55 protein-coding genes (1 of these 55 cut by a window edge) are annotated in these 57,355 nt (G+C 55.4%); 22 read left to right on the forward strand and 33 right to left on the reverse strand.

Annotated features, from left to right (window positions below):
- Positions 1–117: 117 nt before the first annotated feature.
- The gene (locus V8L71_RS06145) at positions 118–906 is read right to left on the reverse strand and encodes a GAF domain-containing protein (protein WP_336273527.1); all 789 of its coding nucleotides are present in this window, start codon (positions 904–906) and stop codon (positions 118–120) included.
- A gap of 493 nt (positions 907–1,399) precedes the next feature.
- On the opposite strand from V8L71_RS06145, the gene V8L71_RS06150 reads away from it, so the two are divergent.
- The 5 genes from V8L71_RS06150 to zigA all read left to right on the forward strand — a co-directional run bounded on the left by V8L71_RS06150 (position 1,400) and on the right by zigA (position 5,770).
- Complete coding sequence (locus tag V8L71_RS06150) at positions 1,400–1,747, forward strand: helix-turn-helix domain-containing protein (protein ID WP_336273528.1); 348 nt, start codon at positions 1,400–1,402, stop codon at positions 1,745–1,747.
- A gap of 308 nt (positions 1,748–2,055) precedes the next feature.
- The gene (locus V8L71_RS06155) at positions 2,056–2,688 is read left to right on the forward strand and encodes a class I SAM-dependent methyltransferase (RefSeq protein ID WP_035564837.1); all 633 of its coding nucleotides are present in this window, start codon (positions 2,056–2,058) and stop codon (positions 2,686–2,688) included.
- Positions 2,689–2,785: 97 nt separating this feature from the next.
- Positions 2,786–4,174 (forward strand): PepSY-associated TM helix domain-containing protein, encoded by a 1,389-nt coding sequence (locus V8L71_RS06160; RefSeq protein ID WP_035564660.1) that lies wholly within the window; start codon positions 2,786–2,788, stop codon positions 4,172–4,174.
- Between the two features lie 3 nt (positions 4,175–4,177).
- On the forward strand, positions 4,178–4,453 hold the full coding sequence (locus tag V8L71_RS06165) for a TIGR03643 family protein (RefSeq protein ID WP_035564662.1): 276 nt from the start codon (positions 4,178–4,180) through the stop codon (positions 4,451–4,453).
- Between the two features lie 90 nt (positions 4,454–4,543).
- A complete protein-coding gene (zigA, locus tag V8L71_RS06170) occupies positions 4,544–5,770 on the forward strand; it encodes a zinc metallochaperone GTPase ZigA (RefSeq protein ID WP_035564665.1) in 1,227 nt (408 codons plus the stop codon).
- A 113-nt stretch (positions 5,771–5,883) separates the two neighbouring features.
- Here zigA and V8L71_RS06175 read toward each other — a convergent pair whose 3' ends face one another.
- From V8L71_RS06175 to V8L71_RS06210, 8 genes are all read right to left on the reverse strand, one after another.
- Positions 5,884–7,413, reverse strand: a complete 1,530-nt coding sequence (locus tag V8L71_RS06175) for a sensor domain-containing diguanylate cyclase (protein ID WP_035564667.1) — start codon at positions 7,411–7,413, stop codon at positions 5,884–5,886.
- Positions 7,414–7,560: 147 nt separating this feature from the next.
- A complete protein-coding gene (locus tag V8L71_RS06180) occupies positions 7,561–9,567 on the reverse strand; it encodes a RecQ family ATP-dependent DNA helicase (RefSeq protein ID WP_336273529.1) in 2,007 nt (668 codons plus the stop codon).
- Between the two features lie 81 nt (positions 9,568–9,648).
- The gene (locus tag V8L71_RS06185; RefSeq protein ID WP_336273530.1) at positions 9,649–11,391 is read right to left on the reverse strand and encodes a SulP family inorganic anion transporter; all 1,743 of its coding nucleotides are present in this window, start codon (positions 11,389–11,391) and stop codon (positions 9,649–9,651) included.
- A gap of 69 nt (positions 11,392–11,460) precedes the next feature.
- Entirely contained in the window at positions 11,461–11,889 is a 429-nt protein-coding gene (locus tag V8L71_RS06190) for a protein tyrosine phosphatase family protein (protein ID WP_336273531.1), read from the reverse strand.
- Between the two features lie 29 nt (positions 11,890–11,918).
- Complete coding sequence (locus tag V8L71_RS06195) at positions 11,919–12,827, reverse strand: MBL fold metallo-hydrolase (RefSeq protein WP_336273532.1); 909 nt, start codon at positions 12,825–12,827, stop codon at positions 11,919–11,921.
- 166 nt (positions 12,828–12,993) lie between these two features.
- Positions 12,994–13,212 (reverse strand): DUF1653 domain-containing protein, encoded by a 219-nt coding sequence (locus V8L71_RS06200; RefSeq protein ID WP_153843484.1) that lies wholly within the window; start codon positions 13,210–13,212, stop codon positions 12,994–12,996.
- Positions 13,209–14,090 carry a tRNA cyclic N6-threonylcarbamoyladenosine(37) synthase TcdA gene (gene tcdA / locus V8L71_RS06205; protein ID WP_336273533.1) on the reverse strand — a complete coding sequence of 294 codons (882 nt, stop codon included), beginning with the start codon at positions 14,088–14,090 and terminating at the stop codon, positions 13,209–13,211. Before tcdA ends, V8L71_RS06200 begins: the two co-directional genes overlap by 4 nt.
- Positions 14,091–14,100: 10 nt before the next feature.
- Positions 14,101–14,874 (reverse strand): pseudouridine synthase, encoded by a 774-nt coding sequence (locus V8L71_RS06210; protein WP_336273534.1) that lies wholly within the window; start codon positions 14,872–14,874, stop codon positions 14,101–14,103.
- A 177-nt stretch (positions 14,875–15,051) separates the two neighbouring features.
- Between V8L71_RS06210 and sodC the strand changes: the two genes are divergently transcribed.
- Both sodC and V8L71_RS06220 read left to right on the forward strand, forming a co-directional pair.
- The gene (gene sodC, locus V8L71_RS06215) at positions 15,052–15,588 is read left to right on the forward strand and encodes a superoxide dismutase family protein (protein ID WP_176302576.1); all 537 of its coding nucleotides are present in this window, start codon (positions 15,052–15,054) and stop codon (positions 15,586–15,588) included.
- A gap of 184 nt (positions 15,589–15,772) precedes the next feature.
- On the forward strand, positions 15,773–17,248 hold the full coding sequence (locus V8L71_RS06220) for a carbon starvation CstA family protein (RefSeq protein ID WP_336273535.1): 1,476 nt from the start codon (positions 15,773–15,775) through the stop codon (positions 17,246–17,248).
- Positions 17,249–17,363: 115 nt separating this feature from the next.
- Here V8L71_RS06220 and bfr read toward each other — a convergent pair whose 3' ends face one another.
- From bfr to lptF, 5 genes are all read right to left on the reverse strand, one after another.
- On the reverse strand, positions 17,364–17,846 hold the full coding sequence (gene bfr, locus V8L71_RS06225; protein WP_008959829.1) for a bacterioferritin: 483 nt from the start codon (positions 17,844–17,846) through the stop codon (positions 17,364–17,366).
- A 191-nt stretch (positions 17,847–18,037) separates the two neighbouring features.
- The gene (locus V8L71_RS06230) at positions 18,038–18,244 is read right to left on the reverse strand and encodes a (2Fe-2S)-binding protein (RefSeq protein ID WP_008959830.1); all 207 of its coding nucleotides are present in this window, start codon (positions 18,242–18,244) and stop codon (positions 18,038–18,040) included.
- A gap of 169 nt (positions 18,245–18,413) precedes the next feature.
- Complete coding sequence (locus tag V8L71_RS06235) at positions 18,414–18,887, reverse strand: RDD family protein (RefSeq protein ID WP_336273536.1); 474 nt, start codon at positions 18,885–18,887, stop codon at positions 18,414–18,416.
- A 68-nt stretch (positions 18,888–18,955) separates the two neighbouring features.
- Complete coding sequence (gene lptG, locus V8L71_RS06240; protein ID WP_336273537.1) at positions 18,956–20,020, reverse strand: LPS export ABC transporter permease LptG; 1,065 nt, start codon at positions 20,018–20,020, stop codon at positions 18,956–18,958.
- On the reverse strand, positions 20,020–21,099 hold the full coding sequence (gene lptF / locus V8L71_RS06245) for an LPS export ABC transporter permease LptF (protein ID WP_176302556.1): 1,080 nt from the start codon (positions 21,097–21,099) through the stop codon (positions 20,020–20,022). Before lptF ends, lptG begins: the two co-directional genes overlap by 1 nt.
- Before the next feature lie 146 nt (positions 21,100–21,245).
- Between lptF and V8L71_RS06250 the strand changes: the two genes are divergently transcribed.
- The 5 genes from V8L71_RS06250 (at position 21,246) to V8L71_RS06270 (ending at position 28,789) form a co-directional block, all read left to right on the forward strand.
- Positions 21,246–22,766, forward strand: a complete 1,521-nt coding sequence (locus tag V8L71_RS06250) for a leucyl aminopeptidase (protein WP_336273538.1) — start codon at positions 21,246–21,248, stop codon at positions 22,764–22,766.
- Between the two features lie 165 nt (positions 22,767–22,931).
- Positions 22,932–24,053 (forward strand): branched-chain amino acid aminotransferase, encoded by a 1,122-nt coding sequence (locus V8L71_RS06255; protein WP_336273539.1) that lies wholly within the window; start codon positions 22,932–22,934, stop codon positions 24,051–24,053.
- A gap of 100 nt (positions 24,054–24,153) precedes the next feature.
- The gene (locus tag V8L71_RS06260) at positions 24,154–24,585 is read left to right on the forward strand and encodes a DNA polymerase III subunit chi (RefSeq protein WP_176302554.1); all 432 of its coding nucleotides are present in this window, start codon (positions 24,154–24,156) and stop codon (positions 24,583–24,585) included.
- Between the two features lie 41 nt (positions 24,586–24,626).
- Positions 24,627–25,838, forward strand: a complete 1,212-nt coding sequence (locus V8L71_RS06265) for an MFS transporter (RefSeq protein ID WP_336273540.1) — start codon at positions 24,627–24,629, stop codon at positions 25,836–25,838.
- A 104-nt stretch (positions 25,839–25,942) separates the two neighbouring features.
- Entirely contained in the window at positions 25,943–28,789 is a 2,847-nt protein-coding gene (locus V8L71_RS06270) for a valine--tRNA ligase (protein WP_336273541.1), read from the forward strand.
- An 80-nt stretch (positions 28,790–28,869) separates the two neighbouring features.
- Here the strand turns inward: V8L71_RS06270 and V8L71_RS06275 are convergent, their stop codons facing one another.
- The 7 genes from V8L71_RS06275 to V8L71_RS06305 all read right to left on the reverse strand — a co-directional run bounded on the left by V8L71_RS06275 (position 28,870) and on the right by V8L71_RS06305 (position 35,475).
- Positions 28,870–30,150, reverse strand: a complete 1,281-nt coding sequence (locus tag V8L71_RS06275) for a TRAP transporter large permease (RefSeq protein ID WP_336273542.1) — start codon at positions 30,148–30,150, stop codon at positions 28,870–28,872.
- Position 30,151: 1 nt separating this feature from the next.
- On the reverse strand, positions 30,152–30,646 hold the full coding sequence (locus tag V8L71_RS06280; protein ID WP_336273543.1) for a TRAP transporter small permease: 495 nt from the start codon (positions 30,644–30,646) through the stop codon (positions 30,152–30,154).
- Between the two features lie 119 nt (positions 30,647–30,765).
- Complete coding sequence (locus tag V8L71_RS06285) at positions 30,766–31,764, reverse strand: DctP family TRAP transporter solute-binding subunit (RefSeq protein WP_336273544.1); 999 nt, start codon at positions 31,762–31,764, stop codon at positions 30,766–30,768.
- 94 nt (positions 31,765–31,858) lie between these two features.
- Positions 31,859–32,818: a C-terminal binding protein gene (locus V8L71_RS06290; protein WP_336273545.1), complete on the reverse strand. Its 960-nt coding sequence runs from the start codon at positions 32,816–32,818 to the stop codon at positions 31,859–31,861.
- 13 nt (positions 32,819–32,831) lie between these two features.
- Positions 32,832–33,590: an SDR family oxidoreductase gene (locus V8L71_RS06295; protein WP_336273546.1), complete on the reverse strand. Its 759-nt coding sequence runs from the start codon at positions 33,588–33,590 to the stop codon at positions 32,832–32,834.
- Positions 33,587–34,657, reverse strand: coding sequence for a zinc-dependent alcohol dehydrogenase (locus tag V8L71_RS06300; RefSeq protein WP_336273547.1), 1,071 nt, complete (start codon positions 34,655–34,657; stop codon positions 33,587–33,589). Before V8L71_RS06300 ends, V8L71_RS06295 begins: the two co-directional genes overlap by 4 nt.
- Positions 34,658–34,704: 47 nt before the next feature.
- On the reverse strand, positions 34,705–35,475 hold the full coding sequence (locus V8L71_RS06305) for an IclR family transcriptional regulator (protein ID WP_336273548.1): 771 nt from the start codon (positions 35,473–35,475) through the stop codon (positions 34,705–34,707).
- A 378-nt stretch (positions 35,476–35,853) separates the two neighbouring features.
- Here V8L71_RS06305 and V8L71_RS06310 point away from each other — a divergent pair, with 378 nt between their 5' ends.
- The 8 genes from V8L71_RS06310 to V8L71_RS06345 all read left to right on the forward strand — a co-directional run bounded on the left by V8L71_RS06310 (position 35,854) and on the right by V8L71_RS06345 (position 45,179).
- Entirely contained in the window at positions 35,854–36,897 is a 1,044-nt protein-coding gene (locus tag V8L71_RS06310; RefSeq protein ID WP_336273549.1) for an aminoglycoside phosphotransferase family protein, read from the forward strand.
- Positions 36,898–36,926: 29 nt separating this feature from the next.
- Positions 36,927–38,171 carry an ABC transporter substrate-binding protein gene (locus tag V8L71_RS06315; protein ID WP_336273550.1) on the forward strand — a complete coding sequence of 415 codons (1,245 nt, stop codon included), beginning with the start codon at positions 36,927–36,929 and terminating at the stop codon, positions 38,169–38,171.
- 3 nt (positions 38,172–38,174) lie between these two features.
- Positions 38,175–39,848, forward strand: coding sequence for an ABC transporter permease (locus V8L71_RS06320; RefSeq protein WP_336273551.1), 1,674 nt, complete (start codon positions 38,175–38,177; stop codon positions 39,846–39,848).
- Between the two features lie 12 nt (positions 39,849–39,860).
- Positions 39,861–40,499 (forward strand): ATP-binding cassette domain-containing protein, encoded by a 639-nt coding sequence (locus tag V8L71_RS06325; protein WP_336273552.1) that lies wholly within the window; start codon positions 39,861–39,863, stop codon positions 40,497–40,499.
- The gene (locus V8L71_RS06330; protein WP_336273553.1) at positions 40,486–41,199 is read left to right on the forward strand and encodes a TIGR04283 family arsenosugar biosynthesis glycosyltransferase; all 714 of its coding nucleotides are present in this window, start codon (positions 40,486–40,488) and stop codon (positions 41,197–41,199) included. The genes V8L71_RS06325 and V8L71_RS06330 overlap by 14 nt, the downstream gene beginning before the upstream one ends.
- Positions 41,189–41,824: a TIGR04282 family arsenosugar biosynthesis glycosyltransferase gene (locus tag V8L71_RS06335; RefSeq protein ID WP_336273554.1), complete on the forward strand. Its 636-nt coding sequence runs from the start codon at positions 41,189–41,191 to the stop codon at positions 41,822–41,824. The genes V8L71_RS06330 and V8L71_RS06335 overlap by 11 nt, the downstream gene beginning before the upstream one ends.
- A gap of 68 nt (positions 41,825–41,892) precedes the next feature.
- A complete protein-coding gene (locus V8L71_RS06340; protein WP_336273555.1) occupies positions 41,893–44,037 on the forward strand; it encodes a dihydrolipoyl dehydrogenase family protein in 2,145 nt (714 codons plus the stop codon).
- Positions 44,034–45,179 carry an FAD-dependent oxidoreductase gene (locus V8L71_RS06345; RefSeq protein WP_101147390.1) on the forward strand — a complete coding sequence of 382 codons (1,146 nt, stop codon included), beginning with the start codon at positions 44,034–44,036 and terminating at the stop codon, positions 45,177–45,179. The genes V8L71_RS06340 and V8L71_RS06345 overlap by 4 nt, the downstream gene beginning before the upstream one ends.
- 9 nt (positions 45,180–45,188) lie before the next feature.
- On the opposite strand, the gene V8L71_RS06350 is transcribed toward V8L71_RS06345, so the two are convergent.
- Together V8L71_RS06350 and gloA are read right to left on the reverse strand one after the other, a co-directional pair.
- Positions 45,189–45,647 (reverse strand): META domain-containing protein, encoded by a 459-nt coding sequence (locus V8L71_RS06350; protein ID WP_101147391.1) that lies wholly within the window; start codon positions 45,645–45,647, stop codon positions 45,189–45,191.
- Between the two features lie 37 nt (positions 45,648–45,684).
- Positions 45,685–46,125, reverse strand: coding sequence for a lactoylglutathione lyase (gloA, locus tag V8L71_RS06355; RefSeq protein WP_101147392.1), 441 nt, complete (start codon positions 46,123–46,125; stop codon positions 45,685–45,687).
- 127 nt (positions 46,126–46,252) lie between these two features.
- On the opposite strand from gloA, the gene V8L71_RS06360 reads away from it, so the two are divergent.
- A complete protein-coding gene (locus V8L71_RS06360; RefSeq protein ID WP_336273556.1) occupies positions 46,253–47,323 on the forward strand; it encodes a metal-dependent hydrolase in 1,071 nt (356 codons plus the stop codon).
- 22 nt (positions 47,324–47,345) lie between these two features.
- On the opposite strand, the gene V8L71_RS06365 is transcribed toward V8L71_RS06360, so the two are convergent.
- The 9 genes from V8L71_RS06365 to rho form a co-directional block, all read right to left on the reverse strand.
- Positions 47,346–48,077 carry an MliC family protein gene (locus V8L71_RS06365; RefSeq protein WP_336273557.1) on the reverse strand — a complete coding sequence of 244 codons (732 nt, stop codon included), beginning with the start codon at positions 48,075–48,077 and terminating at the stop codon, positions 47,346–47,348.
- A 45-nt stretch (positions 48,078–48,122) separates the two neighbouring features.
- A complete protein-coding gene (locus tag V8L71_RS06370; RefSeq protein WP_336273558.1) occupies positions 48,123–48,635 on the reverse strand; it encodes a DUF3087 family protein in 513 nt (170 codons plus the stop codon).
- A 77-nt stretch (positions 48,636–48,712) separates the two neighbouring features.
- Positions 48,713–49,798, reverse strand: a complete 1,086-nt coding sequence (locus V8L71_RS06375; RefSeq protein ID WP_336273559.1) for a 3-deoxy-7-phosphoheptulonate synthase — start codon at positions 49,796–49,798, stop codon at positions 48,713–48,715.
- A 2-nt stretch (positions 49,799–49,800) separates the two neighbouring features.
- Positions 49,801–49,959 carry a hypothetical protein gene (locus V8L71_RS06380; RefSeq protein WP_198556120.1) on the reverse strand — a complete coding sequence of 53 codons (159 nt, stop codon included), beginning with the start codon at positions 49,957–49,959 and terminating at the stop codon, positions 49,801–49,803.
- A gap of 147 nt (positions 49,960–50,106) precedes the next feature.
- The gene (locus V8L71_RS06385) at positions 50,107–50,238 is read right to left on the reverse strand and encodes a hypothetical protein (protein ID WP_336273560.1); all 132 of its coding nucleotides are present in this window, start codon (positions 50,236–50,238) and stop codon (positions 50,107–50,109) included.
- Positions 50,239–50,346: 108 nt separating this feature from the next.
- Positions 50,347–50,475, reverse strand: a complete 129-nt coding sequence (locus V8L71_RS06390; protein WP_008959857.1) for a hypothetical protein — start codon at positions 50,473–50,475, stop codon at positions 50,347–50,349.
- A 59-nt stretch (positions 50,476–50,534) separates the two neighbouring features.
- Positions 50,535–51,275, reverse strand: a complete 741-nt coding sequence (locus V8L71_RS06395) for an NAD(P)H-flavin reductase (protein ID WP_101147397.1) — start codon at positions 51,273–51,275, stop codon at positions 50,535–50,537.
- A gap of 61 nt (positions 51,276–51,336) precedes the next feature.
- Positions 51,337–52,827 carry a 4-hydroxy-3-polyprenylbenzoate decarboxylase gene (gene ubiD, locus V8L71_RS06400; RefSeq protein WP_101147398.1) on the reverse strand — a complete coding sequence of 497 codons (1,491 nt, stop codon included), beginning with the start codon at positions 52,825–52,827 and terminating at the stop codon, positions 51,337–51,339.
- 57 nt (positions 52,828–52,884) lie between these two features.
- On the reverse strand, positions 52,885–54,144 hold the full coding sequence (rho, locus tag V8L71_RS06405; protein WP_007111700.1) for a transcription termination factor Rho: 1,260 nt from the start codon (positions 54,142–54,144) through the stop codon (positions 52,885–52,887).
- Between the two features lie 549 nt (positions 54,145–54,693).
- On the opposite strand from rho, the gene ppx reads away from it, so the two are divergent.
- Positions 54,694–56,247 carry an exopolyphosphatase gene (ppx, locus tag V8L71_RS06410; protein ID WP_101147399.1) on the forward strand — a complete coding sequence of 518 codons (1,554 nt, stop codon included), beginning with the start codon at positions 54,694–54,696 and terminating at the stop codon, positions 56,245–56,247.
- Here the strand turns inward: ppx and tilS are convergent.
- Positions 56,210–57,355, reverse strand: partial view of a tRNA lysidine(34) synthetase TilS gene (gene tilS / locus V8L71_RS06415; RefSeq protein ID WP_336273561.1) — the 3' portion only. The gene runs 195 nt beyond the window's last position; 1,146 of the gene's 1,341 nt are visible here — the last part of the coding sequence; its start codon lies beyond the right edge, outside the window; its stop codon occupies positions 56,210–56,212. The genes ppx and tilS overlap by 38 nt on opposite strands.

Consider the following 57,355-nt stretch of genomic DNA (forward strand, 5'->3'; position numbering starts at 1 on the left):
GGAGGTCAGCGTCTGTTGTTCAGGTTCAGTGAGAGGGGCAACGAAGCGTTTTTCCATGGTTCTGTCCGTGTCAGAAATCCTGGCATGGATATTACACGAAAACTTTAGATCAGGTACTTAGTAGGCAAAATTATCCTGTAGTTGACCATTTACATATAGCGTTAAGGTATGCGCAAAATCCGAATCCTGCTCGTCCAACAACGCAATAAAGCCCACTTCGGCAGACAGCGCCTCCGCCATATGGGCGGTTAGTTGATGCAAAAACGCTTCGCCATTTTCAGCCGACACCGCCGTCGCCACGTTAACAACCGCTTGTTGAAAGCGTTGCTGTTCATTAATGGTATTAACCAGTGTTTCATTGTGCCGACCAATACGCTGAAGTGCCCGCTTCTTATACAGTAGCCGCTCTTGGGTATGGCTTTCCGCTAACTGACGTGCCAACTCAGCCCCTGCCAGCGCAGAAGCAATACGTAATACATCATCGGCATATATAGGTAGTACCAAAGGAGAGGAGTGCATCAGCGCAATAACGCCTAAAAAGCGGCCATCAGGCGCTGTGATAGCGATGCCCCAATACCCTTCAACGTTGAGTAAATTTAGCCGCTTATCATTCGGGAAGTGCTGGCAAACCCGAGAGGAAATAAAATATGTTGAGAGGTCAGCTACTTGTTGACATGGCGTGGCTTCCAAAGCATAAGGAGCCCCCTCACTAAAAGCTTCCTGTGACCACATGGCCAGCGTGGTCGCCATCTTATGGTGACTATCGATGTGCTCTACAACGGCATGATCCACTTTGAGAATATCCGCTAAGGACCTCACAATGTGGTGAAAAAAACCCTCTTCGCTGACGTAAGACAGCTTATCCGCTAACTGTCGAAAAATTTCTGGTGCCGAGGTAGGGGACATGTTATTAAACGCCTTCGGATTAGTCGTGCCAAAATCAAGCTACTTGCCAGCTCTTTCTGAACAGCATTTTTGAAAACCTCACTCATACACGCCATATAAAATATTCCAGCATCTACTTAGGCTTCAAAAGCGTTAATGAAAAAATCAGATCACTGACATCTATTCACTTTTAAAACCTTTCAACTAGAAGCTCAACACTGCCAAAATTAACTCATACTTTATTATTAAACATTGTCATAAAATTTCTGTTTCTTTGCGGCATAAACCTATCCGCTTCAAACTTCCAGGCCTTACGCTGTGCATTTAGGCTTTTTTCTTTTTTAAACGCCCAATTAAACTTATTTCATCAACAACTAATATTTCAAACAGCAACCATATGAAACAAAAAGTTACCTTTATCATCCAAACCAACCTTAGAGGTTGATATTCAACCCAAACAGCCCTTCATGTCAATAGGTCGTTCCTCAACCATTTAGGTCTAATGGAGGACGTTGTGAATAAAACAGAACAGGATCGGCTCGCAGGCAGTATTGGCAGAGCCATTGCCAAACAGAGGGTTCGCAGTCAAATGACTCAAGAAGAAGTCGCTGAGCGCTTAGGCGTTGGCAATGAAGCCGTTTCTCGCATTGAGCGCGGGCGGGTGATACCCAATATTGTGCGTCTAATAGAACTTGCGGAGGTTTTTAATTGCGAAGCTGCCGAATTACTCGGTCAAGCAAGCTTTCATATTGATGACCAGTCAAGCAGGATGAAGCAGCTTCTAGCACCTTTAAACCAAAATGACCGACAACTTGTGATGGATATAGTGGAGAATTTAACTGCGCGCCTACAGCAAGGGTAACTGTATAAGATGGCAAGCGTATATTCTTGTCATCTTAATATAAAGTAAATCGTGGCAATCGCTATATAAACCTATTAAGGTAATTATTACTTCTCCAATTATTTCAACAATAACTTAAATAAATTGAATGCACTTTATTGGTATTTAATGTATTACACCCCTATTCTTGGATTCTTTTATAAGACAACTTTAAAACACTGGTGCGTTCTATTTGGTTGCACAGCCATTTTTATGCTATAGAAAAGCCTGATGTAAATAGTCAGGTTTTGCTATTCAGCCATCGCAGCGTTGCGCTGCAAAGAGGCGTTATGTTCAACACGACTGCTTGGAACCGCCTGCGCTATACCGCTTACGCCCCTTTTTATGATGTGGTTGCTGCTCGTGCTTTCCGCAGGCCAAGGCGTATTGCGCTAGACCAGGTGGATTGGGAGCCAGGTATGCGGGTGTTATTGGTCGGCGCCGGTACAGGGCTAGACCTGCCTTTTCTGCCGCAGGATATCGAATTACACGCCACCGACTTAGCCCCAGCCATGGTTAAACGCACGGCTAAACGGGCTGAAACGCTACGCCGCGATGTGGAGTGCCGGGTGATGGATGCCGAGGCGCTCAACTACCCCGACGAGCACTTTGACGCCGTTATCATGCATCTTATTATTGCGGTCATGCCCAACCCACAGCGAGGGCTTGCAGAGGCGCACCGTGTGCTTAAACCCGGCGGCCAGCTGTGTGTGATGGATAAGTTCCAGCCAGATGAACAGCCTGCTGGGGCAGGCCGACGTCTGTTGAACCATCTAACCTCAGCGCTTGCCACCGATATTACGCGCCAAGCACAGCCACTGCTCAGCGAAGCTGGGTTTCAGATTCGCCACGACGAACCGGTACTAATGAATGGTCTGTTCCGTGCGGTCCTGGCCGTCAAGCCCGCTCCTTCTAGCCGCTAAACATGTGACTATTTACCGCTATGCACAGGCTAGCGGTTGCTAATTAAACTATCTAAGCTGTCTGGCTAATTTACCGATACCACTCTGATTCAAGCCAATGACAGCCCACCCCTCTCACCTCACCAGTAAGCTGCTTTTTGCCCTGCTTAGCCGCTTACACCTGTATATTGGCCTCTTCGTCGGCCCTTTTATTCTTATCGCGGCGCTGTCTGGTATCGCTTACTTACTCAGCCCACCACTTGAAGAGTGGCTCTATCATGACACCCTGTATGGCGTTACGCAGGGTGAGCCTCCGTCACTTGCTGAACAGATCGCTGCTGCCCAGCGGCACCTGGGCGCCCCAACCTTGCCCAGCGCGGTGCGCCCTGCACCGGCTTTAGGCGACACCACCCGGCTGATGTTTAGCGAGTCAGGACTGGGGCCTTCTGAACATCGGGCGCTGTTTATCGATCCCATTACCCTGAAAGTAACCGGCGACACAACGGTCTACGGTACCAGCGGTATCTTGCCGCTACGCACAGCGATTGATCACTTTCACCGCCAACTGCTGATGGGCGATGTAGGGCGCCTTTACAGCGAATTAGCCGCGTCTTGGCTTTGGCTTTCTGCTCTGGGTGGCGTCATATTGTGGATGCGGCAACGCCATACGCTGAAAACGCTTTCTGCAGCCCATACAACCCGGCGACGTCACGCCACGCTAGGATTGGTACTTGCCATCGGACTGCTGTTCTTCTCGGCGACGGGGCTTACTTGGTCGCAATGGGCGGGGGGCAATATTGCCGAGCTGCGCAATGTCTGGGGTTGGAACACACCTAGCGCCTCAACGGCGCTAATCGACACTGACGACCAAACCCCCGACGAACATGCCGAGCATCACCGTCATATGGCAATGGTTTCCTCGACCATCACTTTAGAAGATTTTGATCGCGCGTTGAGTGCAGCACAAGCAGCAGGTTTAACGGCTAGCCGCCTCCAGCTATCCCCTCCGGCCAGTGAAAACCAGGCTTGGCGGGTAGCAGAAGTTGATCGGCGCTGGCCCACCCAGGTAGACCAGGTCGCGCTGCATCCGCACAGCATGGCGGTGACCGATCAAACCGACTTTGCCACCTTCCCTTTGGCCGCCAAGCTCACTCGCTGGGGAATTGATCTGCATATGGGCGTGCTATTTGGCTTGGTTAATCAAGTAGTGCTTGCATTGATCGCTGCAGGGCTTGTGACGCTAATGGGATGGGGGTACGCCATGGCATGGCGGCGCCTGCGCACAGCGAGTGGTCAGCGTTTTCCCACGGTTTCAGAGCCATGGTTACTGCTCCCGATCAAAGCCAAGCTCAGCGTGCTGTTAGTTGCTATCGCGCTAGGTCTGGCACTACCCGTTTTAGGCGTCAGCCTTGCGCTGTTCATCGTGATCGATGCGTTACGCTGGTATGTGAAAAAGCGTTACACTGCCCGCCACCTAAATGCCCACCCTTCCAATACATCGAGGTGATCGATGCCAAAAGCACCCGTTAAACGCTTTCGTCGCTTACCCGATGACGAGCAGTCACGCGTTATCGAGATGGCCTGGGAAGACCGAACGCCATTTGAAGCGATCGAAACGCTGTATGGTTTAGCCGAACCGGATGTCATAGAGGTAATGCGTCACCAGCTCAAACCCGCTTCGTTTCGCCTATGGCGTAAACGCGTCACCGGCCGCGCGACAAAGCATACCGCGTTGCGTTCACCGGATATTCTACGCGGCTCCTGTCCCACGCAATATAAGCGCTGATACTGCAGTTACCAAAACAAGCCTTTATCTAAACACCTCTTTATTGTTATATTATCACATAACATAAATGTGTTTAGAGGCGTGCTAGCAATGACTGCGTTTTCTCCCCTACCCGTCACCGTGCTTTCGGGTTTTTTAGGTGCTGGTAAAACCACCGTACTCAACCATATTTTGGCCAATCGTGAAGGTCGCCGGGTGGCGGTGATCGTTAACGATATGAGTGAGGTCAACATTGATGGTGCACTGGTGCGCGGTGGCCCTGGCGAATCGACGCTGGATAGAGATGTTGCTCTGAACCGCTCTGAAGAGCGCTTGATAGAGATGAGTAACGGCTGCATCTGCTGCACCCTGCGCGAAGACCTGCTGGAAGAAGTCAGCCAGCTGGCCAGAGAAGGAAAATTCGATTATCTGGTGATTGAATCCACTGGGATTTCCGAGCCGTTGCCCGTGGCGGAAACCTTCACTTTTGAAGATGAAAGCGGCCAGAGCCTTTCCCACGTTGCCCGGTTAGATACCCTGGTGACCGTTGTCGATGGGGCCAACTTTCTTGAGCAGTACCGCGAAGCGCAAAGCCTAGCAGAAGCCGGTGAAAGCTTGGGTGAAGAGGATGAGCGCAATGTCGCCGACCTGCTGGTCGATCAAATCGAGTTTTGCGATGTGCTGCTCATTAGTAAGACAGACCTAATCAGCCAAAAAGAGCTGGCAGCCCTGCAGGCGATTTTACGCTCGCTGAACCCTGATGCAGAACTAGTGCCGATCACCCAAGGTGGCGTGCCGTTGGATAAAGTACTCAATACCGGCAAGTTCAACTTTGAGCGGGCCCAACTGGCCCCCGGCTGGCTGAAAGAGATGCGCGGCGAGCATGTGCCTGAGACCGAAGAGTACGGCATTGGCAGCTTCGCTTACCACGCCCGTCGGCCCTTCCATCCGCAGAAATTCCACGATTTACTCAACCAGGAGTGGTTTGGCAAAGGCCTGTTACGTTCCAAAGGTTTCTTCTGGCTTGCCACCCGCCCCCAGGCCGCTGGTCAGTGGAGCCAGGCAGGCGGTATCGCTCACCACGGCCCGGCAGGTGTGTTCTGGAAAGCGATCCCCGAAGAGCGTTGGCCAACCGACCCAGAAACGCGTCAGTTTATTATGGAGAAGTGGCAGGAACCGTTTGGCGATATGCGCCAGGAGCTAGTCTTCATCGGCCAAAACCTGGATCAAGCCCGGATGCGCGAAGCGCTGGACGACTGTCTGTTAAGCGAGGCAGAACTGCTGGAAGGTATGGAAGCGTGGAAGCAATTATCTGACCCGTTTCCTTCGTGGGAATAGTCACTGGAGTGATGCAAAAACAAAAGAGAGAGGCCGCGGCCTCTCTCTAAAGTGGTAAATGATGAAGCTCACTATGCCCTTATACTTCCAATAACGTTAATATTCGCTTTTAGTTAGTGACCATATATCGCAATGCCACAGCGACCACTGTGTTTAACAAAATACATGGTTTGGTCGGCTGCATTCATAAGCTCTCGGCTATTGGCAAAACCACCGTCGCTGAGGCAAGCAATACCGATAGAAACGGTGACATGGATAGGCTGACTTTCCACATAGGCGATAGGCTGTTCAGCCAGTTGATGTGCTACTTTTTTCGCTAACAGTTGGGCGGAATCGGCGTCTTCATCAGGCATTATGATCATGAACTCTTCCCCACCGAAACGTCCGGCTAGGTCGCTATCACTTATAAGCCTCCTGATGAGCTTTCCAAAGTTTTCGAGTATTACGTCCCCCACCAAGTGCCCGTATCGGTCATTGATCGTTTTAAAATGGTCCAAATCAATAAACGCCACCGAAAGAGTGCGCCCCTCCTCCCGGCATTGGGCAAAATGTTCGCTTAGTTGTTCTTCCAACCATCCACGATTAGCCAGCCCTGTGAGCGGGTCTATGCGGCTGCGGACTTCTAACTCGCTTTGACGCTTAAGCAGGTTTGCTAGCTCTGACTGTTGCTGTTCTAAGCGCGCATTCAAAGCCAATGTTTGTTGAAATAAGAGATCCTGTGCTTCCGCCAACAGCGCTTCGCTATCCTGGTTTTTGGGGGCCGTAATTTCTAGGACATCTGCTAATGAGGGGAGCTGCTTTTCGATCGTAGAGAGCAGCGAGGCAAGTTCGATTTGCTGGGCTTTTGTGTGGCTTTTAAGCTTGCGCATTACACTGACCAACGAATGGGCAGGAGAAGGGGCAAGCCAAGCATCGGCGATATGCCCTGAAAGGCGCACACAGAATAAGTCTATTGGGGCGGAAACATAATCCGCATGGCTGGTACCAATCGCTTCGGCAAGATGAGAGGGAACGCCCCACTTTGCTGCTAGCCAAGCACCTACGGTAGCGTGATCGCAGCCAAACAGCAGTTGCTCTGAATGGCTAAGATCGGAGTGATGCGTTGGTAGCGGCTCATAGATGGCTTCAACATCGTCAGGATAAAGTGATTTTAGAGCCAATACTCCTATGTCCTGCAGAAGCGCTGCCGTAAACACAAACCCTGCTTCCCCAGGACACAATTGCTCTGCCATGTAACGCGCCGCAATAGCAGCAATTAAAGAGCGACTCCATACCTGCTGCAAATAAGCAGCTTGGTCTTTATGTTTGAATAAGTTAAAACTTAGCGTGGTGGCTAGGGTAGTGTCTAAGCCAACACGCGCCACCGCCTCTTGGCAAGTATGGATGGTCGGTGCACTACGAGCGTAATAAGCGCTGTTGGCCAGCGCCAATAAACGTATGGTTAGTATGGGGTCCGTTTGAATGGCCTCCGCATAGGCCTTCACACTCGCATTTGGCGAGCGAGCAACGTCGAGCACTTTAATCGCGGCTGACGGTAGTGTCGGTAGAGTGAAGCAGTTATTAAGCCCTTCGCGTATAAAGTCGGGCAAGGCAGAGGTTAAGCTGAGCTTTTGGCTGTTGTCGGTTGGTTGAATAGCTAGCATTTCGGTTCCCTTGGCGAAGTATGGCTCCGAGTGTTAGCACCCAGGCGCCTAACTCATTATTTATTCCCTGGCTAGGAAGGTACGACAACTCCAAAGCTTAGTCCTAAAATCCTGTTTTGCTGAACTTATTGCTTGAGTTCAGGTTTGTTAGCCATTAATTTTTTGCCTACTCGCCACCCACTCACGCACTTGTGGATAGGCGCGCTGCTCAAACACGGCGAAGCCCTCAAGGCGACGGGCTTTGAGCGGGGTAAACACGGGCATGGTTAGACCACATAGAAAATGCGCCAGCCGATGCGCGCAGGGAGGCTGACCGAACTGCTCAGTGTGCCGCTGAATGAACGGAGCGGCATAGTACTGAAACTCCGCATTGCTCGGTACAGGCTGCGGCGGCGCGTCCGGCAGCGTTACGGGTTGGCCGTAACATACCGAGCAATGCCCGCAGCGGCCCTGCTCGGTGTCGGATGGCGTGTCAAACGTGCGATCACCGAAGTGCTCCGCTAATCGCCGCGTCAGGCAGCTCTCCGACTCAAAGAGCGCCAACATCGCCTGTAGCCGTTCTATCTCGATGCGTTCACGACTCAGGCAGTCGTCGTATAGCTGGCGAGCCAGCGCTTCTATCGGCACAGGCGACTGGCATATCTCATACACATCAGTCATCCGCTTGCCTTCCAGGGTCAGCCAGCCCTTATCCTGAAAGTACTCAAGCGCGGTGATCACCCGGCTGCGGGAGGCATCGACCTGCTGCGCCTGTCCCACGCGAAGCAAGCGCTCGAAATCTACCGTGCCCCAGGTGCGAGCAATGGGGATATGGTCAACCAGTAGACGCACAAAGGCCGCCCGCTCGCCTTCGAAACGGCTCACCAACGCCTCCGGCTCGATGTGATAACGCAGCCGATACTCGGCCAGAAACGCAAAACGCGGTGCAATCACCCCATGCATTTCCAGCCGCACCAGCAGCGTCTTAAGCGGCAGGAGACGGATATTGGTATCGCGGGAAAGCGTGTTGAGCAGCACTTCCCACTGGCGGTCTGGCGTGTTGGCGGCGGATGCGATCTCCTCAAGCAATCGAACAATGCCGCTGTATTCCGGCGTGTCGCCGTAGACGAAGTTCTCCAGCACCCTCAGACCGTCACGCCCGGCCATGGTCAGGCAGGTGGAAGGCAGGCCATCGCGACCTGCCCGGCCAATCTCCTGGCTGTAGTTCTCGATGGATTTAGGCAGGTCATAATGCACCACGTTGCGAATATTGCCCTTATCAATGCCCATGCCAAAGGCAATGGTGGCCACGATACAGGGCGACTCACTGCTCATGAACTGACGTTGAATCTCGTCCCGCCGCTGGGAGTCCAGCCCCGCGTGGTACGCCTGAGCAGCGATGCCCTGAGCCTTCAGGGCGCTGGCGACCTGTTCTGCCGTTTGTTGGAGTGTCACATAGATGATCGTCGGCGCTTCGCTGCCCGGCTGCATCTGCGGCCCTAACCACTCAACAAGCTGCTGCTGGCGATCTTCCATGGCCGGCGCTACCAGCAGCTCAAGGTTTGGGCGATAAAAGCCGGTAGTTACGATATGTTCTGGGGCGATGGCAAACTTTTCGCGCATATCGGCAATCACCGCTGGAGTAGCGGTGGCAGTGAGCAGCAATACCTGGGGAATGGCAAACTCACGCTGGTAATCCGGCAGTTTGAGATAATCAGGTCGGAAGTTATGCCCCCACTCGGAGAGGCAGTGGGCTTCATCGACGACCAATAGTGATATCGGTACCTGACGGAGAAAATTCCGGAAGCGCTCGTTTTTCAACCGCTCTACCGAGACCATGAGGATGTTCAGCTCGCCGCGTTTAGTCCGCTCCATGACATCGCGGGTGGCGTCGCGCTCTTGGGTGGAGTCGATACTTGCGGCGGCAATGCCGCGGGCTTGCAAAAAGGCGAGCTGATCCTGCATGAGGGCAAGCAACGGCGACACCACCAGTGTCAGGTGCGGCAGATGCAGCGCGGGTAGCTGATAGCAGAGTGATTTCCCCGCCCCGGTGGCAAAAATTGCCGCCGTGGAGTGGCCCTTCAAGACGTGCGATACCACTGCCTGTTGGCCGCCGCGAAAGTCGTCAAAACCGAATACTGCTTTTAGCGTCTGCTGCGGCGAAGCTGAGGTCATGGCCATTTCCTGGAGAGTCGTCAAGGCATCAGCGGCTAACCTAACGCGTTCACGCTGTTTTCTCCAATCATCAACAGCACGCTAGGGCAACGTGGCCGGTAGCTGACTCTCACTGGCCGGATGCGCCAACGCCTGCCAAGCGTCATAGGTGGTAAAGAACACTTGGCCGGTGAGTTCTTGATAGAACGCCGTGTGCTTTAGTCGGTCCATCACCGGCCCTTTCACCTCGGCTAGGTGAAGTGTGGCCCCGGCATCTTTCAGCCGACCGTTGATGGCCTCCAGGCTCTCCAGGGCCGAAGCATCTATAACATTCACTGCCTGACAGGTGAGCACAATGTGCTTGATCGACGGCGAGCGGGTGGCCAGCGCCATGACGGTATCTTCGAGATAGCGGGCGTTGGCAAAATAGAGGCTTTCATCGATGCGCAGCATGGCCACATGCTCGTCGGTTTCTACCTGATGGCGCTTCACATTCCGGAAATGCTCGGTGCCTGGCACCCGCCCTACCACCGCACTATGGGGTTGGCTGGTGCGGTAAAGGTGTAGCCCCAGCGAGAGCACCACCCCGCTGATAATACCCACTTCCACGCTGTGCAGAAGCGTCAGCAACAGGGTAGCGACCATCGCGACGCCATCGCTTCGGGAGTATTGCCAGGTCCGCTTTACTGCAGGCAAATCAATCAACGTCCCCACTGCCACGATAATCGTGGCGGCCAGCGTGGCGGTGGGTAAAAAGGCCAATAAGTCAGTGAGTAGCAGCGTCGCCAACACAATCCCAAGCGCGGTAAAAGCCCCCGCCAGCGGCGTTGCTGCCCCGGCTTCAAAATTGACCACCGAGCGCGAAAAACCGCCCGAAACCGGCGAACCGCCGCTAACGCCAGCGCCAAGATTCGCCATGCCGAGCGCAATCAGCTCTTGGTTAGGGTCGATACGCTGACGGCGCTTGGCGGCCAGGGTCTGCGCCACGGACACCGACTCAACAAACCCCACCAAGCTAATCAGCAGCGCCGCCGGTAACAGGCCGAGCCAGAGCGATTGATCCAGGCTCGGCAGCGTAATGGCAGGCAGGCCACTGGGCACAAAGCCCACCACATCGACCCCGCGTTGCTCCAGTTGGAAGCCCCAGGCCAGCAGCGTGGTCACCACCACGGCTGAAATAGGCGCGGCTTTGACGATTAACCCTGCCCAACTGGCAGGCGTTCCCAGCTTGGTCAGCCAGCCATTCAGGCGCTTGCGACACAACCATAGATACGCCCACACGCCAAGGCCAATCAGTAGCGTTATCACATTCACCTGCTGCCACTGGCCAAATAGCGCTCGCAGCAGCTCAACCATGTTATGGCCGGATGCCTCAACACCCACAATGTGCTTCAACTGGCTGATCGCGATCAAAATTCCCGAGGCGGTCACAAACCCGGAGATTACCGGATGGCTAAGAAAGTTGACTAAAAAGCCTAGCCGAAGCACGCCCATCGCGATGAGAATGAGCCCCGAGAGCGCGGCCAGCACCAGCGCCGCACCGATATATTCCGGGCTGCCCGGCGCGGCAAAACTGCTCAGCGCCGAGGCCGTCATCAGTGCTGCCACCGCCACCGGCCCTACCGCTAAACTCGCGCTGGTGCCAAAGATGGCATACAGCACCAGCGGCAGCATGCTGGCATAGAGCCCCATTTCCGGCGGTAACCCTGCCAGCATGGCGTAGGCCAGCGCTTGCGGCACCAGCATCAGCGTGACGATCACCGCGGCAAGTACATCCCGCGTGAGCAAGCCCCGGTGATAGGTTCGCAACCAGCCGATTAGCGGCACCCAGCGCTCAATGATCATGATGCAGTCTCATAATAGGTACCTGCTGATACGGGGCCTTCGTACTAGTGCTTCACTCGTCTTCGCTTTTTATTGGGCACTCTGTTCAAGACCTTGGCGCTGGTCTTCCAAGTCAACCCCTGCCGCATGGGCCGCCGTAAACAGCTCCGCCAATTCGCACTGCTCGTGCTGACGCTTGGCGTAGGCCCACAGGTGCGTGGCCCGCTTACCTGAGCGGCAAAACGCCAAGAGAGGGCGCGGCAGCTGTTGGAGCGCTTCAGCAAAGGCGCGGATGTCAGCTTCGCTGTACTCGCCTGGCTTCACGGGGATATGCACCCAGGCAAGGCCAAGCTGCTCGGCTTTTTCGCGGTAGCGCGCCTCGTCTGGAAAGTCCTCGCTCTCACCTTCGATGCGGTTACACACCACCGCGTGAAAACCACGGGCTTTTACCTCTTCCAACTCATCCACCGTCAGCGCTGAGGTGATCTCAACGCCTGGCTCCAATGGCTTCGTTTGCATGACCACACCTCCTCTTGGTTTGGATAACATCAATCCCAGGCCGCACCTTCCAGGGCATCCAGGGGGATTTTTAGATAGCGCTTGCCGTTGGCTTCTGGTTCCGGTAAACGGCCACCGCGAGTATTCACCTGCAGCGCGTGCAAAATCAGCTTGGGCATGGGTAGCTCGCTATCCCGCTGGTGGCGCAGGGCGATGTACTCCTCCTCGCTTTTGCCAACCAAGTGCGGGTTGTTGGCTCGCTGCTCATCGACGCTGCTCTGCCACTTTGGCTCACGGCCATCGGGCATATAGTCGTGGCCGGTGAACAGCCGCGTATCGTCCGGCAGCGTGAGAATCTGCTGAATGGAGTTCCATAGGGACTTGGCATCCCCACCGGGAAAATCGGCTCGCGCCGTCCCAAAATCAGGCTGAAAAAGGGTGTCATGCACAAAGGCGGCATCACCGATTACGTAGGTGATGGAGGCCAGCGTATGGCCAGGCGAGTGCAGCACGCGGGCGCTGAGCTCACCGATGGCAAACGTATCGCCCTCGACAAACAGCGTGTCCCACTGGCGGCCATCGGTGGGCATCTCCGGCCAGTGGTAGATCTCCTTCCACAGGGCCTGAACTTTGGTCACGTACTGGCCAATCGCCGTCGGTGCGCCGGTTTTCTGTTTTAGGTACTGGGCTGCTGAAAAGTGGTCTGCGTGGGGGTGCGTATCCAGAATCCACGCCACTTTCAGTCCCTCTTCCTCGATATATTTCAACAGCGCGTCAGCGCAAAAGGTGGCCGTTGCGCCAGACTTTTCGTCGAAATCCAGCACCGGATCAATAATCGCGCACTGCTTGGTGGCAGGGTCGCTGACGATGTATTGGATGCTAAAGGTACGTGGATCAAAAAAGCCCGCAACATCAGGTGCGCCTGTGCCTGTGCTTTGAGAAAGGGCAAAGGTCTGCATGCTTATCTCCCGGCTACTTGAGTAGGGTTGCCTGACGCCAAAGCGCCAACAACTGTTATAAAGATAGCTGATTATGGAATATAAGCAATAACAACCACAAAAACGCCGCCTCCCTGCTAACAGGGGGCGGCGACAATAAGAGCGACGATGGAGCAATCAATACGGGCTAGAACGTTTTCTCCAACGCAAAGCGCGGCTGGGTGTTCCCTTCTTTCGTCACGCTCTCCATGAACATCGCCAGCGGGCGCACCCAAAGACCGTAGTCGCCATATAGCGCGCGGTAGACTACCAGCGGTTCTTCGCTTTCGCTGTGCTGGGCGGTGCCCATTACTTCGTAAAGGCTGCCTTTATAGTGGCGGTAAATACCGGGAACGGGAGTGGTCATTCGCTTTCCTCTTGGATGGCCTGAGTGGCGGCGGGCTGATTCGCTTTCTTGGCGAGGCGCTCCAGCACTTTGGAGGCGGCAACAAAGCCAAAAGTGCCGGTCAGAAACGTCGCGGCGCCAAAGCCGAAGGCGCAGTCCAGCCTTGTGGCGTCGCCGCTGCCGGGCTTTTGCAGGCACACTTCGCCGTCGGCACTGGGGTAGATCAACTGCTCATCGGAGTAGACGCACTCCACCGAGAAACGCCGCTTGGGGTTGCGGGAGAAGCCGTAATCGCGACGCAGCCGCGAGCGCACTTTGGAGAGCAGCGGGTCGTGCTCGGTGCGGGTCAAATCCGCCACTTGAATGCGCGTCGGGTCGGTCTGCCCGCCCGCCGCGCCGGTCACGGTAATCGGGATTTTGCGCCGCTTGCACCAGGCGATCAGCGCAGCCTTGGCGATCACGCTGTCGATGGCATCCACCACATGGTCGGCATCCTCAGGAATGCGCTCGGCCAGGTTGGTGGGCGTGACGAAGGCGGTATCCGCGATGATCTCAATCTCTGGGGCAATCAGGCGGCAGCGCTCGGCCAGCACGTCTACTTTGGGCTGGCCAATCGTGCCATCCAGCGCGTGGAGCTGGCGGTTGACGTTGGAGACACATACGTCGTCCAGATCAATCAGCGTCAGCTTGCCGATGCCCGAGCGGGCTAGCGCCTCGACCGTCCAGCTACCCACGCCGCCAACCCCGACCACCACTACATGGGCATGGCGAAACGCCTCCGCAGCGCGCTGACCGTAGAGGCGCCGAATACCGCCAAAGCGGAAGTCATAGTCGCTAGAATAATAGGCGCTAGAAACTGAGGCGGTAGCAAGGGAGGTTGATGGCTCGTTCAAAGGCATAGAAACAGACTCACAGTGCTTGGAGAGCGGAAGGTGTTGCAAGAGGCGGCGTTCGTACGCTATCCAGCGGCAAATGCCCTGCCCAGCCTAGGTGATGAAACAGCGCGATCATGGTCTCGTCCAAGGCGCAGCTTAATTGTACACGCTTGGCCAACAGCGGATGGTCAAAGGCTAAATAGGTGGCGGCCAGCAGTAAGCGCGGCGCGCCCAACTGCTCGGCAAAAAAGCGGTTGTGAACACTTTTACCGTGTTTCGCATCGCCGATAATGGGATAGCCCCGCCGTGAAAGATGACGACGAATTTGGTGGCGCCGTCCGGTCAGCGGCCGAGCCTCTACCAAGGAGTAACGCGCCACCGGGTAACGGTCGACCTGTACCGGCAACTCGGCGCTATCCAGACGACGAATATCGGTCATCGCAGGCATAGCGGGCAACTCAGCTTTGGGCCGCGTGCCATCCTCCTCCCGCAGTGGGTAATCCAAACGTTCGCTCTCTGGTGCTTTACCCCGCACCACCGCCAGGTAGCGCTTTTCTACCTGACGCTCGCTAAAGGCTTCGCTGAGCAGGCCAGCCACCGTTGGAGAGAGCGCAAAAACGATCACCCCTGACGTCGGTCGATCCAACCGGTGAACGGGATACACCCGCTTACCGAGCTGGTCGCGAAGCCGCTGGAGCAGAAATTCAGTTTCGCCACGCGCTAACGTCGAGCGGTGCACTAACAGGCCTGACGGCTTATGCACTGCAACGAGATACTCATCCTGATAGAGGATGTTGAGTGGCGTCATAACGCTCCCTGGTAACAGCTGGTGACTAACATATCAGTATAAAAATAGGCGGCTATTGTCGCGGCTTGACGAGCCGATGTCATCCGTCGGGTTAATTGGCGAAGAAACCGCTCGGCAGCTACCTTAAATAAGCAACGCTGCTACAGCGTTTCCATGGATTCGGAAGGAGAAAACTCTATGCGCTATTCAACACCGCTTACCGCCATTGCCGCTTCGCTGCTGCTCGCCAGCACGGCGGCGCAAGCCAATGAAACCCTTGAGGTGGAGATGCACAAGGTCAGCGCCGAAGGGGTTGAAGACTCGATCGGCACCGTATCTCTTGAGCATACCGATCATGGCTTACTGCTAACCCCTTCACTAACCGATCTTGAGCCCGGTGTTTATGGTTTTCACGTCCACCAGAACGCCAGCTGCGATCCTGCCGAAAACGACAGTGGCGAAATGACCGCTGCACTGTCCGCAGGTGGTCACTATGACCCCGAGGAAACAGGCACCCACCAAGGCCCGTATGGTGAAGGTCATTTAGGTGACCTACCGGTGCTGACCGTGAATGAGGATGGCGAAGCCAACCTGCCGGTACTGGCGCCCCGCTTGAGTATGGAAGATATGCCGGGTCGCAGCCTGATGATTCATGAAGGCGGTGACACCTACACAGATGAGCCACATCTGGGCGGTGGCGGCACCCGCATGGCCTGCGGCGTGGTCGAGTCGTAGATTAACCATCGTTGTTAACAAACAAAACGGGCAGCCATTGAGCTGCCCGTTTTTGCCTGCGGGCAACTAAAGTCTAACTGTGATTTTATAGTGCTTATCTGTACATTCGCCGTGGCTAAAGAAGCCCTTTCTTGTGTGCTCTTAGCATGCTCGCCTATCCCCCTCACTGCTCTAGGTACCTTAGATGATCACCTTTATCGTATCGATCCTGCTGCTAATAGTGGGCTACTTTACCTATGGGAAGTTCGTTGAGCGTGTGTTTGTGACAGACCGCAAACGACGTACGCCAGCATTCGCTATGCGCGATAACATCGACTACGTGCCGATGAACACCACGCGTAACTCGCTTATTCAGTTACTTAATATTGCCGGTGTCGGCCCCATTTTCGGTCCCATTCTGGGGGCACTGTATGGCCCGGTGGCGTTTGTGTGGATTGTGGTCGGCTGTATCTTTGCCGGTGCCGTGCATGACTACCTGACCGGCATGATTTCAATCCGTAATCACGGCGCTCACCTGCCGCAGTTAGCGGGTAAATTCCTCGGCAAAGCGATGAAGCATGTAGTGAATGGCTTTGCGATTTTACTGCTGCTGTTAGTGGGTACGGTTTTTGTTACCTCGCCTGCAGCGCTGCTGGCCAATATGACCTCGCTGTCGTTAACGCTGATTATTGTTGCCATCTTTATTTACTACCTGATCGCCACCCTGCTGCCGATTGATAAAGTCATCGGCCGTATCTACCCCTACTTCGGTGCGCTACTACTGTTCAGCGCGGCGGGGATCGGTATTGGCTTGATTGTCACGGGCGCGCCCATCCCCGAGCTTTCGTTCCAGAACATGCACCCTGACGCCGCGCCTATTTTCCCGCTGCTGTTTTTAACCATCTCTTGTGGTGCGCTTTCCGGCTTCCACGCCACTCAAACGCCGATTATTTCGCGCACGACTGAAAATGAAACCAATGGACGTAAAATCTTTTACGGCATGATGATTACCGAAGGCATCATTGCGATGATCTGGGCGGCGGCGGCGATGAGTCTGTTCTACGGCGACCAGTCACTCTCCGATGTGCTGGCGGCGGGTGGTCCTGCTGCAGTGGTAAGTGAAGTCTCCACCACCATGCTTGGCGCTGTCGGCGGCACCCTGGCCGTGCTCGGTGTGATTGTGTTGCCGATCACCTCTGGAGATACCGCCTTCCGCAGCGCGCGAATGATCATTGCTGATTACATCAAAGTCGATCAAAAGCCGATCATAAAGCGTGTGATGGTCGCTCTACCGCTGTTTGTGGTGTCCTATGCATTAACCCATATGGACTTCACACTCCTGTGGCGTTACTTCTCATGGGCGAATCAAACCACTGCCGTTATCGCGCTGTGGGTGGGTACCATGTATTTAGTGCTGTCGCGTAAACCTCACTTAATCACGTCAATCCCAGCCACCTTTATGACCATGGCTACCTTTACCTACTTGGCCTATGCCCCTATCGGTTTTGGCCTACCGCTGCACTTGAGCTATGTGGTAGCGGCACTGGGTACGCTTATCTGCATCGCGCTATTTATGAAGCGTGTACGCCGTTTGAGCCGCACGACCTTTGCGGTTGATGAACCTGCAGAACAGGCACTGGGTGCAGGCAAAGCAGGCGATGCGCTAGCCACCAGCTCATAGCGTGATTGAGAGGCAATACCAGCAATAGAAAACGGGCAGCCACTTGGCTGCCCGTTTTGCATTCTGCACGTTTAGCTGAGCTAAAAAGCCAGCCAAACAGACTTGGCTAGAGAGATTACTCTTCGCCAGCCATCTGCATTTGGCGCTGCAGGTAGTTCTGGATACCTACCTGTTCGATTAGCTTCAGTTCAGTTTCGATGTGGTCAATATGACCTTCTTCATCGGCGAGCAGATCGCGAAGCATATCGCGGGTAACGTAATCTTTAACGCTCTCGCAGTAGGTGATGGCTTCGATGTAATCGTTGCGGCCATCGTGCTCAATTTTCAGATCGCTTTCGAGCATCTCTTTGACGTTTTCGCCGATGTGCAGCTTGCCAAGGTCTTGCAGGTTGGGGATGCCCTCTAGAAACAGAATGCGCTCGATGATCTTGTCAGCGTGCTGCATCTCTTCGATGGACTCATCGTATTCCCACTTGGCCAGTGCTTTTAGGCCCCAGTCTTTATACATTTTGGCATGCAAAAAATACTGATTGATCGCAACCAATTCGTTGCCTAGTGCCTTATTGAGATGCTCAAGAACTTTAGTATCGCCTTTCATAACGTCACCTTTTCTACTGTAATGCTGATGTTTAATCTGGTTTAGATAATGCGATCAAGCAGTTACGTTTTAAGAAGAGTATAGACGTACATAGCTATACTCCCAGCTTTCCTGAGAGTATAGATAAGGTATTTAAAAGTTCAAGCAAATCATATATTTGCTAAAGATAACCCTAACAATAGTGATTCGCGTCACACGGCGTAAGCAAGGCCCATATCGGCTTCTTGACGCGCTTCTTGTACGGCGTCGCGGGTAATAGATTTGGCATAGCACGCGCACTTACCACACTGCGTTGCGCAGCCGGTTGCCTCGCGTACTTCTCGCCAGCTGCGAGCTCCGTCGCTAACGTGCTGGCGAATCTGATGGTCGGTTACTCCCTTGCACACACAAACGTACATGGCGACACCTCATAAAAGTCATGAGATGAATGTAAATGATTCGCATAGGTCTTTTCAAGTAGAAATGACTGCTTGTTGGTATCTATTCGTCTTAAAGAATAACCGAAGCGCGATAATCTATTGGTTTAGCGATGTTTTCTACTTTCCAAAGGTCTCTCGCAAGTGACCATTATTTTTTCGGCAACACTACCGTTTGCGTGTTGGATGCAATATCCGGCCAGCTACGTCGTTGTTTATTGAACAGTACCCACAAGTAGCCCAAACCAAATGTCAGCAGTGAGAGCCACGCCACTGCGCAGCGAATGAGGCATTGCCTCAAATTCAGCGAATAGCCATCCAGTGTTTGCACCCGCAACCGCCACGCCTGCATGCCCAAGGTCATTCCCCCGCGCGACCAGGAAAAAACGAAAAACAGCGTGACAAAAAACAGCAGCAAGAGACGCAGGCTCCAGATATCACCAGCCGTGGTGCCAATCTCTTCTGGCTGCTGGCCAAGCACATAGCGGAAAAAAACCATGTGCGCGACGGTCACCGCGATCCAGATGGCGGTGACCAGAAAGCCGTCATAAAGCATGGCACCCAGGCGGCGTCCAAGACCCGCTGGCCATACGCTGTCCAACTGAGCAAAGCGTCGTATTCGCATAGTTCTCTCTTATTAGTTCTTGCTTGCCACTTGGCGGTGATGAAATTTTTTGGCTTAGCAAACTACGCCTAACCGTTGCGACGTAGAAAGTAGATCCCTACCCCGGCACACGCCAATGTTGGCACCAGCACGGCCCACACGGGGGAAAAACCAAAAATCGTCGAGGCGGGCGCCAGCAGATCCTGCACATACTTGAAGCTCAGCCCGGTGACCACGCCGTAAAACACGCGCGTACCTGCGGCCACGGTGCGCAGCGGGCCAAACACAAAGGAGGCGGCAATCAGCACTAGTGAGCCCATGGTGAGTGGCATCAGCATCTTCTGCCAAAAATACAGCAGCGCTTGGTCATTCTGCAGGTTCTGTTCCTCAAGGAACTGGGCATAAGCCCATAGCTCGCTGGGTGCCTGGCTCTCGATATCGCGCAGCAATCGCTCCAACTGAGTGGGGGTAAACGCAGTATCCCAACCCATGCTTGCCGATTGGTCCGACTCAGTGCGATCGTCGAAAATGCGAGTGGTAGCCACATTTTCCAACCGCCACGCATCGCCTTCCCAGCGTGCACGCTGGGCGTAAGTGGCTTCGACTAGCTGGCGATCATCAAAACGATAGCGGGTTAAATCAAGCACCACGTTATCCGCACGGATCGCCCCAAAACGGTAAACACTGTCGCCCTCAATCTGCCAGCCACTGCGACTGGTCAGCATGGCGCCTTCGCCCTGTACTTTTTCCAGCCGCCATGCCTCGGCATACTGCTCGGTGCGCGGGCTGACATACTCGGTGACTAACAGCACTACAACTACTACTACTAGCACCGGCTTCATCACGCCCCACACAATGCGCGCCAACGAACGCCCAGCGGCGCGCATAACGGTGAGCTCGTTGCTGGAGGCCATGCTGCCCAAACCAATCAGCGCGCCGATTAACACTGCCACCGGCGCATATTGATAGAAGCGCCAGGGCGTGCGCATTAGCAGGTAAACCAACGCGTCCAGAGCAGTGTAGCCCGCCTGTACATCACCTAAGTCATCGATATAGGCAATGGTAATATCCAAACCGAGCAGCACAAACTGAACGACGATAATGGCCGCCAGCACGTTGCGGGCGATATAACGATCGAGACGGTCAAGCAACATTAGCGCATCCCCTTACGTTGCGAGCGCCACAGCATTAGCAGGCCCAACCCCAAGAACAGCCCATGTACCGGCCATACACCCAGCATACTGGACCAAGTACCGCTGCCAATCGCATCGACCACCGCCAGCAACAGGCTAAGATACGCAACATATAAAAAGACCGCGGGCAGCAGTTTGCCAAAGCGCCCCTGGCGAGGATTGACACGGGAAAGCGGCTGCGCCATTAAGGCCAGTACAAAGACCATTAAAGGCAGCCCCGCACGCCACTGCCATTGAGCCTGGGCACGAGGGCTTGGATTATTCCATAGCGCGGGCGTGGTCGCGTACTCCAGAGAATCGAGCTCCTGCCGGTCACGATTCAGCCCCAGGCGCAGCGTATAGCGCTCAAAGGTGAGCCGCTCGGCGCTCTTATCGCCTGGCGTCACCCCGTAACGCTCGCCGTCATCCAGCACCAGAAAGCGGCTACCGGTTTCAAGCCGCGTTTCCTGAAAGCCCGATGCAGCGCGGGTCACGTAGTCATGGGTGCCTTCATCACCCAACTGGTTCTGCTCGTGCACCAGCACATCCTGCATTTCCGTGCCATCGCTGGAAAAGCCACCAATGTAAGCGGTACGACCACCCCCAAACTCCTGAAAGCGCCCCGGCGCCAGAACGGAAACATCCAGGCGGCTACGCTGCTCTTCCAGCGCGGTTTCAGTTTGCAGCGCGCCATAGGGTGTCAGCCACAGACTGCAAATACCGACCAGCACTGCTACCACGCTGGCGGGTAGCAGGGTCACTTTCAACAGCCGCGTAGGGCTCATCCCGCAAGCGACCATCACGGTGATCTCGCTGTTCATGTAGAGCTGCCCATAGGCCAGCAGGATGCCCAGAAAAAACGACAGCGGTAAAATCAGTTCCATAAAGCCGGGCAGGTGAAACATCATTAGGCTGCCTAACATGGTGACTGGAATATCGCCTTCCGCTGCGTCCGAGAAATAGCGGATAAAGCGGCTGCCCATGATCACCAGCAACAGGATGCCAGCGACCGCCGACATGGTGAGTAACACTTCGCGAGTTAGATATCGAAATAAAATCAACGCGCTCTCCGGCTAGTCGTGCAGGATGCCATGCAATAAGCGAATGGCTTGGGTACACTAAACAAATTATTCTCAGTCCCTTTTCACAATCAAAAGCAACGGGGCATTATCCCGATTCCCTCGTTGCTTGTCTTGTTGGAGCCGTCATGGAATTTTCCGTTCAGACTGCGAACCCGGCCAAAACCGAAACGGCATGCCTTTTGGTACCGGTTTTCAAAGGTAGCGATCTTCTGCCCACCGTTGCCAAACTGGACGACGCCAGCGAGCGCCTGATTGGCCAATTGCTGGAACGCGGTGACTTTGACGCCGCACTGGGCAATGTGCAATTGGTGCCCTTTGCACCGGGCCTGGGCGCTGAGCGCATCTTGCTAGTGGGCTTGGGTGAGCGCGAAAAATGCCAGGAAGCAGCCTTTATCAAGGCGCTGGATGCGGCCATGGCAGCGTTAGTCAAACTGCCTATCGATGAAGCGAGCGTGGTATTCGGCGATGTGCCACTCGCGGACCGCGACCCGGCCTGGAAAGCGCGCAAGGTGATGGAAGCGGCTGAGCGGGCCATTTATCGCTTTGATCAGTTCAAATCATCGCCCGCACCGGCCCTCAGCCTAGCCAAGCTGACGTTAATGATAAGCGATTCCGACGCGGTTTCGCAGGTTAAGCAGGGCGCCTTAATAGGCAACGCGATTGGTCAGGGCATCAACTACACGCGTACCTTGGGCAACCTGCCTGCTAATATCTGCACGCCTCGCTACTTAGCCGAGCAGGCAGAGCAGCTGGGCCGCGATTCAAAGGGCGCACTTGAGGTCGACATTCTCGATGAAGAAGCGCTGGAAGCCCTGGGTGCAGGCTCGCTGCTTTCTGTAGGGCGCGGCAGTAAGGAACCGACACGCCTGATCGTTATGAAGTACCAAGGCGCCGACAACGTCGATGAAGCCCCACATGTGCTGATCGGCAAAGGCATAACCTTTGATACCGGCGGTATTTCGCTCAAGCCCGGCGAAGGCATGGACGAAATGAAATTCGACATGTGCGGCGCTGCCAGCGTATTCGGCACCGTCAAAGCAGTGTTGGATATCAAGCCGAAGCTCAATCTGGTGTTTATCGTCGCCGCCGCCGAAAACATGCCCGACGGCCGCGCCACCAAGCCCGGCGATATCATCAAAACGCTAAAAGGGCTGACCGTCGAAGTACTCAATACCGACGCCGAAGGCCGTCTGGTACTGTGCGACGCGCTGACCTACGCCGAGCGTTTTACTCCCGCCAGCGTGGTCGATATCGCCACTCTTACCGGCGCAGTAATTGTCGGCCTGGGCCATCACGCTACCGGCCTGCTCTCCAACGACGACGACCTAGCGCTGGATCTGCTGGATGCAGGCGAAGGGGCATGGGATCGCGCCTGGCACCTGCCGCTGTGGGATGAATACCAAGAGCAGTTGGATTCCAACTTTGCCGATCTGGCCAACATTGGCGGCCGCCCCGCAGGTACGATTACCGCCGCGTGCTTTTTATCGCGCTTTGCCGATCATTTCCCCTGGGCACACCTGGATATCGCCGGTACCGCCTGGCATTCAGGCAAGCAAAAAGGCGCCACCGGCCGGCCTGTTGGGCTGTTAACCCAGTACCTGTTGGACCGTGAAACCGATGCCCAAGTAGAAAACAGCGACGGCTAATATCACCACTCGGCACCACGATCCCTCGTTCAACGGTTGCCTTTCAGCGCGGCAACCGTTAAACCTGAACACATGAGCGTGCGCACTGTCCTTGAGCACACGCTGTACTACACACATTGCTTACTTTTGCCCTTCGGGGTCTGGCTCTAGCGGAGACAACACGCCGTGCCCACAGCTTCAGATAACCAGTCAGAATCGCGTTTTGAAATACTGCCGTCCAACCAGCCGACGGCCGATGAGATCCGTGAAAACATCCTTAAAAACCCCGGTTTTGGTCGCTACTTTACCGACCACATGGCCCATATTCGTTGGACTGTGGACGCCGACTGGCACGGCCATCAGGTGCGCCCTTACGGCCCATTGACGCTCGATCCCGCCTCCTCAGTGCTGCATTACGGCCAGGAGATTTTTGAGGGCATCAAAGCCTACCGTCATGCTGACGGCTCGATTTGGACGTTCCGCCCCGAGAAAAACGCCGAGCGCTTCCGCCGCAGCGCCCGCCGCTTGGCGCTGCCAGAACTATCCGATGACGATTTCATTGGCTCGCTGAAAGCGCTACTGGCCCAGGATCAGGCGTGGGTACCCACGCCTGCCAGCGCCTCTGATGAGTGCAGCCTCTACCTGCGTCCGTTCATGATCGCCTCGGAAGCCTTCCTGGGCGTACGTCCGTCACAGGAAGTCGACTACTATGTGATCGCCTCCCCGGCGGCAGCTTATTTCAAAGGCGGCATTGCCCCGGTGTCGATCTGGCTCTCCTCGAACTACAAGCGTGCAGCCGCAGGCGGCACCGGCTTTGCTAAATGTGGCGGTAACTATGCGGCCTCATTAGCCGCGCAGAAAGAGGCCGAAGCTCATCAGTGTGGTCAGGTTGCGTTTCTCGATGCCGCTGAAAACAAGTGGGTGGAAGAGCTGGGCGGCATGAACCTGTTCTTCGTCTTCAAAGACGGCCGTTTGGTGACCCCGCGCCTGACCGACACCATTCTCGAAGGCGTGACGCGCAACTCCGTTCTCACGTTGGCCAAAGATGAAGGTCTAACGCCGGAAGAGCGCGCTATTAGTATTGACGAGTGGCGCGAAGGCGCGGCGTCCGGCGAGATCACCGAAGTGTTTGCCTGCGGTACCGCCGCGGTCATCACTCCGGTCGGTGAACTGGTCACTGAAAACGAGCGTATCAAGCTCACCGCGGGCGGCAACAATGAAATCGCCATGCGCATCCGTACCAAACTGCTCGACCTGCAGTACGGCCGCAGTGAAGATAAGTACGGCTGGCTAACCCAGCTGGTTTAAGCGGGTTTAAAACCAACGCTTCACCGTTCAACGCCGCCGCAACGTTTGCGGCGGCGCTGTTTGTAAGTAGTACATTTATCTGCAATCGCTGGAGCCGCCGATGGCACGTATTGATTTCTATATTCTGCCCGATACGACCTTGGAGGCGCGCTTGCAGTTTGCCTGCAAACTGGCCGAGACCATCTGGCGTAAAGGCTACCGCCTGCATCTGCACTGCGAAGACAGAGCCCTCGCCGAGCAGGCCGATAGCGCGCTGTGGAATTTTCGCCCGGACGCCTATTTACCCCACGCCCTGGAAGATAGCGAAATGGCCGCCAGCGTACCGATCACGCTAGGCTGGCAGCAGCTGCCGGTGCCCACGGAAGAAACCGCCCTGCTTAATTTGCACCCCGATATTCCCGAAGGTGTAGAGCGCTACGCGCGAATCGCCGAGATCATCAATCAGCACCAACAAGTGCTGGTCGCCAAGCGCGCCTGCTGGCAGCGCTATAAAGAAATGGGCCATGAGGTCGTGCCGCATAAGCTCGGTTAACTAATTTATTAACAACAATAACTCAACACACGAGAGCGCCCATGCAGTTTCACACCTTTTTAGCCCGCACTCCCCTGGCCGTTATCGTCATCGCCCAACTGTTCGGCACTTCGCTGTGGTTTAGTGTCAACGGCGTTGGCTTGGCGCTGCAGGAGGCCGTGGGCCTTAGCGAAAGTGATTTGGGCTTGTTGACGATTGCGGTGCAGGCGGGGTTTATTACCGGCACCCTGCTGATTGCCACCACCGGCATTGCCGACCGTGTGCGCGCCAGTCATCTGTTTGCGATTTCTGCCGTGCTCGGCGCTCTGATCAACGCCGCCTTTATCGGCGTTGCAGAGAGCGTCACGCTGGCAGCCGTGGCGCGCTTTGCGACCGGCCTCTGCCTGGCGGGCATCTATCCGCTGGGCATGAAATTGGTGGTGAGCTGGACCCCCAGCCACGCCGGGGCAGCGCTGGGTTGGCTGGTGGGCATGCTGACCTTGGGCATTGCCTCGCCGCACCTGCTACGCGGGTTAACGCTGCACCTGCCCTGGCAGTGGCCGCTGCTGCTGGCCTCATTGTTGGCGCTGGTCGCCGCACTAATGATTTTCAAACTGGGTGTTGGCCCGCACCTCCCGGCCACCGCCAAAAGCGGGCGCCCCTGGGCAGGGCTGGCCGCGTTTAAACAGCCACGTTTTCGCGCCGCAGCGCTAGGTTATTTCGGCCATTGTTGGGAGCTGTATGCGCTGTGGGCGCTGGTGCCGTTTCTGGTCGCTAGGGAATTGGAACGTCTTGGCGCTGCCAACGGCGCCCAGCCATGGCTAAGCTTTGCCGTGATTGCGTTAGGCTTGCCCGGCTGCGTACTCGCGGGCAAATGGAGCCGTCACATTGGCAGCGACCGCGTGGCCTGCGTGGCGTTAGCAACCTCTGGTGCGCTGTGTTTGGTATATCCGCTTTTGGGCAGCGCATCGCCCTGGCTGCTGCTGGCGCTTCTCGGCGTATGGGGCGTTAGCGTGATTGCCGATTCTGCTCAGTTTTCAGCGCTGGCATCGGCCACCGCCCCAGCCGAGCGACTGGGGGCAGCGCTGGCGATGATGAACGCTATCGGCTTCGGACTCACCATTCCTTCGATTGCGCTGGTTACCGCGTTGTGGTCGAGCCAGTCGCTGGCGGTGATCTGGTGGTTATTGCCGGGTCCTATCCTGGGGCTCATCGCCATGCGCGGTTTTTCTTCGCATCAGCACCTTGTAAAGACGGTGCGCGGCAACCGTTAACATTAACAACGCGCGTGAGTAGCACCTGACGCCCCCGGCACTCACGCTGTATACTCTCGCGCTATACAATTTCACATTTTTTGCCAGCCGTGAGCCGACTCTCCATGGAAAAGACCTACCAACCCGAACAGATCGAAACCCGCTGGTACGAGCGCTGGGAGGCCGACAACCGTTTCGCCCCTTCCGGCCAGGGCGAGCCCTTTTCGATCATGATTCCACCGCCCAACGTGACCGGCAGCCTGCACATGGGTCACGCGTTCCAGGACACCATTATGGACACCCTGACGCGCTGGAAGCGGATGCAGGGCAACAACACCCTGTGGCAGGTAGGCACCGACCACGCCGGTATCGCCACGCAGATGCTGGTGGAGCGTAAAATTGCCGCCGAAGAGGGCAAAACCCGCCACGACCTCGGCCGCGATGCGTTTATCGATAAAGTGTGGGAGTGGAAGGAAGAGTCCGGCGGCCACATTACTCGTCAGCTGCGCCGCATGGGCGCCAGCGTCGACTGGAGCCGCGAACGCTTCACCATGGACGACGGCTTCTATAAAGCGGTTCAAGAAGTCTTCGTACGCCTGCATGAAGAGAAGCTGATCTACCGTGGCAAGCGCCTAGTGAACTGGGATCCTACCCTGCACACCGCCATTTCTGATTTGGAAGTGGAAAATAAAGAGCAGCAGGGCAGCTTCTGGCACTTCCGCTACCCGCTAGCGGACGGCGTTAAAACCGCCGACGGTAAGGATTACGTCGTGGTCGCCACCACTCGCCCGGAAACGCTGCTGGGCGATACCGGTGTAGCGGTCAACCCAGAAGATGAACGCTACGCCTCACTGGTCGGCAAATTTATCGAGCTGCCGCTGGTAGGCCGCCGTATTCCGGTCGTTGCTGATGAACATGCCGATATGGAGAAAGGCTCCGGCTGCGTCAAGATCACCCCGGCTCATGACTTTAATGACTATGAAGTCGGCAAGCGTCAGAACCATCTGCTGATCAACGTCTTCTCCAAAGATGCGACGATCCTTGAGCAAGCTGAGATTTTTAATCTTAAAGGCCAGCCCCAGCCCGACGAAGACGCCACGCTGCCCGCCAAGTACGCAGGGCTTGACCGCTTTGAAGCGCGCAAGCAGATCGTTGCCGATATGGATGCCCTTGGCCTGCTGGAGCAAGTCGAAGCCGTTAACAACACCCTGCCCTATGGCGATCGCTCTGGCGATGTCATTGAGCCGTTGCTTACCGACCAGTGGTTTGTGGCGGTGGAAAGCCTCGCCAAGCCCGCTATCGAGGCGGTGGAGAACGGCGACATCCAGTTCGTGCCTAAAAACTACGAAAACATGTACTTTGCCTGGATGCGTGACCTGCAGGATTGGTGTATTTCCCGTCAGCTTTGGTGGGGCCACCGCATTCCCGCCTGGTACGACGCCGAAGGCAATGTGTACGTTGCCCGCAGCGAAGCAGAAGCGCGCGAGAAGCACGCCCTTGAACCCGATGTCGTGCTGACACAGGACGAAGACGTACTCGACACCTGGTTTAGTTCGGGCCTGTGGACGTTTGGTACCTTAGGCTGGCCGGAAAAAACGCCGGAGCTTGAGACCTTTCACCCCTCCAGCGTGCTGGTCACTGGCTTTGACATCATCTTTTTCTGGGTAGCCCGGATGATCATGATGACCCTGAAGTTCACCAAAGAGGTGCCATTTAAGACGGTTTATGTGCACGGCTTGGTACGCGATGGTCTGGGCCAGAAGATGTCCAAATCCAAGGGCAACGTGCTCGATCCTATCGACTTGATCGACGGGATCAGCCTGGAGGCGCTGCTCGAAAAGCGTACCGGCAATATGATGCAGCCGAAACAGGCCAAGGCGATTGCCAAAGCCACTAAGGATGAGTTTAAAGACGGCATTGAAGCCCACGGCACCGATGCGCTGCGCTTTACGTTCCTTTCCCAAGCCACTACCGGGCGCGATATCAAGTTTGATATGAACCGCCTGGACGGTTACCGCAATTTCTGTAACAAGTTGTGGAACGCCTCACGCTACGTGCTGATGAACGCCGAAGGCGAAGATTGCGGTACAGATGGTAGCGACGTAGAGCTCTCCCTGGCCGACCGCTGGATTATCTCGCAGCTGCAGAAAACCGAAGCCCAGGTTACCAAGGCGATGGACGAGTACCGTTTCGACCACGCCTCCCAGGCGTTGTATGATTTCGTCTGGAACGAGTACTGCGACTGGTACCTGGAGCTTTCTAAGCCGGTACTGTGGGACGAAAACGCCACGGCAGAAGCAAAAAGAGGAACGCGTCGCACGCTGGTCCGCGTACTCGAAGCCATACTGCGCCTTGCTCACCCGATGATGCCCTATATCAGCGAAGAGATTTGGCAACGCGTTTCGCCTTTGGCCGGCGTGTACATGGGTGAAAATGCCTCGATCATGCTGCAAGCGTGGCCAGAAGCTGACGAGAGCAAAATCGACGATCAGGCCAGCCTGGATATCGAGTGGCTGAAAGGCGTCATCATCGCTGTGCGTAACATCCGCGCCGAGATGAACATCGCTCCCGGCAAACCGCTTGACGTGCTACTCACCAAAGGCAAGCCCGAAGACGCCGAGCGCCTGGAGAGCAATCGTCGCTTCCTGTCCAAACTCGCCAAGTTGGAAAGCGTTACCTGGCTTGAAAACGCGGACGACGCCCCTCTCTCAGCCACACAGTTGGTGGGTGATATGGAAGTACTGGTGCCGATGGCGGATCTGATCGATAAAGACGCTGAAATCGCCCGCCTTAGTAAAGAGATCGAGAAGCAGGACAAGCTGATCGGCGGCATCGAGAAGAAGCTTGGCAACGATGGCTTTATCGCCAAAGCCCCAGTAGCAGTGGTAGATAAAGAGCGCGGCAAGCTGGCTGAATTCCAGGCATCAAAAAAACTGCTCCAAGAGCAGCAGGCCAAGATTTCAGCGCTATAAGGCAAGAAGTGACAATAGTGAAGACAAAAACGGCACCGATAAGGTGCCGTTTTGCTATGAACAACGCGAGGCCGTTAATGCTAACCAAATAGCGTTAACAGCACGGTTGACAGAGCAGGGACATAGGTGATTATAAGCAAGCACATAATCATCGCAATTACGAACGGTACGATGCCACGAATGACAGTTCCCAGTGACGTATTACCTATTCGAGCAGCCACGAAAAGATTAATTCCCAACGGCGGCGTAATAAAGCCAATTGCCAAGTTGACCACCATAATAATACCGAAATGCACGGGGTCGATGCCCATTTGTATAGCAACCGGGAAAAGAATAGGCGATAACACCAAAATTGCCGGGGTTGTATCCATAACGCAACCGACAAGCAGCAGAAGCAGAAGAATAACGAGCATTAGGATCATAGGGCTCACAGGGAGTTGCAACATGGCATCAGCAATCATCGCCGGAATCTGTTCAATAGTCAGAATACGTGCAAACGTTGAAGCACAGCCAAGGATCACCATTACAGTCCCGGTGGTAGCACATGAACCGGCAATGGTCTTAAAAATATCGCGGGGGGATAATTCGCGATGGATAATAACGCCACAGATAAACGCATATACTGCCGCAACGGCAGCCGCTTCTGTAGGCGTAAAGACACCCGCGTAGATACCACCGAGAATAATCACCGGGTTCAGCAACGCCCACTTAGCGTCCCAAATCAGAGATAGCGTTTTGCGAGCATCAAACTTCTCCCCATTGCCTTTCCACCCCATTTTTTTTGAGTAAAAATAGGCATATAAAATAAGCACTGCGCCAATCAACAGGCCTGGCAAAATACCGCCAAGAAAAAGGTTGGAAATCGAGGTGCCGGTAGAAACACCGTAGAGCACCATCGGAATTGAAGGCGGTATAATTACGCCAATACTGCCTGCAGCCGCAACCAACGCCAATACGAATGACTTAGAATACCCAGCCTTAAGCATGGTCGGAATAACCATGGAGCCAACGGCGGCAACTGTTGCTGGCCCAGAGCCTGAGACAGCCGCAAAGAACATGCAGACGATGACCGTCACGATGGCCAAGCCGCCCGTGAAGCGACCAAAAAAGGCAGACGCTACATCAAGAATGCGCCGTGAAACACCTCCTGCCCCCATTAAATCGCCAGCAAGAATAAACAAAGGAATCGCCATGATAGGGAAGCTATCAGTGGCCGATACCAATGTTTGCGCCACATAAAGATCCGATAACGTACCAAACGTTAGTATCGTTACAACACAAGAAAGGCCTATAGCAATCCCGACAGGTACATTCAGGATCAAGAGAATGACTAAGCTGGCGAAGAGAACTGTAGCAGTCATATTAAATATCCTCTTCTAGCCCAGCATTTGGGTGTTTTAATCGCCAAGTAATAGCCTGCAACTGTCGCATTGCCGTGAGAGCAAAGCCGACAAATGGCGCCGCGTAGACTATCCACATAGGCACACCGATTGCAGGCGATGTTTGCCCCAACATTAATTGGCGCTCAATAACCGACCAGGATGTCCAAACCACATAAAGAGCAAAGAATAAAAATAGAATATCACCCAGTATCACGACCCCAGGCCTCATGCCACTAGGAAACAGCTTTAAGGCCGCGTCAATTTTGATATGTCGCATCTGCCGTGCACCAAAGCTGATACCTAGGTAAATCAACCAGATAAACAGGTAACGAGCGAGCTCTTCCGACCAAGATAGAGAAGCCCCCATGACATAACGCATAAATACTTGTACAGCTAGGATCAGCGTCATTGCCGATAAGAGCGCCACACAGATCGAGATCTCTGCGTACTCATCAAGCCACTTCAGAACTTTCATCCGCTTACCTTCCCTTCTTAGCAGCGAGCATTTTCATTAGTACCTACATACCTAGACGCGCCTGCTCAAGTTGAGCAGGCGCGTCCGGATATATCATCGAGATCAATGCATCGCTTAAATTATTTATCTAGCAACTGATCTAAGTATTCTGGATTGTTCATTTTCGATTTCACAAGCTCATAGATCTCGGCATCGATAACCGCTTGTTGCCAAGGTTGCTTCTGTTCTTGAGTCAAGGTGGTGACAGTAATGCCCTGCTCGTCGAAATTAGCCAGAATATCGGTTTCTAGTTCCTGTGAGCGCTCACGTTGGAAGGCAGTCGCTTCTTTCATCGCGTCTTGTAGCGCTTGTTGCTCATCTGAATCTAAAGCGTTGTATCGTTCGAGATTCATAAACACGATGTAAGGCGTATAAACATGCTGTGTCAGCGTTACGTGATCCTGGACCTCTTGAAAGCGATTGCTGTCAATAATACCCAGTGGGTTTTCTTGGGCGTCTACCGTACCTTGCTGCAGTGCTGTGAACAGTTCAGTAAAGGCCATTGGCGTTGGATTAGCGCCAAAGGCTCTCCATGCAGCTAAATGGACTTCATTTTCCATTGTGCGTACTTTCAAACCTTCCACGTCCGTCGGTTCGACAACGTCTGTTCCATTAACGGTAAAGTTACGGAAGCCATTTTCCCAGAACGCCAGCCCTTTCAGCCCTTTACTTTCAAGCGACTCAAGAATGTTCTGGCCGACCTCACCGTCCAGAGCGTCGTAAGTCTGCTCTGACGTCAGAAACAAAAAAGGCGAATCAAACAAGTAGAGATCTGGAAACAGGCTTGCCAATGGACTGGTCGAAGAGATACCGATATCAATATCACCGAAAATTGTGCTTTCAGTGATCACGCGGTCATCACCTAGCTGGTTGTCCGGGAATAGATTAACTTCTAATTCGCCATCCGTTGCTGTTTCAAGCAGACGTTGGAACTCGACGCCGGCCTCTTTTGCTGATGTTGATGTAACGTTGGCCATGCGCAATGTTTCCGCCTGAGAGACAGCCGGAACAAGGGCGATAGCGGCAGTGACCACGGCCACCTTAAGAAGTGAAAGCGGGGGCATTGAGAGTTTAAGCATGCGTTAATCCTTGTGGGTATTGTTGGTTATTTGAGGGCAATTCGCCCGGCTACTGCGCTTTAAACGCCAAATGTAGAATCTAATAAGCGCTTGTTTATGCAGGTGTGTTAACAGGCCAGTTAATGGGCTCACCCCGCGCAAAACGCACGGCTTCTTGGGCTACTTTGCGTTTTAACTCCTCTGCCGCATCTTCTGAATACCACGCCATGTGCGGGGTAATCAGGCAGCTTGGCTTATCCCATAGCGGACTATCTTTGGGTAAAGGTTCCTGCTCGGTGGTGTCTAACGCGGCCCCGGCTAAATGCTGGGACGCCAGAGCTTCCGCCAACGCATTTTCATCAATGATGCCACCGCGGGAAGTATTGATCAGGTAGGCACCCTGCTTAAAATTGTTTAACGCAGCGCTGTCGATCAGGTGGTGGGTCTCATCGGTTAACGGACAAAACACCGCCACTACGTCGGCCTGCGGGTAGAGCTCATCAAGTGAAACGGCCCTAATAAAGTCGGTGCCATCGTCTTTATTGGGCGTGTAAAAGCGATCATAGCCAATCACGTTGAAACCCAACGCATGCATCTTGGTCGCATATAAGCGGCCAATGCGCCCCAGGCCGATCAACCCAACCGTCAGGGTGGTTTGCCGGCGAATAGGGATGGCTTCAGCATATTCCCAGCGCCCGGCATGGGATGCTGCGTTCATGGGCACGATTCGGCGTAAGAGTGCCAATGTCAGCGCAATGGCGTGGTCAGACACTTCGTGCATGCCATAATCAGGCACGTTGCATACCTGTACCCCTGCCTCGCTGGCAGCTGCCAAGTCAACATTATTGACGCCGACACCATAGCGGATAATCTGCTTTAGACGCGGCAGTGCCTGAAAGACACGGCGCGTAAAGGGGGCGTACTGATTGAGTACGATATCAGCATCAGCGACGTGCGCGATGAGGTCATCTTCACTGCGGCACGCAAGCAACGGCACATCAAACCCCGCCTCACGAAAAATGGCCGCCTCAACATCGTGATTAGCGTGATCCAAATCAGAAAATACAATGTTCATTTATAACAACCCTTTAACGACCTAAATATCCGCCGTCCACTGGCAAAATAGCGCCATGGACGTAATTTGAAGCATCAGAGGCCAGGAAAAGTAATGGCCCCTTCATATCGTCTTCTGTGCCCCAGCGCTGAGCTGGGATTCGAGCGGTAATTTCAGCGTTGCGTTTTTCGTCAGCAAGCAATGCCGTGTTCATGTCTGTGGCCATATAGCCTGGAGCAATCGCATTGACGTTAATGCCTTTAGCAGCCCATTCATTCGACAGTGCTTTGGTTAACTGCATCACCCCGCCCTTGCTGGCCGCGTATGCAGGGACGGTATAACCGCCGAAGAACGATAATAGCGAGGCAATGTTAATAATTTTCCCATGACCTTGCTGGAGCATCACTCGGCCCGCTAGCTGTGAAAGTTCAAACACAGCCGTGAGATTTACTGACAGCACTTCTTCAAATTCGCTGACAGGGAAATCTTCCGACTGATGACGCTTCTGGACCCCCGCAGCATTGACGAGAATATCCAGCTGCCCACCCAACATGTGAAGCGCTTTAGCAAACCCTGTGCTGCGGGCATCAGTATCGGACAGGTCAATCGCTAGCCCTTGGCACTGTTGGCCCTGTGCAGTAAGTTCAGCCGCCACTGTCACCGCACTTTCTGAGGCACCGACAATCAGCACCTCTGCACCAGCATCAAGCAGCGCCTCAGCCATGCCGCGGCCTAAGCCGCGCGTACCGCCAGTCACAATCGCTTTACGGCCGGTCAAATCAAATAAGCTCATCGTTGGCAATCCACCAGTATTTTGACAGTATTTTGTGAAGGATCCGCGATCATGTCGAAAACCTTGGCTGAGTCTGAAAGCGGCACTGTCTGCGTAATAACGTGCTCTAACTCATGCGCTAATACTTCGGCCAATGCCACCGCGCTACCGAACTCGCTCTTGGTGTAGACGCGCGAACCGACCAGCGTTAACTCTTTAAAATTCACATCAATCAGTTGAACGGCATGGGCATTTTTATGAGTAGCCGTTAGGCAAATGGTGCCACCGACACGGACAACTTGGGTCATTTCTAAGGCAGCACTCTCAACGCCAGAACACTCAAACACCGTGTCTGCACCATCGTTGTGAGTGGCCTCATACACACGCTCGATAAGGCTTTCGCTGCGTACATCGACGGTGTCGAAGCCAAGATGACGGCATAGGTCTAGACGCCCCTGATCAACATCTGAAATGAGAATTTTTGAGGCACCCGCATGGCGAAGAGCGATAGCCGTCAATAACCCAATCGGCCCCGCCCCCATTACCACAGCGTTTTGACCAAGCTCAAAACGCGCCTGGTGCAGTGCGCGCACCACCACGGCAAGGGGTTCAACAAGTGCTGCTATCCTGTCGCTTAAGGTGTCGGGCACTTTGAAGAGCACGCTTTCATCAATCCACACATGGTCTGTAAGGCCACCATCCTGATCAATCCCAATCAGTCGCAGATTGGCGCACACATGCGGCGTGCCATTGCGGCAGGCATAACACTCGCCACACGAGATCAACGGGTAAGCCACGACTCGGTCACCCGGCTGAAAGCGTGAATGATCACTGCACTGATCAACTCGGCCAACGAACTCGTGTCCCAGTATTAAGGGTGCCTTCGCCCTGGGGTGTTTGCCGGAAAAGATACCGATGTCAGTGCCACAGATACCGCAGAAAGCCATGCGAACCTTTATGGACCCTTGGCGGGGCTCAGGAACGGGCACGTCACGTACCTCGACATTTTTGGGGCCGGTATATACCAGTGCATCCACTTTCTCTTCTCCTAGCCTAACAATTCGTTGCGTCAGGGCTGACGTATTCATCACATCGCCCACCGGGGTATAAACCAAAGTTTTTTAAGCCATTACGCTTATGGCCCATTGAGCGCCTGAGAGATCGCGTCCGCAGTTGCCTTGATGTCGGGGCCTAGCGCTTTCATACGCTCTTCAGGCATAAAACTGATCACGCTGGTTACGCTAATGGCAGCCATGCCCCCCGAAGGAGCGCAGATAGGTGCCGCCACGCAGCGGATGCCATATTCATTTTCTTCCCAATCATAGGTCCACCCGCGCTTACCCGATGCGCGCAAGTCTTCAGCTACCTCGGCGTAGGAACGTAAAGAAGGGCGCTCACCATCATTCGCTTGAACCTCTTGCGCCGCCGAATAGAAAAAAGGCCATTGGGATTCATCTAGCTTGGACACTATAGCCTTGCCCATTCCCGTCACTAATGCAGGCATGCGCACGCCAATGCGGGAGCGCATCTCAGCGCCGCGCATTCCGGAAAGCTTGTCGAGGTACACCACTTCTTTTCCATCGCAAATTCCAAAATGCACGGTATCCCGGGTTATCTCAGCCAAGGACTCAAGATAAGGGCGTGCGATATCGACCAGCGGCACTTGTTCTGAGGCAAGCTGGCCCAGCTCAATCAGTCGAGCACCTAGGAAATAGCCACGATACGGAACTTGGTAGAGATAACCTTCCGACACTAGGCTTGCGAGCGTGCGCGTCACCGTACTACGCGGAACGTCTAATGCGTCCGTCAGTTCCTTCGTGGTTGTTAAACCTTGCCCAACACACTGGAGCAACTCTAACCCACGCAGTAACGTCTGGGTGCCAACCGGCTTTGCTTTAGTTTTCACAACTCGATTGCTCATGGCGCTCTAAATATTTTCAACATTAGAAACTAGCAGCCTAATAAGTCAAATAGAATACTTACTGCTCACATAGTGGCACACCTAAATTAAATTTACCGGAAACACTGATACATTGTTTTAACGCTATACATGATTGATTCTAAAATAAAAAAAATTCACCACCCCACGCTTTCAGCAATAAATCTGGGTACTGAACCTAAAAACACTACGACTAATGTTGCAAATCAACTGCTCTTCTTTTTGAGCTCTAGCGTACGGTCCAACGCCAGACCGTTAGCACCGATTGGCCGTTATCAATGTAAGGTGGGTGCAACCAAGGCCACTAAGTGGCATCGCTCATTTAGAAACGACACGGATAGCTCTATGCCAACCCCTATTGAGGCGCGATTAAAGTCGCTGGCGACCGAACTTAAGCGAGCAGGAATAACCTACCGTGAGCTCTCGCCAATGGCGGATACGGGGCTTGCCCACGACCATGTATGGCTTCATCGCAGCAATGGCGATGACTGGGTGGCGCGGCTGCCTAAGCAGAGCCAGATGAACCTGCCGGCTGAAGAGAATATTGCCTATCAGACCGCCTGTTACCAACGCTCTAGTCCTGGCGGGCACACGCCAGCACTTTATGACACCCTGCCGCCGAGCGAGGCATTACCCCGTGGCGGGCTGCTGGTCGAAGCTATCCGTGGCCGCTTGGCCAAATTGCCAGAAGACCTGCCTGCCATTGCTGATGCCCTAGCCAGCTTACATAGCCAGCCGCTGCTCAGCGAAGCCGCACGGGCACCGCTGCTTGCGCCTAAAGACCCGTGGCAAGCGATGGTAGATGAAGTGCGCCAGCAGGCTAACTGGTTGGGCGATGCGCAACTGTCGAGCAAAGTCACTCAACGCATTAAACAGGAGCTGGATTTACTTCCCCCTCGCCTAAGCGGTGCCACTCCGACATTGATTAGCTTTGACACACACCCTGGCAACTTCTTAATCCGCGACGATGGCCGCGCGGTGTTGGTGGATTTAGAGAAGTGTCGCTACGGCCTGCCGGGTATCGATCTTGCTCACACCAGCCTTTACACCTCGACTACTTGGGACCTCAACAGCCAAGCCGAGCTATCGCTAAGTGACGTGATTCATTTTTACCGCCGCTGGCAAGCCGCCATGGACGAGTCTCCAGATACCGACACCCTGGTCGCCTGCCGCCGGGCCACCTGGCTTTGGTCGCTGACGTGGTGTGCCAAATGGCGCGCCCAGCACTTAAACGCCAAGGATGCCCAGCAGCGCGGAGAAGATTGGTCGGCAGAACTCACCGACCCCGCAGTAATTGACCATGTGCGCGACCGCGTGGAGCACTACCTCTCGCTGCCGATTATCGACCACGTGCATAGCGAGCTTCAGTGCTTGCAAGCCTCCCTATAACGTTTTTCTTTACTGATATGAGGTGTGCGATGCCAATTAACCGTAACTCTCTGCGTATGGCGTTTTCAACAACGCTAGCCACCACCATTTCCACAGCGATGCTAATCCTCACGCTGCCTGCCCTAGCCAACTCTGAGCCTAGTGATTGGCAAAGCGTGGTAGCAGACGCCGAAGGCCAAACCGTTTACTGGAATGCCTGGGGTGGCGATACGCGCACCAATCGTTATATCGACTGGGTGGCGGAGCAGATGCAGGCACAGTTCGGCATCGAGGTTGAGCACGTAAAACTGGACGACACCGGCAGCGCCGTGGCGCGGGTGCTGGCGGAAAAACAGGCGGGCAACGACGACGATGGCAGCATTGATCTGATCTGGATCAACGGTGAAAACTTTGCCGCGATGCGCGAAAGCGACCTGTTGTTTGGCCCCTTCGCCGAGGCATTACCCAACTTCACCCTCACCAACGCGACCGAAAACCCGGAGGTGGTCACCGACTTTACGCTACCCACAGAAGGCTATGAGTCGCCATGGGGTAAAGCGCAGATCACCTTCTATTACGACAGCGCTCAAACCGAAACACCGCCCCAGGATATACAGTCGCTGCTCACCTGGGCCGAAGCAAATCCCGGCCAATTCAGCTATCCCCGCATTCCCGATTTCACCGGCAGCACCTTCCTGAAGCAGGCGCTGATTGAACTGACCGATCAGGATGAGGCGCTTTATCAGCCGGTGTCAGAGAGCGATTTCGATGCCGTAACAGCGCCGCTATGGGCGTACTTGGATGCGCTGCACCCGCACCTGTGGCGCAGCGGGCAAACCTTTCCCGACTCAGGCCCCCACTTGCGTACGCTGATGAGCGATGGCGAGTTGAGCTTGGCGTTTTCGTTCTACCCTACCGATGCCGCGGTGGCCGTCATGGAGTATGAACTACCGGAAAGCGTGCGCAGCTACGTGCTGGCTGGCGGCACGCTGGGTAATGTCCACTTTGTGGCCATTCCCTACAACTCGCCCCATAAAGCCGGTGCCATGGTGCTCGCCGACTTTCTACTTTCACCGCAAGCCCAGGCCGAAAAACAGTCGCTGGCAATGTGGGGAGACCGCAGCGTTTTGGATATCGATCAGTTAGAAGCGGCTGACCAGGCCCTGTTTGAACAGGGTGACCGGCACCCTTCTGAGCTAGCGGCGGATGCGCTATCAAACACGCTACCCGAGCCGCACCCCAGTTGGATGACCGCCTTGCAAGACGCATGGCTTGAGCGTTACGGTGTTAACTAGACCATGCTGCGACTGGCCCCGGCACTCATCATTGCCCTGCTCGTACTGCCGGTAGGCGCAGGGTTGCTGATGGTTCTGCTGCCAGCATTTGGCTACCTGCCAGCGCTGGGCGGTTATAGCGTTAGTTTAGCCCCCTGGCAGATGCTGTTCGCCCAGCCAGGGCTAGAGCGATCAGTAGCCATCAGCTTTGCCAGCGGGTTAGTGAGCACCGCCCTCGCGCTAATGATGGTAGTGCTGTTTTTAGCGGCCAGTCGAGGCACTTGGTTAGATCGTAGTATTCGGCGGCTGGTCTCACCGCTGCTCGCCATTCCTCATGCCGCTATTGCCTTTGGATTTGCCTTTTTGATTGCCCCTTCAGGCCTTGTGGCGCGGCTGATATCGCCCTCACTAACGGGGTGGGAGCGTCCGCCGGATGCGTTGATCGTCAATGATCCGTTGGGGCTCTCCCTGATGGCCGGACTGGTATTGAAAGAGGCGCCATTTCTTCTATTAATGAGTCTTGCAGCGCTGCCGCAGCTAGCGCCTGAGAAGCGCTTAATGCTAGCGCGGTCGCTGGGTTACTCACCGACAATAGCTTGGCTAAAAACCGTACTGCCCTCTCTTTATCCGCTGATTCGCCTGCCGGTGTATGCGGTGATCGCCTATGCCACATCGGTCGTCGATATGGCGCTGATTCTGGGCCCAACGCTTCCCCCCACGCTCAGCGTGTCGATTCTTGGCTGGTTTAACGACCCCGATATTAGCCACCGGTTTATGGCTTCGGCGGCGGCGGTGCTGCAACTTGGCATTACGCTCGCCGCGCTGCTCTGCTGGTGGCTGCTGGAACAACTTATCCGCACACTAACGCGTGGCTGGTTGACCAACGGCAGTCGCCAGCGGGGTGAAATTATCCTGCGAAGAATAGGTCGCTCGGCACTACTGATCTCCAGCGGTACGGCACTGGCTGCCCTCATCGGCTTGGGGCTATTCTCTGTGGCTGGCTTTTGGCGGTTTCCTGAAGTGCTGCCGCAGATGCTGACACTCGATCATTGGCAGCGCAGTGGCTCAATGCTGGCGTCCCCGCTGCTCAATACAGCGCTGATTGGGCTTATTTCCACGACGCTGGCCACTGCGCTGGTACTCGCCACCCTAGAGAACGAGCACCGCCAGCACCTTCAGCCCAAACGGGCTCTGTGGCTGCTCTACTTACCGCTGCTGGTGCCGCAAATCGCCTTTCTTTTTGGGCTGATTGTCGCGGCTGAAAGCGTGGGCATTCGTCCTCAGCTAGGCCTCGTTATCGCGGGCCACTTACTGTTTGTACTACCTTATGTCTATCTTTCGTTAGCCGAGGCGTACCGCCAACTAGATCCTCGCTGGCTGCAGGTAGCACGCTCATTGGGCGTGTCACGCAGCGCTGCATTTTGGCGCGTACGCCTGCCGCTACTATTAGCACCGCTGTTAACGGCCTTTGCCGTGGGTTTAGCGGTCAGTATCGGCCAGTACTTGCCCACTCAACTACTCGGGGCCGGGCGTGTCACAACGGTAACGACGGAGGCTGTTGCGCTTGCTGCGGGCAGCAACCGACGCTTAATCGGCGTGTGGGCGCTCGTACAAGCGGGTTTGCCATTAATTGGCTTTATGCTTGCCCTAACGCTACCCCGTTTGTTGGGCGCGCAGCGCCGTGAACACGCTAGCTAAGAGAGAGTCACCGTGACCGTTTTATCAACCGCGCCACTGCGCCTGGAACAGATAAAAATAGCCCTGGCTGGCCGCGAGCTATTGGCGGTAGACGCCACGATTGCCCCTGGCGAAGTGCTGACGGTAATGGGCCCTTCCGGGTCGGGAAAATCGACCCTACTGGCGTATATTGCCGGTTTTCTTGAACGCGATTTTAGCGCCAGTGGCGACGTATGGCTGGGCGAACATCAGTTACTGGATCTACCTGCAGAGAAGCGTGGCATAGGGCTACTGTTTCAAGACCCGCTGCTGTTTCCGCACCTTAGCGTCGGCGGCAACTTGCGTTTTGGGCTACCTCGCCATAGCCGTGATCAGCGCCAGCAGGTCACCCACGCGCTTGAACAGATTGGGCTGGCAGGCTTTGAAGAGCGCGACCCGGCCACCCTTTCCGGCGGCCAAAAAGCGCGGGTGGCGTTAATGCGCCTGCTGCTTTCAAAGCCCCGAGCAGTGTTGCTAGACGAGCCTTTTTCCAAGCTGGACACAGCGCTGCGCCAAGAGATGCGATCGCTGGTGTTTAGCCAGCTGCGGGAAGCTGGCCTGCCAGCGCTACTGGTCACCCATGACCACGCAGATGCCAACGCAGCGGGAGGACCTGTAATTGCGCTCGGCTGAAAAACCTCCGCGTCTTAGCATCGTGGTCCCCGTGCTTAATGAAGCGCTAACACTGGCTCAGCATTTAACAGCGCTGCAGTCGCTGCGTACTCATGGAGTAGAAGTGGTGGTGGTCGATGGCGAAAGCTGTGACGACAGCGTTCGCGTTGCCAAATCGCTGGCTGACCGTGTGCTCAGCAGCCCTCCAGGGCGAGGCGTACAAATGAACTTAGGGGCGCAACACGCTAGCGCTTCAACGTTGCTGTTTCTGCATGCAGATACTCAGTTGCCTGTGGGCGCCGTTGAGCAGATTATCCATGCTTTGAAGCCCTATGCCATGAAGCCCCATGCCTGGGGGCGCTTTGATATTCAACTCTCAGGCCGAAGCGGCTGGCTCCCGGTCATCAGCTGGATGATGAACCAGCGCTCGCGGCTTACTGGCATTGCGACCGGCGATCAGGGCATCTTTGTATGCGCCAGCGCATTCAAGGCCATAGGTGGCTTTCCTGAGCAGCCACTGATGGAAGATATCGAACTCGCTAAACGGCTCAAACGGGTGTCTCGACCCGCCTGTTTAAAGGCGAAAGTGGTAAGCTCAGGCAGGCGCTGGGATCACTACGGCGCTTGGAAAACGATCCGCCTGATGTGGCGGCTGCGCTATCGCTACTGGCGCGGCGTTAGCGCAACCCAACTCGTTAAGGAGTATCGTGATGCCCGCTGAAACGCCGGTAAAGAGCAGGCTGCTGCCCCACCTCCATCTACTGGCGAAGGCGCCTCTGGCAGGCCAGGCCAAAACGCGCCTAGCCCCACTGCTGGGCAGTGAGGGCGCCGCTGAGGCCCATGCCGAACTGCTGCGCCACTGCGTCACGACTGCGTGCAAAGCACTACCCACAGAACAAGTCACGCTTTGGACGGCGCTTGATCACGCACACCCGCTGTTTATCGAGCTTCGTGAGCAGTTTGGCTTTATCTTAAACGCCCAGCCGGATGGCGACTTAGGAGCACGCGTTCGCTACGCCCTCAAGAGTACACCGGGGCCAGCCATGTTGATGGGCAGTGATTGCCCCAGTATTACCAGTGCGCTGATTTCTACCTGTGCACAACAATTAACCCGCTACAACGTGGTCATTTTACCCGCTGAAGACGGCGGCTACGGCTTTATTGGCACCCAGCAAGACTACCCAACACTCTTTGAAGACATTCCCTGGGGCACCCAAGGCGTACTTACAACCACGCGGCAGCGCATTGAGGCGTTGGGGCTCAACGCGGCTTACCCAGCGACTATTTGGGATGTGGATCGACCCGAGGATTGGCAACGCTGGAAAGCGTTAACGATTCCCGTGTAAGGAAACTGGCTCTCTTACCACTCAGTTAGCACCACTCACTCGTTTACCCCCTGGCGCTGGAGCGTACCGTGACCCGACAACGTTTGATTATTGCAGCGCTACTCGCCATTGCCATTGGCGTGTTTTTTCTTAGCGGCGCCCATCAATGGTTCACGCTAGAGACCCTAAAGGCTTACCAAAACGACTTTCAATCGGCGTTTAACCAAAACCCGTGGCAGGTGGCTGGCCTCTTTTTTGCCGTCTACGTGGTGATGACCGCCCTCTCTTTGCCGGGAGCCACGCTGCTGACACTGCTGGGCGGCGCACTGTTTGGCCTTGGCTGGGGGTTGTTGATCATCTCCTTCGCCAGCGCAATAGGGGCGACCTTGGCCTTTTTGCTCTCTCGCTTTCTGTTTCGCCACCCGATTGAGCAGCGCTTTCCGCGCCAGTTTGAAGCCGTTAATCGCGGCGTAGAGCGTGACGGCGCTTTTTATCTGTTTATGCTGCGCCTGGTGCCGGTGTTCCCGTTCTTTATGATCAACCTGGTCATGGGGCTGACCCGGATTAAAACCGTTACTTACTACTGGGTGAGCCAACTGGCGATGCTGCCAGGTACAGCGGTTTATGTGAACGCAGGCGGGCAACTGGGAGATTTGGAAAGCGTCGCGGGTATCGTCTCGCCAACGCTATTAGCCTCTTTTGCATTGCTGGCGGTTTTCCCCTGGATTGCCCGGCGCATCGTGCTGCTGATGCAGAAGCGCAAAGCCTACACAGGCTTTACCCGGCCCGACCGCTTTGACTACGACATTGTGGTCATTGGTGGCGGTTCGGCGGGGCTGGTCACTAGCTACATCGCTAGCGCCGTGAAAGCCAAAGTAGCGCTGGTGGAAAAACACAAGATGGGCGGCGACTGCCTGAATACCGGCTGCGTGCCCTCCAAGGCGTTAATACGCGCTGCCCGCGCTGCTCATGAGATTCGCAACGCCTCACGCTTTGGGGTGACTGCCGGTGAACCCCAGATTGATTTTGCCAATGTGATGGGCCATGTGCATCAAGCGATTAGCGATATCGAACCCCACGATAGCGTCGAACGCTATCGCAGCCTAGGCGTTGAGGTGTACCAAGATCACGCCACGCTTACCTCGCCATGGGAGATTCAGGTGGGCGATAAAACCCTTACCGCTCGCCATATCGTTCTGGCCACGGGTGCTCGTCCTCGAGTGCCACCCCTACCGGGAATTGAGAGTGCGCCCGTTTTAACCTCTGAAAACCTTTGGTCACTAACGGAGCTGCCCAAACGCTTAGTAGTGCTCGGTGGCGGTGCCATTGGCTGCGAGCTAAGCCAAAGCTTTGCCCGCCTGGGCAGTCAAGTGGCGCTGGTCGAAGGGCTTTCTCAGCTGTTAGGACGCGAGGATCAGGAAGTCGGCGCACTGGTCGAAACGACCTTAGCGGATGAAGGGATCAAGGTGATGACCGACGCCAAAGCGCTGGAGGTTCTCAACGACGAGGCAGGCTATCAACTGGTGGTCATGCATCACGACGAGCGTAAGCTGCTTCCTTTTGACTATTTAATGGTGAGTGCGGGCCGCCAAGCCAATGTGGAGGGCTTGGGGTTGGAGGCGTTGGGGATCACGACGACCCAAGCGGGGACGTTAGAGCTTAACGAGCGTCTGCAAACCCGCCTACCTAATATCTGGGCCTGCGGTGATTTAGCGGGGCCTTACCAACTGACGCATGCGGCGGCCCATCAGGCGTGGCACGCTGCGGTCAATGCGCTGTTTGGAGAGCTCAAGAGTTTTGCCGTGGATTACCGGTTTATGCCTGCGGTGACCTACGTGCAGCCGGAAGTGGCACGGGTAGGATTGAATGAGAAAGAGGCCAAAGCAAAAGGAATCGCGTTTGAAGTCACCCGTTACGCCATGAATGAGAGTGACCGCGCCATTGCCGAAGGCGCTACCGCAGGCTTTATCAAAGTGCTCACCGTGCCCGACAAGGATAAAATCCTGGGGGCGACCATCGTTGCCGAGAACGCCGGCGAATGGCTGGGTGAGTTTACCATTGCCATGAAACATGGACTGGGGCTCAACAAGCTGCTGGGCACCATTCATCCTTATCCCACGCTTGGTGAGGCCGCCAAGGCCACCGCAGGCGTATGGAAGAACGCCCATAAGCCTGAACGGGTATTGAAACTGCTGAAGCGCTACTTCACTTGGCGTCGCGGCGAGGCAAAATGACCTGTCCTATCAAAAAGCTGTTACTCATTGGGGCGGGCCATGCCCACGCCTTTGTGCTGGAAGCCTTTGCCCAGCAGCCAGACTCGAATATCGCGATTACGGTGGTGAGCGATAGTCCGTTGGCGGCTTACTCCGGCAGTGTACCGGCCTGGTTGGCAGGCGAATGCACGCTACGTGAAACGCAGATTGATGTGGCGGCGTTATGCCAGCGGGCCAACGCGCTTCTCATTCTCTCTCCGGCGAAAGCCATTAACCTTCAATCACGCTGTGTGGAGCTGGCAGATGGCGAGTGCATCGATTTTGACGTTGCTTCGTTCAATATTGGCTCTACCCTGACCCTCCCTGAGCAGCATGGCGAACAGCTTCCCCACCTGCTGGCCATGCGTCCACTGAGTTCGCTGCATTATCGCTGGCAGGCGCTGCAAGAAACGGTCAACGCGCTTCCTCCTGGCGGCGACTTAAGGGTAGTCAGCGTTGGTGGCGGTGCCGCAAGCTGCGAAACGTTGATGAGCGTATTGGCTCAGTTGCGCCACCAGCGTCCCGATATTGACTGGCAGGGACATTTACTTAGCGCCTCGAATGAGCTGCTGCCCGGGGCAGGTCGCTTGCCACGCTGGTTAATGCGGCACGCCTTGTTACGCGCGGGCATTAACGTGTTCCAGCAGATACGTGGAGCGGCATTGGTAGACGGGGGCGTATTAACACACTGCAACGTACTCATGCGTGCCGATATCGTGCTGTGGGCCACCGGCGCTGTTGGCCACCGCTGGCTTTCTGAGACCGCGCTTCCACTGAATGATCAAGGCTTTATTCAGGTAGAAAAATCGCTGCAGGTGGTGGGCCAGCCGGTTATCTTCGCCGCGGGGGATTGTGCGGCTTTTGACCCGCCGCTGCCCAATGCGGGCGTATACGCGGTACGCATGGGTCCTCATTTGGCGGACAATCTTCGCCGGGCCTGCTGCGGTGAATCGTTGGCTGATTGGCAGCCACCCAAGCGCGTCCTGGCCCTGATTGGCACCGGTGACGGTCACGCGATTGCCAGTCGAGGAAGCTTTGGAGTATCAGGAAAGTGGGTATGGGAATGGAAAAAGCGGATTGATGCGCGCTTTATCGCCCGCTTCAATCCGCCTTTTGAGGGCTAACTGGCTACCTTAGTTACCTTCGCGCCAGCCGCCTAACACCCGACTATCCGGGCCAAAAAAGACCAAGCGGTCATGATCAATCAGGTAACGGTAAGCGGTTTCCATCATATCCGTGACGCGTTTGGCATCATCCATTTGCGGGCATGCCATACGTGTAGTGGCCAACTCGCTAAACTCGATGCGCTGATTTTCCCCTAGCGTCACCTTACCGGTAAGGCGGTTACAGCCATCATGGCCACTAACGCTACCATCACGAGATATCTGGAAAAATGGCGTTTCCGGCATCGACAGCCGCTCATCGGTGCCCACCAACAGTAAGTTCCAACGCTGATCAACAATGGCGCCGGAAAGCGAGGAACCGCTCGACCCTTGCGGCGATGTGCTTGGCCCTGGCGCACTGCTACAGGCGCTTAACAAGAGCACAGTGGAGGCGAGCAGTGGCAATAAACGCCAACTTTTCTTGGTCATGGTGAATCGTCCTTGTTTGCTAGCCTTTCTGGAATAGCTACCAGCTACCGGTATTTTCCATCGACGCCCAGGGTTCTTGCGGCTCGAGTGCATCGCCTTTTTGCAGCAGTTCAACCGAGATACCATCTGGTGATTTTACAAACGCCATGTGGCCATCGCGAGGCGGACGATTGATGGTCACACCGTTGTCTTGAAGCTTTTGGCAAAGCGCATAAATATCGTCGACGCGGTAGGCCAAGTGACCGAAGTTGCGACCGCCCGAATACTCTTCTGGATCCCAGTTGTAAGTCAGCTCTAGTTCAGGAGCGGTGAGACGCGCCGAGCGCGCTTCATCAAAGGAGGCGGCAAGGAACACCAGCGTAAAGCGGCCCTTCTCGTTTTCTTTACGACGGACTTCTTTAAGACCCAGCAGATCGCAGTAAAAACGTAGCGAAGCATCTAGGTCACTCACACGTACCATGGTATGTAGGTATTGCATATCGACTCCTCAAAAAACGACCGTAGCCATACTTTACAAAAACGTGACAGCGTACATAAAACGCCGCAACGCTGTACAATTAAACCATAACGTTTATCTTAGCTGGGTTTACCCGTCGGAGAAACCTGTGGATTCAGTCACGCAAGCTGCGCTTGGCGCAGCCATTGGCGGTGCCGTGCTGGGCCGGCGCTTGGGCCGAAAAGCCATTCTCATTGGCGCCGTGCTGGGCACCCTGCCTGATCTTGATGTGATAATCGATTACGGCGATGCCGTGGCCAATGTTACCGAGCATCGCGGCTTTAGCCATTCACTGTTTGTGCTAACGGGCTTGGCCACGCTGCTGGCACTACTGAGCGCACGCTTTGCGCCTATCAAGGCGATTAGCCTGCCCCGCTGGTGGTGCTTTTATACACTTATTCTGGTCACGCACCCGCTGCTTGATGCCCTTACCACCTACGGTACCCAGCTGTTGTGGCCACTTGATGTAACGCCTGCGGCCTGGCCGATCATTTTCATTATCGACCCGCTTTATACCCTTGCCTTGCTCATCGCCCTGGGATTCGGTTTGGTCTCTTTGCGGGTAAGAAAGGCCTGCACTTGGGGGCTGGCCATCAGCTGTGTTTATCTGACCATGGCGGCTGGGGCGAAAGTAATGATTGAACAGCGTATCGCCCCAGTGCTGGCGGAGCAGGGGCTACAAGAGGCTCCCCTGCTGATTCAGCCAACCCCGTTCAATATTGTACTATGGCGCGCCACAGTGATGGATGGGGATCGCTATTATGAAAGTTTGATTAGTGTGTTTGACGGTAATAGCCCGCCACGCCTTGAACCACTGATTCGTAACGCAGCGCTGGAAGCCCCTCTTTTAGCTAGCCTGCAAGGGCAGCGCTTGGCGTGGTTTGCAGGGCCTTTTCTGCGCTATGAAGAGCGTTGGCTGGATGGTAAAGAGACGCTTATTGCCACCGATATACGGCTCGGCTTTCCAGGGTTTCATCCGTTTAGTTTCACCCTGGCTACGTTAGAAGAGGAGCGCTGGGTACCGCTGGCGGTGAGCGAACAAGTGGAAAGCTCACGCGGCATTCAGATGACAACGCTCTCCCGGCTTGCCGCTCGCGCCGCGGGCAACTCCTCGGCCCTCTGCGCCAGCGACTTTGTAGCGCAGGAGTGGCGGGCCGAGCGTGTCATCTATCGCTGCTGAGCGACCTCTTTATTGGATAAACCTAGGGGGCAATACCCTGGCCACAGCCGCTATACTGCTCACCACCGTAGGTCAGGGTGACCCTTGCTGGGAAAGGCTTTCCGCTCATGTTGTCAAAACAGGCACCGGCGTCAATGCGCACGCGGAAAAACGGCTCAGCGTCGGCGTTTTCGATAACCACTCGTCCCGCTTCATTGTCCATCACACTGACCATATAAGGTAATTCGAGGCGCTCTTCCCCATAGTTCGTCTCCATGGTCAGCGTCGGCGTATCATGCGCTAACGCAACGCTCCAACCAGGCTCGTTACCCTGGCCAAAGAACATCACGCCAGGCTTCACCGCTCGAGTTAAGGCGTCACGCTGTTCGGCCAGAGAGCACTGCAGTTGCCCCCGCGGAGTTTCTACCAGCGCTTTGTCACCCCGATTCCAGAAGCTGATTTCACCATCTTGATAACGGGCACCGCTGGCCACAACGGCTTGTGGCAGTCGCCATGCGCCGTGCAGCGACCACAGGCGCAGATCGTTGGTATTGGTCGCGGTCACTAAGTGTTGTTTCGCAGGCTCGCAGTGCCATGCGGCAAATTGTTCAGCGGAGCCAGGAAACAGCGCCGAAGGCAGGAAGGGAGCCCGGTTATCTAGCGTGGCTTGATTGGCAACTGCTGTTTCGGCGGTGGGCGTCGCTGCACACCCTCCTAGCACGACCATCACGCCTGCTGCGAAAACAGCACCACTCCATACTCTTAACGTATTCATTTACCGCGCTCCCTGTATGACTTTTTCTATGATGACTCGTATTCATTACCCGCGCTTGAATGCCTGCAAGTCATGCGTATCAATGCTCTCAACTTGGGGGGGCAACCCCAGCTCTTCGCGTTTGATCTTAACCTGCATTTTTTCAGCCAGCCGCTCCGAGTCGTCGTCGGTGGTACGCCCGTTAAGCTCTGCCAACTGCGACATGCCCTGATGATAGAAGGTCAGCAGGTCCAGCGCCGTGCGATTATCCTCTTCCACTGCTTTGCGCAGTTGGGAGAGGTAGCCGCTGACTTGTGACAAGTGATGCTTGAGTTGCCAGACATAGCGTACTTCGGTCATCCACGGGCGCTCCCGCAGCACGGCAAAGAGCGCACTGGTGGCCAGCAAGCCGAGGAAGACACCAAGGGCATTGAGCCAAAGGCTACTGCCAAAAGTAGAAGTGAGCAGCATGGAGAACAGCAGGCCAAAAATAATCAGTTGCCCTGCCATGGCAAAACTGATCATGCGGGCTTTACGGCGGTAGGTCTCAGGGTCGTGATCTTCTAGGGCAAATACCATGGCCAGCCTCATCATCAAAATAAGTTTCTTATGATACGGGGCTGGCCATGGCAAACAAGTACTAGTGTTAGCGAGACTTAACTCAAACGCTCCGCGGCTGTTTTAAGTAAGTGCTCGGTAGTCTCCCAGCCCACGCAGGCGTCGGTCACCGAAACACCGTAGCGCATAGCACCTGGCTTGAGCGGCTGCTTGCCTTCGAATAAATGGCTTTCCAACATCAATGCCACCAGATTGGCTTCCCCCGACTGGCGCTGGGCGAGTACATCCAGCATCACTTCGCTCTGGCGACGATGATCCTTACGTGCGTTAGCGTGGCTGCAATCCACCATCAGCCGTGGGTTTTGGCCCGCGTTACGTAGTGCGGTGGTAGCAGCTCGTACGTGCTGAGTCTGGTAGTTGGGTTCACCGTGACCACCGCGCAGTACTACGTGGGTATGTGGGTTGCCAATGGTTTGCTGGACGATCGGATGGCCTTGAGGATCGACGGCAAAACGCTGGTGCGGGTGGGCCGCCGCACTCATGGCATCAATCGCGACTTGAACGTCGCCACTGGTAGCATTCTTGAACCCCACCGCCGCGGCTAAATCACTGGCCAGCTCCCGGTGCAGTTGCGATTCAGTGGTGCGCGCGCCTATCGCTACCCAGCTCAGCAAATCGTCCAGATAAGGTGCCAGCATCGGCTGTAGAAGCTCGGTGGCCACCGGCAGGCCACGCGCCGCCACTGCGTGCATCAGTTCACGGGAGAGCGCCAAACCGCGGGGCATATCGCCACTGCCATCTAAATCAGGATCGTAGGCCAGCCCTTTCCAACCCACGGTGGTGCGGGGTTTTTCAATGTAGACACGCATCACGGGTAATATCTGCTCGCTCACGTCTTCACTGAGCGCTGCCAGGCGGTCGGCGTACTCAAGCGCGGCATCAGGGTCGTGCACTGAGCAGGGGCCGACCACCACGAGTAGACGGTCATCGTGACCGCTTAAGATTTGCTGTACAGCGTGACGTTGGCGGGCAATTTGCTCACTTAGCGGGTCGCTTAACGAGATACGCTGACGCAGTTCGGCGGGGGTAGGCAGCCTTTTAGAGGTGGTAGGCGTAAGCTGCGAAGTGACCTGGGCAGTATTGACGGCTGGTTTATTTACAACAGAGCTGATGGGCGCATTCATGATTAATTCTCCGCAATCGTACATCGTTTGACTAGGTGACCACCCAGGCGCACGCGGTCGGAGGTGGCAGCTAGCACCGACCGCGCGTCGCTAAATCGCCAACCATAGCCATAGCCCACATAGCCGGTAGCGAACGCGTTAGTCAGTCCACGATAAATCATGATGCTGCTCCTTGATGAAATAGTGATGAAAGTTAACCAAACCCGTTAGTAGCAGGGACTAAAAACGCCAAAAGCCCCGGCGGGGTTACCGACCGGGGCTTCTGTGCTTGCGGCAGGCAACCGAGTGGTGTGCCTGGTGGCGCGACGTTAGGCGTCGGCCAAGGGCACACCGAGGCTAAACCAATACCAATAAGAGCCTGCGCTACCCATGAGCACGCACACGCCATCAGCCATGTCTGGCAGTGGTTTCATCGTGTGTGGCGTGGTGAGTCGCTGCATGTCTCTAGTTTCCGTTAGTAATGGCTCGCCCGAAAGAATCGTCCGCTAAGGCTGCCGCAATGATGTTGTGGTTTTTATCCTGCCTGCAAGCGTTGCAAATGGCAACACTCAACCGCTAAAAGCTTGTACCCAGCCAATCGTCGCGGGCAGTGCTGCCATGCTAACCAATACCACTATGCCGAGAAAAATGGATAAAAAGCCAGATTCGTCTTTATAGTCTTCGTCGTGATGGGCCATGTTAGCCTCCTTTTTTATCAACGCTATATCAGGGGAGTCTCAAAAAACCTGCGGCCATATTAAGTAGTTCGAGGGGCGTAGGCAAACACATCCGAAAACACTCGCTCAAGCTTCACGCCTTTCGTCTCGAGCACATCCAAGCAGGCATATACCATGCCGGGTGAACCCGAGATATATACATCATGGGTGTCCAGCGTTATCTCTGCGTCTTTCAAGACTTGGTCAATACGCCCCTGGTGGTGGTTGATCCGCTCGCCCACTGCCATCGGCTCTTCTAACGGAAGCTCGGTCACTGCATGAAACGAGACGTTAGCATGGGTTTGCGCCCACGAACTCGCCAATTGCTCCAAGTACAGGTCGCGATGTTCACGCGCTGCCCACCATAGCGAAATTTCACGCTCTGGCTGCTCGTGGAGTACTGCTTCAATAATCGCTTTCATCTGCGAGAAACCGGTGCCAGCGGCTATCAGCATTAATGGCCGCTCGCTCTGACGATCCAACACGCAATCCCCACACGGCAAACGCAAGGTAAGCTGGTTGGCCACCTGAAGCAGCTCACGTAACCGCGCTGAGTTATCCCGCTCTGGCCAGTGTTGGATATGTAGTTCAATGATGCCATCACCCCGTTCAGCGCTGGCAATCGAAAACGGTACCCAGGTTGTGTCGTCTATCTTCAGTTCTAAATATTGCCCCGGCGCATGCTGCATGGCTTCGGCGCGCCCGGCTAGCGTTACGCCAAACACATCGGGGTTTAAGTTCTCAACCTCGGTGACTTGGCAAGTCAACGTCCTTGCACTCATGAAAGCCTCTTTTAACAAATTCGGTCAGCGATACGCATGATCAACGGCTGTCTTCAGTCTATCAAAGGCGAGAGGGCGGTAACGCCAGGCCAATGCCCAGTGCTTCCCAGCGTTCATCTACCCGCGCTTTAACCGCTTCGTCCATCACAATAGGGGTGCCCCATTCGCGATCGGTCTCTCCCGGCCACTTGTTGGTAGCATCAAGCCCCATTTTCGAGCCAAGGCCTGAGACCGGCGAGGCGAAATCGAGGTAATCGATCGGCGTATTCTCGACCATGACGGTGTCCCGTGCGGGGTCCATCCGCGTGGTGATCGCCCAGATCACGTCTTCCCAGTTACGCGCGTCCACATCGTCATCCAGCACGATCACAAACTTGGTGTACATAAACTGGCGGAGGAAACTCCAGACCCCCATCATGACGCGCTTGGCGTGTCCGGGGTACTGCTTCTTCATCGTCACGACCGCCATACGATAAGAGCAGCCTTCCGGTGGAAGGTAGAAGTCGACAATTTCGGGGAACTGCTTACAAAGGATCGGCACAAACACTTCGTTCAACGCTAACCCAAGGATCGCGGGCTCGTCCGGTGGTCGCCCGGTGTAGGTCGAGTGGTAAATCGCATCACGGCGCATGGTCATGCGCGTGACGGTAAATACCGGGAAGTGGTCGACCTCATTGTAGTAACCAGTGTGGTCACCAAAGGGGCCTTCCGCTGCCATGTCATCCGGGTAGATAAAGCCTTCGAGAATAATCTCGCTCGATGCAGGCACATCAAGATCGGCGTGGCCGCACTTCACCAACTCCGTCCGCGAACCGCGAAGCAGGCCCGCAAAGGCATACTCTGAAAGTGAATCTGGCACAGGAGTCACGGCGCCCAAAATCGTCGCCGGATCGGCGCCCAACGCCACGGCTACCGGGAAAGGCTCGCCAGGATGGCTTTTTTGGAACTCCAGAAAATCCAAGGCGCCGCCACGATGGGATAGCCACCGCATAATCAGCCGGTTCTTGCCGATTTTCTGCTGACGGTAAATCCCTAGATTCTGCCGCTTTTTGTTCGGCCCTTTGGTAATCACTAGTGGCCAAGTCACCAGCAGCCCAGCATCGCCTGGCCAGCAGTGTTGAATCGGCAGCATGCCAAGATCGACCTCGTCGTCTTCATACACCACTTCTTGTACCGGCGCATGCTTGACGTTTTTGGGGCCCATACTGAGCACTTGCTTGAAGATCGGCAGCTTGTCCCAGGCATCTTTCAAGCCCTTGGGCGGATCAGGCTCCTTGAGGAAAGCCAACAGCTTACCCACTTCTCTTAGCGCTTCTACCGAATCTTGTCCCATGCCTAGCGCGACCCGTTTGGGGGTGCCAAACAGGTTGCCCAACAGCGGCATGTCGTGGCCTTTGACGTTTTCAAACAGCAACGCTGGGCCACCGGCACGCAGCGTGCGGTCGCAAATTTCGGTGATTTCCAGGTAAGGATCGACTTCGACGTGGATACGCTTGAGTTCACCCTGCGCTTCAAGCGCCGCGATGAACTCGCGCAAGTCTTTATACTTCAATGCACGCTCCCTGACTGGCGAATGCGCCGCATTAGCGGCGCTCTTTTTGACTACAAGCTAGCGGCGCTTCATCGCTTCAAAGAACTCAAGATTGGTCTTGGTATCTTTCAGACGGTCAATCAGGAATTCAGTGGCAGCGGTGTCTTCCATCGGATTGAGCAGCTTGCGCAGAATCCACATACGCTGCATTTCATCCTCAGAAGCCAGCAGGTCTTCACGACGGGTGCCACTGCGACGGATATTGATCGCTGGGAATACGCGACGCTCGGCCAGTTTGCGGTCCAGGTGGGCTTCCATGTTGCCGGTACCCTTGAACTCTTCGAAGATGACTTCGTCCATCTTGGAGCCGGTGTCGACCAGCGCCGTGGCGATAATCGTCAGGCTGCCGCCCTCTTCGATGTTACGCGCCGCACCAAAGAAGCGCTTCGGCTTTTCAAGGGCGTGGGCATCAACACCACCAGTAAGCACCTTGCCGGAGCTGGGTACCACGGTGTTGTAGGCACGCGCTAGACGAGTAATGGAGTCGAGCAGGATGACCACGTCTTTCTTGTGCTCAACCAAACGCTTGGCTTTTTCGATAACCATTTCGGCTACTTGTACGTGACGTGCCGGTGGCTCATCAAAGGTCGACGCCACTACTTCGCCACGCACGGTGCGCGACATTTCGGTCACTTCCTCAGGGCGTTCATCGATCAGCAGAACGATCAAATGACACTCTGGGTTGTTGCGCGTGATGGAGGTCGCGATGTTTTGCAACATCAGCGTTTTACCCGCCTTCGGCGGCGATACCAGCAAACCACGTTGGCCTTTACCAATCGGCGCGGTTAGATCGATGATCCGCGCGGTAAGGTCTTCCGTGGAGCCGTTACCGATCTCCATACGCATGCGATCGTCTGGGAACAGTGGCGTCAAGTTCTCAAACAGAATCTTGTGCTTGGCATTTTCCGGACGGTCAAAGTTGATTTGACTGACCTTCAGCAGGGCGAAATAACGCTCACCCTCCTTCGGCGGACGGATTTTGCCGGAAATGGAGTCACCCTTGCGCAGATTGAAACGGCGGATCTGCGAAGGCGATATATAAATATCGTCGGGACCGGCGAGATATGAGCTGTCAGCGCTACGCAGGAAGCCGAAGCCATCCTGAAGAATTTCCAGCACACCGTCGCCGTAAATATCCTCGCCACTTTTGGCGTGTTTCTTGAGGATGGCGAAAATGATGTCCTGCTTGCGCGAACGGGCCAGGTTATCAATACCCATTTCACGGGCGATATCGAGGAGCTCGGGAACGGTTTTTTGCTTGAGTTCAGTGAGATTCATCGGTGTGTTAGAAAGTTGCTCATGGAAGCTGGGCGCCAGGCGCCGGGAGTATGACAGGAGGCGTGAAAGTGACGCCGTGTGATGCGTTCAGACCCCGGTAAAGGCACGCGCTCGAAGATGAAAGGAACGGCGTTGGACTTAACTAACAACGCTGCTGCTAGTTGTTATTAAGACTCAACTCGAGGGTGCTAACACTTGTCTACTCTGGTTCACACAGGAAGAGTGGTTGAACCAGTGGGCTATCTGACGACTTGGAATTCTGGCTGACGCTAACGGGATAAACAATGAATAACGTCTGGGGCGACCAAGGTGCCGTACTTGAACGACGCATGCAAGATGATTTATCTAAACTGTCTATTTAAGCCTTCTATCTAAACGGTCTATCAAAACTATCTTAACAACGAAGTACTTGTGGACACACTAACTAACCAGGTCAGATCAAGCCAGTAGCTCGATGGTAGTCAAGCCCTGCGACAAACGCAAGCCTTTGCAATTGACAATAGATAAAGGTCACCGCAACCTTGGCACAGCCAACACGAAGGAAAGCTCATGCCCAAGGACATTTTGCTCCCCATTGACGCCTCTGCCGCTGAGGCAAACAGCGGCGCGCCGCAGCGATTCGCCGCCATTGACCTGGGCTCCAACAGCTTTCACCTACTGGTGGCCAACTACCAGCATGAACGCCTCCAGGTGGTGGCCCGCTTGGGTGAAAAAGTGCAGCTCGCCGCAGGCTTAGACGATGACGGCATGCTGAGCGAGGCGGCTATGCAGCGCGCGCTAGACTGCTTAGGACGCTTCGCGCCCTTTTTAAGCGATATTACCAACGCCAATTTGCGTATCGTGGGCACTAACGCGTTACGCGATGCGCATAATAGCCAAGCATTTATCGAACGCGCTGAGGCCCAATTAGGTCACGCCATCGAAATTATTGCTGGGCGCGAAGAGGCTCGGCTGATTTATTTGGGTGCCGCCCATGCCCTGGCCGAAAGTGGCCGTCGATTAATCGTCGACATTGGCGGCGGCTCGACTGAATTCATCATCGGCGAGGCGTTTGAGCCTAAGGCGCTGGAAAGCCTACGCATGGGCTGCGTCACGTTTTCCCGGCGCTTCTTCCCCGACGGTGAGTTGAACGAAAAGCGCATGCGCCGCGCCGAGCTGGCGGCCCTTTCGGAGCTTGCCAATATTCAGCGCCCCTACCAGCGCCTGGGCTGGGATGACCCGGTCGGCTCCAGCGGCACGATCAAGGCCGCCGCCAGCGTGCTTTATGCCTACGCCGATACGCCCCATGAAGGCGTTATTACCCGCGGCGGCTTAAAGAAGCTGCGCGAGCGTCTGCTCAAGTGCAAACAGCTGGAAAAAGTCGAGCTGGACGGCCTCAAAGCCGACCGCGCCAAGGTTTTCCCGGCGGGGATTGCCATTCTTGGAGCTATTTTTGAAGCCTTCGATTTAACCCAAATGCGCTTCGCCGACGGCGCACTGCGTGAAGGCGTGCTCTACGATATGGCCGGGCGTAATACCGCAGAAGACTCGCGCTCGAAAAGCCTGGAGTCGCTGCAGCGCACCTACGATGTCGATACGCGCCAGGGGCTTAATGTCGCCGACACCGCTGAGCGCTTATTCCATCAGGTACGCCACGCGTGGTCGCTCAACCCCGATCAAGCGCGCTATTTGCAGTGGGCTAGCCATGTGCATGAAATCGGCTTGGCGATTTCCCACAGCCAATTTCATCGCCACGGTGCGTACCTGCTGGAGCACTCCGATCTCGCTGGCTTCTCCCGTCCTGAACAGCGGCGGTTGGCGTTTCTGGTGCGCGCGCATCGACGCAAATTTCCGCTTAAAGAGTGGCAGGCTTTGCCCGACGCGCAACAGGAAGTGACGCAGAAGCTCGCCCGGCTGCTACGTTTAGCCGTACTGCTTAATCATTCGCGCCCTGAAACCGCTCCCTCGCTGCCGGAGATAAGCGCTGACAGCGATAGCCTGACCATCACGCTGCCTGCCAGTGATGAACCCACCCTGCTGAGTACCGACTTGGAGCAGGAGCAGGCGTTTATGGAAGCCGCCGGTTTCAAGCTTTTGATACAGCAGGGAAAGTCTGACGGATGAAGCGCGCCCCCTCGGCTTGCCATAGCAGCTTGCCAGGGGGAGCAATCACGCCAATACACGCTGATGCCTGCATGATCACCACCAGCCGTCCGCGCTCCCAGGGCGGTACCTCTGCCTCCTGAAGAAGTCGCTTTACATCGCGCCTACCCCGCGTTGGCAGTTGAATGACCTCGCCTCCCTGTCGCCAAGTGACCCTGAGCAGTTGAGACGACGCTTGGGATGGCGTTGGTAACGAAGATACTTGCCAGCCCAGCGGCCCGATGGGTGTTTCCAGGGGCGTTTGACCATCCCAACTAACCTCCCACGCCGGTAGCGGCTCAAGAGGCGCCATCAGATAGAGCCGCTGACGCCACAGGCGCGCCTGAGCGCCCTGCCACTCGACGCATACCTGGGCATCCACCTTCGCTGTTAATTGATCCAGCAGGCTCTCTAGGCGCTTTTGCGGCGGCGTCGGCAACCCTTGCTGCTGGCAAAGCGTACGCACCAAAAGCCGCTGACGGGGTCGCAAACGCGCGCTTAAAGCTGCGGCGTTCAAGTATTGGTTATCGACGCATTGGCCATCAATGGTAAGTAACGCTTGCAGCTCTTGCTGGGCATACTCACTCAGCAAGGTGTCGGCTTCGCTGGCATGTTGGGCGCTACTCGCCAAGGCCTCATCTGCCCCTGGCCAACGTTCGCGAAGCGTCGGCAGCACCCGGTGGCGCAGGCGGTTGCGATCAAGGCTGATATCCCTGTTGGTAGGGTCTTCGCACCAGCAGAGATCAAGTGACTGCGCGGCTTTCTCAAGCGCGGCCCGCCCTACCGTAAGCCACGGGCGCAGCAGCGTAATAGCGTGGGCATCACGCCGATAAGGCATACCCGCCAGGCCGCGTACGCCACTGCCGCGCAGGGCAGCAAGCAGGAAGGTTTCCGCCTGATCGTCCTGATGCTGGGCGAGCCAAAGCGTGTCACCGGCGGGAAGAGTGGCGAAGAAAGCCTCATAACGGGCATTGCGCGCCGCCCCTTCAATGCCCTCGCCTTGGGTATCCACTGCCACCTCGGCGACTGTGAGGGGAACGTTGGCACGCTCACAAAGCGCCCGACAGTGGGCTTCAAATGTCGATGCTGC

This window comes from Vreelandella indica (genome assembly GCF_037070225.1).
Taxonomy (GTDB): Bacteria; Pseudomonadota; Gammaproteobacteria; order Pseudomonadales; family Halomonadaceae; genus Vreelandella; species Vreelandella arctica.

Excerpts from the sequence above, each read along its gene's own strand:
- V8L71_RS06320 (WP_336273551.1), top strand. The coding sequence starts at position 38,175 with ATGCTGCGACTGGCCCCGGCACTCATCATTGCCCTGCTCGTACTGCCG.
- V8L71_RS06200 (WP_153843484.1), bottom strand. The coding sequence starts at position 13,212 with ATGACCACTCCCGTTCCCGGTATTTACCGCCACTATAAAGGCAGCCTT.
- V8L71_RS06230 (WP_008959830.1), bottom strand. The coding sequence starts at position 18,244 with ATGTACGTTTGTGTGTGCAAGGGAGTAACCGACCATCAGATTCGCCAG.
- V8L71_RS06160 (WP_035564660.1), top strand. The coding sequence starts at position 2,786 with ATGACAGCCCACCCCTCTCACCTCACCAGTAAGCTGCTTTTTGCCCTG.
- V8L71_RS06270 (WP_336273541.1), top strand. The coding sequence starts at position 25,943 with ATGGAAAAGACCTACCAACCCGAACAGATCGAAACCCGCTGGTACGAG.
- V8L71_RS06350 (WP_101147391.1), bottom strand. The coding sequence starts at position 45,647 with ATGACCAAGAAAAGTTGGCGTTTATTGCCACTGCTCGCCTCCACTGTG.
- V8L71_RS06275 (WP_336273542.1), bottom strand. The coding sequence starts at position 30,150 with ATGACTGCTACAGTTCTCTTCGCCAGCTTAGTCATTCTCTTGATCCTG.
- V8L71_RS06375 (WP_336273559.1), bottom strand. The coding sequence starts at position 49,798 with ATGAATGCGCCCATCAGCTCTGTTGTAAATAAACCAGCCGTCAATACT.
- V8L71_RS06180 (WP_336273529.1), bottom strand. The coding sequence starts at position 9,567 with ATGACCTCAGCTTCGCCGCAGCAGACGCTAAAAGCAGTATTCGGTTTT.
- V8L71_RS06260 (WP_176302554.1), top strand. The coding sequence starts at position 24,154 with ATGGCACGTATTGATTTCTATATTCTGCCCGATACGACCTTGGAGGCG.
- V8L71_RS06220 (WP_336273535.1), top strand. The coding sequence starts at position 15,773 with ATGATCACCTTTATCGTATCGATCCTGCTGCTAATAGTGGGCTACTTT.
- V8L71_RS06365 (WP_336273557.1), bottom strand. The coding sequence starts at position 48,077 with ATGAATACGTTAAGAGTATGGAGTGGTGCTGTTTTCGCAGCAGGCGTG.
- V8L71_RS06380 (WP_198556120.1), bottom strand. The coding sequence starts at position 49,959 with ATGATTTATCGTGGACTGACTAACGCGTTCGCTACCGGCTATGTGGGC.
- zigA (WP_035564665.1), top strand. The coding sequence starts at position 4,544 with ATGACTGCGTTTTCTCCCCTACCCGTCACCGTGCTTTCGGGTTTTTTA.
- V8L71_RS06175 (WP_035564667.1), bottom strand. The coding sequence starts at position 7,413 with ATGCTAGCTATTCAACCAACCGACAACAGCCAAAAGCTCAGCTTAACC.
- V8L71_RS06165 (WP_035564662.1), top strand. The coding sequence starts at position 4,178 with ATGCCAAAAGCACCCGTTAAACGCTTTCGTCGCTTACCCGATGACGAG.
- V8L71_RS06155 (WP_035564837.1), top strand. The coding sequence starts at position 2,056 with ATGTTCAACACGACTGCTTGGAACCGCCTGCGCTATACCGCTTACGCC.
- sodC (WP_176302576.1), top strand. The coding sequence starts at position 15,052 with ATGCGCTATTCAACACCGCTTACCGCCATTGCCGCTTCGCTGCTGCTC.
- ppx (WP_101147399.1), top strand. The coding sequence starts at position 54,694 with ATGCCCAAGGACATTTTGCTCCCCATTGACGCCTCTGCCGCTGAGGCA.
- V8L71_RS06295 (WP_336273546.1), bottom strand. The coding sequence starts at position 33,590 with ATGAGCTTATTTGATTTGACCGGCCGTAAAGCGATTGTGACTGGCGGT.
- V8L71_RS06370 (WP_336273558.1), bottom strand. The coding sequence starts at position 48,635 with ATGGTATTTGCCCTAGAAGATCACGACCCTGAGACCTACCGCCGTAAA.
- V8L71_RS06285 (WP_336273544.1), bottom strand. The coding sequence starts at position 31,764 with ATGCTTAAACTCTCAATGCCCCCGCTTTCACTTCTTAAGGTGGCCGTG.
- V8L71_RS06345 (WP_101147390.1), top strand. The coding sequence starts at position 44,034 with ATGACCTGTCCTATCAAAAAGCTGTTACTCATTGGGGCGGGCCATGCC.
- V8L71_RS06235 (WP_336273536.1), bottom strand. The coding sequence starts at position 18,887 with ATGCGAATACGACGCTTTGCTCAGTTGGACAGCGTATGGCCAGCGGGT.
- V8L71_RS06195 (WP_336273532.1), bottom strand. The coding sequence starts at position 12,827 with ATGCAGACCTTTGCCCTTTCTCAAAGCACAGGCACAGGCGCACCTGAT.
- V8L71_RS06210 (WP_336273534.1), bottom strand. The coding sequence starts at position 14,874 with ATGACGCCACTCAACATCCTCTATCAGGATGAGTATCTCGTTGCAGTG.
- gloA (WP_101147392.1), bottom strand. The coding sequence starts at position 46,125 with ATGCAATACCTACATACCATGGTACGTGTGAGTGACCTAGATGCTTCG.
- V8L71_RS06315 (WP_336273550.1), top strand. The coding sequence starts at position 36,927 with ATGCCAATTAACCGTAACTCTCTGCGTATGGCGTTTTCAACAACGCTA.
- rho (WP_007111700.1), bottom strand. The coding sequence starts at position 54,144 with ATGAATCTCACTGAACTCAAGCAAAAAACCGTTCCCGAGCTCCTCGAT.
- V8L71_RS06145 (WP_336273527.1), bottom strand. The coding sequence starts at position 906 with ATGTCCCCTACCTCGGCACCAGAAATTTTTCGACAGTTAGCGGATAAG.
- V8L71_RS06185 (WP_336273530.1), bottom strand. The coding sequence starts at position 11,391 with ATGATCATTGAGCGCTGGGTGCCGCTAATCGGCTGGTTGCGAACCTAT.
- V8L71_RS06280 (WP_336273543.1), bottom strand. The coding sequence starts at position 30,646 with ATGAAAGTTCTGAAGTGGCTTGATGAGTACGCAGAGATCTCGATCTGT.
- V8L71_RS06190 (WP_336273531.1), bottom strand. The coding sequence starts at position 11,889 with ATGCAAACGAAGCCATTGGAGCCAGGCGTTGAGATCACCTCAGCGCTG.
- V8L71_RS06300 (WP_336273547.1), bottom strand. The coding sequence starts at position 34,657 with ATGAATACGTCAGCCCTGACGCAACGAATTGTTAGGCTAGGAGAAGAG.
- V8L71_RS06385 (WP_336273560.1), bottom strand. The coding sequence starts at position 50,238 with ATGCAGCGACTCACCACGCCACACACGATGAAACCACTGCCAGACATG.
- V8L71_RS06250 (WP_336273538.1), top strand. The coding sequence starts at position 21,246 with ATGGAATTTTCCGTTCAGACTGCGAACCCGGCCAAAACCGAAACGGCA.
- V8L71_RS06265 (WP_336273540.1), top strand. The coding sequence starts at position 24,627 with ATGCAGTTTCACACCTTTTTAGCCCGCACTCCCCTGGCCGTTATCGTC.
- bfr (WP_008959829.1), bottom strand. The coding sequence starts at position 17,846 with ATGAAAGGCGATACTAAAGTTCTTGAGCATCTCAATAAGGCACTAGGC.
- V8L71_RS06335 (WP_336273554.1), top strand. The coding sequence starts at position 41,189 with ATGCCCGCTGAAACGCCGGTAAAGAGCAGGCTGCTGCCCCACCTCCAT.
- V8L71_RS06290 (WP_336273545.1), bottom strand. The coding sequence starts at position 32,818 with ATGAACATTGTATTTTCTGATTTGGATCACGCTAATCACGATGTTGAG.
- V8L71_RS06395 (WP_101147397.1), bottom strand. The coding sequence starts at position 51,275 with ATGAGTGCAAGGACGTTGACTTGCCAAGTCACCGAGGTTGAGAACTTA.
- tcdA (WP_336273533.1), bottom strand. The coding sequence starts at position 14,090 with ATGCCTTTGAACGAGCCATCAACCTCCCTTGCTACCGCCTCAGTTTCT.
- V8L71_RS06390 (WP_008959857.1), bottom strand. The coding sequence starts at position 50,475 with ATGGCCCATCACGACGAAGACTATAAAGACGAATCTGGCTTTTTATCC.
- V8L71_RS06310 (WP_336273549.1), top strand. The coding sequence starts at position 35,854 with ATGCCAACCCCTATTGAGGCGCGATTAAAGTCGCTGGCGACCGAACTT.
- lptG (WP_336273537.1), bottom strand. The coding sequence starts at position 20,020 with ATGTTGCTTGACCGTCTCGATCGTTATATCGCCCGCAACGTGCTGGCG.